The organism is Escherichia sp. E2562, assembly GCF_005781075.1.
In the GTDB taxonomy this organism is placed as follows: Bacteria; Pseudomonadota; Gammaproteobacteria; order Enterobacterales; family Enterobacteriaceae; genus Escherichia.
The window spans coordinates 57,672-114,794 of record NZ_VATM01000004.1; the positions used below are offsets into that span (position 1 = coordinate 57,672).

The 57,123-nt window shown below is 50.5% G+C and carries 60 protein-coding genes (1 of these 60 cut by a window edge); 11 read left to right on the forward strand and 49 right to left on the reverse strand.

Annotation, left to right across the window (positions count from 1 at the left end; translation table 11 throughout):
* On the reverse strand, positions 1–386 hold the 5' portion of the coding sequence (locus tag FEK43_RS07110) for a DUF421 domain-containing protein (protein WP_130205321.1). The gene continues 307 nt to the left of window position 1, outside the view; only the first 386 of its 693 coding nucleotides appear in the window; it begins with the start codon at positions 384–386; its stop codon lies beyond the left edge, outside the window.
* Positions 387–515: 129 nt separating this feature from the next.
* On the opposite strand from FEK43_RS07110, the gene ycaO reads away from it, so the two are divergent.
* The 3 genes from ycaO (at position 516) to pflB (ending at position 5,876) form a co-directional block, all read left to right on the forward strand.
* Positions 516–2,276: a 30S ribosomal protein S12 methylthiotransferase accessory factor YcaO gene (gene ycaO, locus FEK43_RS07115; RefSeq protein WP_135406319.1), complete on the forward strand. Its 1,761-nt coding sequence runs from the start codon at positions 516–518 to the stop codon at positions 2,274–2,276.
* A gap of 405 nt (positions 2,277–2,681) precedes the next feature.
* Positions 2,682–3,539, forward strand: a complete 858-nt coding sequence (gene focA / locus FEK43_RS07120; RefSeq protein ID WP_135406318.1) for a formate transporter FocA — start codon at positions 2,682–2,684, stop codon at positions 3,537–3,539.
* 54 nt (positions 3,540–3,593) lie between these two features.
* Positions 3,594–5,876, forward strand: a complete 2,283-nt coding sequence (gene pflB / locus FEK43_RS07125) for a formate C-acetyltransferase (protein WP_001292820.1) — start codon at positions 3,594–3,596, stop codon at positions 5,874–5,876.
* 318 nt (positions 5,877–6,194) lie between these two features.
* On the opposite strand, the gene ogrK is transcribed toward pflB, so the two are convergent.
* The 26 genes from ogrK to FEK43_RS07255 form a co-directional block, all read right to left on the reverse strand.
* Positions 6,195–6,413, reverse strand: a complete 219-nt coding sequence (gene ogrK / locus FEK43_RS07130; RefSeq protein WP_000468308.1) for a prophage transcriptional regulator OgrK — start codon at positions 6,411–6,413, stop codon at positions 6,195–6,197.
* 81 nt (positions 6,414–6,494) lie between these two features.
* A complete protein-coding gene (locus FEK43_RS07135; RefSeq protein ID WP_105266110.1) occupies positions 6,495–7,658 on the reverse strand; it encodes a phage late control D family protein in 1,164 nt (387 codons plus the stop codon).
* Positions 7,658–8,137: a phage tail protein gene (locus FEK43_RS07140; RefSeq protein WP_000978896.1), complete on the reverse strand. Its 480-nt coding sequence runs from the start codon at positions 8,135–8,137 to the stop codon at positions 7,658–7,660. The genes FEK43_RS07135 and FEK43_RS07140 overlap by 1 nt, the downstream gene beginning before the upstream one ends.
* Before the next feature lie 14 nt (positions 8,138–8,151).
* Positions 8,152–10,599: a phage tail tape measure protein gene (locus FEK43_RS07145; protein WP_135406317.1), complete on the reverse strand. Its 2,448-nt coding sequence runs from the start codon at positions 10,597–10,599 to the stop codon at positions 8,152–8,154.
* A complete protein-coding gene (locus tag FEK43_RS07150) occupies positions 10,592–10,747 on the reverse strand; it encodes a GpE family phage tail protein (RefSeq protein ID WP_000143830.1) in 156 nt (51 codons plus the stop codon). Before FEK43_RS07150 ends, FEK43_RS07145 begins: the two co-directional genes overlap by 8 nt.
* Positions 10,744–11,019: a phage tail assembly protein gene (locus tag FEK43_RS07155; RefSeq protein ID WP_001031312.1), complete on the reverse strand. Its 276-nt coding sequence runs from the start codon at positions 11,017–11,019 to the stop codon at positions 10,744–10,746. Before FEK43_RS07155 ends, FEK43_RS07150 begins: the two co-directional genes overlap by 4 nt.
* A 56-nt stretch (positions 11,020–11,075) precedes the next feature.
* The gene (locus tag FEK43_RS07160) at positions 11,076–11,594 is read right to left on the reverse strand and encodes a phage major tail tube protein (protein ID WP_053266711.1); all 519 of its coding nucleotides are present in this window, start codon (positions 11,592–11,594) and stop codon (positions 11,076–11,078) included.
* Positions 11,595–11,606: 12 nt separating this feature from the next.
* Positions 11,607–12,797, reverse strand: coding sequence for a phage tail sheath protein (locus FEK43_RS07165; RefSeq protein ID WP_001286716.1), 1,191 nt, complete (start codon positions 12,795–12,797; stop codon positions 11,607–11,609).
* A gap of 129 nt (positions 12,798–12,926) precedes the next feature.
* A complete protein-coding gene (locus FEK43_RS07170) occupies positions 12,927–13,454 on the reverse strand; it encodes a tail fiber assembly protein (RefSeq protein ID WP_024188561.1) in 528 nt (175 codons plus the stop codon).
* 2 nt (positions 13,455–13,456) lie between these two features.
* Positions 13,457–15,979 (reverse strand): phage tail protein, encoded by a 2,523-nt coding sequence (locus FEK43_RS07175; RefSeq protein WP_135406316.1) that lies wholly within the window; start codon positions 15,977–15,979, stop codon positions 13,457–13,459.
* 10 nt (positions 15,980–15,989) lie between these two features.
* Positions 15,990–16,520 (reverse strand): phage tail protein I, encoded by a 531-nt coding sequence (locus tag FEK43_RS07180; protein ID WP_105291091.1) that lies wholly within the window; start codon positions 16,518–16,520, stop codon positions 15,990–15,992.
* Complete coding sequence (locus tag FEK43_RS07185; RefSeq protein WP_135406315.1) at positions 16,513–17,421, reverse strand: baseplate assembly protein; 909 nt, start codon at positions 17,419–17,421, stop codon at positions 16,513–16,515. Before FEK43_RS07185 ends, FEK43_RS07180 begins: the two co-directional genes overlap by 8 nt.
* Positions 17,422–17,425: 4 nt before the next feature.
* On the reverse strand, positions 17,426–17,773 hold the full coding sequence (locus tag FEK43_RS07190; protein WP_105283078.1) for a GPW/gp25 family protein: 348 nt from the start codon (positions 17,771–17,773) through the stop codon (positions 17,426–17,428).
* The gene (locus FEK43_RS07195) at positions 17,770–18,405 is read right to left on the reverse strand and encodes a phage baseplate assembly protein V (protein ID WP_048256448.1); all 636 of its coding nucleotides are present in this window, start codon (positions 18,403–18,405) and stop codon (positions 17,770–17,772) included. The genes FEK43_RS07190 and FEK43_RS07195 overlap by 4 nt, the downstream gene beginning before the upstream one ends.
* A 66-nt stretch (positions 18,406–18,471) precedes the next feature.
* Complete coding sequence (locus FEK43_RS07200) at positions 18,472–18,924, reverse strand: phage virion morphogenesis protein (RefSeq protein WP_001001767.1); 453 nt, start codon at positions 18,922–18,924, stop codon at positions 18,472–18,474.
* The gene (locus tag FEK43_RS07205) at positions 18,917–19,384 is read right to left on the reverse strand and encodes a phage tail protein (protein WP_135406314.1); all 468 of its coding nucleotides are present in this window, start codon (positions 19,382–19,384) and stop codon (positions 18,917–18,919) included. The genes FEK43_RS07200 and FEK43_RS07205 overlap by 8 nt, the downstream gene beginning before the upstream one ends.
* Positions 19,347–19,610, reverse strand: a complete 264-nt coding sequence (lysC, locus tag FEK43_RS23015; protein ID WP_223155667.1) for an Rz1-like lysis system protein LysC — start codon at positions 19,608–19,610, stop codon at positions 19,347–19,349. The genes FEK43_RS07205 and lysC overlap by 38 nt, the downstream gene beginning before the upstream one ends.
* The gene (lysB, locus tag FEK43_RS07215) at positions 19,492–19,917 is read right to left on the reverse strand and encodes an Rz-like lysis system protein LysB (RefSeq protein ID WP_135406313.1); all 426 of its coding nucleotides are present in this window, start codon (positions 19,915–19,917) and stop codon (positions 19,492–19,494) included. The genes lysC and lysB overlap by 119 nt, the downstream gene beginning before the upstream one ends.
* A complete protein-coding gene (locus FEK43_RS07220; RefSeq protein WP_135406312.1) occupies positions 19,905–20,330 on the reverse strand; it encodes a DNZ54_00345 family protein in 426 nt (141 codons plus the stop codon). Before FEK43_RS07220 ends, lysB begins: the two co-directional genes overlap by 13 nt.
* A 14-nt stretch (positions 20,331–20,344) precedes the next feature.
* The gene (locus FEK43_RS07225; RefSeq protein ID WP_069898860.1) at positions 20,345–20,842 is read right to left on the reverse strand and encodes a glycoside hydrolase family 104 protein; all 498 of its coding nucleotides are present in this window, start codon (positions 20,840–20,842) and stop codon (positions 20,345–20,347) included.
* Positions 20,842–21,123: a phage holin family protein gene (locus FEK43_RS07230; protein ID WP_000123123.1), complete on the reverse strand. Its 282-nt coding sequence runs from the start codon at positions 21,121–21,123 to the stop codon at positions 20,842–20,844. Before FEK43_RS07230 ends, FEK43_RS07225 begins: the two co-directional genes overlap by 1 nt.
* 3 nt (positions 21,124–21,126) lie before the next feature.
* Positions 21,127–21,330 (reverse strand): tail protein X, encoded by a 204-nt coding sequence (locus tag FEK43_RS07235; RefSeq protein ID WP_000846409.1) that lies wholly within the window; start codon positions 21,328–21,330, stop codon positions 21,127–21,129.
* Positions 21,330–21,839 (reverse strand): head completion/stabilization protein, encoded by a 510-nt coding sequence (locus FEK43_RS07240; RefSeq protein WP_135406311.1) that lies wholly within the window; start codon positions 21,837–21,839, stop codon positions 21,330–21,332. Before FEK43_RS07240 ends, FEK43_RS07235 begins: the two co-directional genes overlap by 1 nt.
* Before the next feature lie 99 nt (positions 21,840–21,938).
* Positions 21,939–22,682, reverse strand: a complete 744-nt coding sequence (locus FEK43_RS07245) for a terminase endonuclease subunit (RefSeq protein WP_135406310.1) — start codon at positions 22,680–22,682, stop codon at positions 21,939–21,941.
* Between the two features lie 3 nt (positions 22,683–22,685).
* On the reverse strand, positions 22,686–23,759 hold the full coding sequence (locus FEK43_RS07250) for a phage major capsid protein, P2 family (protein WP_001248558.1): 1,074 nt from the start codon (positions 23,757–23,759) through the stop codon (positions 22,686–22,688).
* A gap of 58 nt (positions 23,760–23,817) precedes the next feature.
* Positions 23,818–24,672, reverse strand: coding sequence for a GPO family capsid scaffolding protein (locus FEK43_RS07255; RefSeq protein ID WP_097462598.1), 855 nt, complete (start codon positions 24,670–24,672; stop codon positions 23,818–23,820).
* A 173-nt stretch (positions 24,673–24,845) separates the two neighbouring features.
* Between FEK43_RS07255 and FEK43_RS07260 the strand changes: the two genes are divergently transcribed.
* On the forward strand, positions 24,846–26,618 hold the full coding sequence (locus tag FEK43_RS07260) for a terminase ATPase subunit family protein (RefSeq protein ID WP_000156861.1): 1,773 nt from the start codon (positions 24,846–24,848) through the stop codon (positions 26,616–26,618).
* Positions 26,618–27,652 (forward strand): phage portal protein, encoded by a 1,035-nt coding sequence (locus FEK43_RS07265; RefSeq protein ID WP_138158476.1) that lies wholly within the window; start codon positions 26,618–26,620, stop codon positions 27,650–27,652. The genes FEK43_RS07260 and FEK43_RS07265 overlap by 1 nt, the downstream gene beginning before the upstream one ends.
* Positions 27,653–27,968: 316 nt before the next feature.
* On the opposite strand, the gene FEK43_RS07270 is transcribed toward FEK43_RS07265, so the two are convergent.
* The 10 genes from FEK43_RS07270 to FEK43_RS22815 all read right to left on the reverse strand — a co-directional run bounded on the left by FEK43_RS07270 (position 27,969) and on the right by FEK43_RS22815 (position 35,773).
* Positions 27,969–29,936 (reverse strand): AAA family ATPase, encoded by a 1,968-nt coding sequence (locus tag FEK43_RS07270; protein ID WP_138158478.1) that lies wholly within the window; start codon positions 29,934–29,936, stop codon positions 27,969–27,971.
* The gene (locus FEK43_RS07275; protein WP_138158480.1) at positions 29,936–30,448 is read right to left on the reverse strand and encodes an ABC-three component system middle component 4; all 513 of its coding nucleotides are present in this window, start codon (positions 30,446–30,448) and stop codon (positions 29,936–29,938) included. The genes FEK43_RS07270 and FEK43_RS07275 overlap by 1 nt, the downstream gene beginning before the upstream one ends.
* A complete protein-coding gene (locus FEK43_RS07280; protein WP_138158482.1) occupies positions 30,435–31,658 on the reverse strand; it encodes an ABC-three component system protein in 1,224 nt (407 codons plus the stop codon). Before FEK43_RS07280 ends, FEK43_RS07275 begins: the two co-directional genes overlap by 14 nt.
* Positions 31,659–31,747: 89 nt before the next feature.
* Entirely contained in the window at positions 31,748–34,030 is a 2,283-nt protein-coding gene (locus FEK43_RS07285; protein WP_135406307.1) for a replication endonuclease, read from the reverse strand.
* Positions 34,020–34,295 carry a DUF5405 family protein gene (locus FEK43_RS07290; RefSeq protein ID WP_106485400.1) on the reverse strand — a complete coding sequence of 92 codons (276 nt, stop codon included), beginning with the start codon at positions 34,293–34,295 and terminating at the stop codon, positions 34,020–34,022. Before FEK43_RS07290 ends, FEK43_RS07285 begins: the two co-directional genes overlap by 11 nt.
* The gene (locus FEK43_RS07295; RefSeq protein WP_001113263.1) at positions 34,292–34,516 is read right to left on the reverse strand and encodes a TraR/DksA family transcriptional regulator; all 225 of its coding nucleotides are present in this window, start codon (positions 34,514–34,516) and stop codon (positions 34,292–34,294) included. Before FEK43_RS07295 ends, FEK43_RS07290 begins: the two co-directional genes overlap by 4 nt.
* Positions 34,516–34,818 (reverse strand): DUF5405 family protein, encoded by a 303-nt coding sequence (locus FEK43_RS07300; RefSeq protein WP_001277958.1) that lies wholly within the window; start codon positions 34,816–34,818, stop codon positions 34,516–34,518. The genes FEK43_RS07295 and FEK43_RS07300 overlap by 1 nt, the downstream gene beginning before the upstream one ends.
* Entirely contained in the window at positions 34,818–35,042 is a 225-nt protein-coding gene (locus tag FEK43_RS07305; RefSeq protein ID WP_000557703.1) for a DUF2732 family protein, read from the reverse strand. Before FEK43_RS07305 ends, FEK43_RS07300 begins: the two co-directional genes overlap by 1 nt.
* Before the next feature lie 63 nt (positions 35,043–35,105).
* Positions 35,106–35,606, reverse strand: coding sequence for a hypothetical protein (locus FEK43_RS07310; RefSeq protein WP_000217670.1), 501 nt, complete (start codon positions 35,604–35,606; stop codon positions 35,106–35,108).
* Positions 35,603–35,773, reverse strand: a complete 171-nt coding sequence (locus FEK43_RS22815) for a hypothetical protein (RefSeq protein ID WP_165381236.1) — start codon at positions 35,771–35,773, stop codon at positions 35,603–35,605. Before FEK43_RS22815 ends, FEK43_RS07310 begins: the two co-directional genes overlap by 4 nt.
* 99 nt (positions 35,774–35,872) lie before the next feature.
* Between FEK43_RS22815 and FEK43_RS07315 the strand changes: the two genes are divergently transcribed.
* Positions 35,873–36,079, forward strand: coding sequence for a hypothetical protein (locus FEK43_RS07315; protein ID WP_024240189.1), 207 nt, complete (start codon positions 35,873–35,875; stop codon positions 36,077–36,079).
* A gap of 2 nt (positions 36,080–36,081) precedes the next feature.
* Here the strand turns inward: FEK43_RS07315 and FEK43_RS07320 are convergent, their stop codons facing one another.
* Together FEK43_RS07320 and FEK43_RS07325 are read right to left on the reverse strand one after the other, a co-directional pair.
* The gene (locus tag FEK43_RS07320) at positions 36,082–36,678 is read right to left on the reverse strand and encodes a hypothetical protein (RefSeq protein ID WP_106485401.1); all 597 of its coding nucleotides are present in this window, start codon (positions 36,676–36,678) and stop codon (positions 36,082–36,084) included.
* A 9-nt stretch (positions 36,679–36,687) separates the two neighbouring features.
* Positions 36,688–37,044 carry a Cox family DNA-binding protein gene (locus FEK43_RS07325; protein WP_033811826.1) on the reverse strand — a complete coding sequence of 119 codons (357 nt, stop codon included), beginning with the start codon at positions 37,042–37,044 and terminating at the stop codon, positions 36,688–36,690.
* A gap of 104 nt (positions 37,045–37,148) precedes the next feature.
* Here FEK43_RS07325 and FEK43_RS07330 point away from each other — a divergent pair, with 104 nt between their 5' ends.
* The 3 genes from FEK43_RS07330 to pflA all read left to right on the forward strand — a co-directional run bounded on the left by FEK43_RS07330 (position 37,149) and on the right by pflA (position 39,366).
* Positions 37,149–37,448, forward strand: coding sequence for a helix-turn-helix transcriptional regulator (locus tag FEK43_RS07330; protein WP_024224642.1), 300 nt, complete (start codon positions 37,149–37,151; stop codon positions 37,446–37,448).
* Between the two features lie 93 nt (positions 37,449–37,541).
* Positions 37,542–38,537, forward strand: a complete 996-nt coding sequence (locus FEK43_RS07335; protein ID WP_135406305.1) for a tyrosine-type recombinase/integrase — start codon at positions 37,542–37,544, stop codon at positions 38,535–38,537.
* Between the two features lie 31 nt (positions 38,538–38,568).
* Positions 38,569–39,366: a pyruvate formate lyase 1-activating protein gene (pflA, locus tag FEK43_RS07340; protein WP_053895499.1), complete on the forward strand. Its 798-nt coding sequence runs from the start codon at positions 38,569–38,571 to the stop codon at positions 39,364–39,366.
* Between the two features lie 78 nt (positions 39,367–39,444).
* Here the strand turns inward: pflA and FEK43_RS07345 are convergent, their stop codons facing one another.
* The gene (locus FEK43_RS07345; RefSeq protein WP_135406304.1) at positions 39,445–40,875 is read right to left on the reverse strand and encodes an amino acid permease; all 1,431 of its coding nucleotides are present in this window, start codon (positions 40,873–40,875) and stop codon (positions 39,445–39,447) included.
* 210 nt (positions 40,876–41,085) lie between these two features.
* Complete coding sequence (locus FEK43_RS07350) at positions 41,086–42,234, reverse strand: MFS transporter (protein WP_130205293.1); 1,149 nt, start codon at positions 42,232–42,234, stop codon at positions 41,086–41,088.
* Between the two features lie 314 nt (positions 42,235–42,548).
* Between FEK43_RS07350 and ycaC the strand changes: the two genes are divergently transcribed.
* A complete protein-coding gene (gene ycaC, locus FEK43_RS07355; protein ID WP_012133028.1) occupies positions 42,549–43,175 on the forward strand; it encodes an isochorismate family cysteine hydrolase YcaC in 627 nt (208 codons plus the stop codon).
* A 35-nt stretch (positions 43,176–43,210) separates the two neighbouring features.
* On the opposite strand, the gene dmsC is transcribed toward ycaC, so the two are convergent.
* The 8 genes from dmsC to lrp all read right to left on the reverse strand — a co-directional run bounded on the left by dmsC (position 43,211) and on the right by lrp (position 55,587).
* Entirely contained in the window at positions 43,211–44,074 is an 864-nt protein-coding gene (gene dmsC, locus FEK43_RS07360; RefSeq protein ID WP_135406303.1) for a dimethyl sulfoxide reductase anchor subunit DmsC, read from the reverse strand.
* 1 nt (position 44,075) lies between these two features.
* Complete coding sequence (gene dmsB / locus FEK43_RS07365) at positions 44,076–44,693, reverse strand: dimethylsulfoxide reductase iron-sulfur subunit DmsB (RefSeq protein ID WP_000213094.1); 618 nt, start codon at positions 44,691–44,693, stop codon at positions 44,076–44,078.
* Positions 44,694–44,703: 10 nt separating this feature from the next.
* Complete coding sequence (gene dmsA, locus FEK43_RS07370) at positions 44,704–47,148, reverse strand: dimethylsulfoxide reductase subunit A (protein WP_130215687.1); 2,445 nt, start codon at positions 47,146–47,148, stop codon at positions 44,704–44,706.
* Between the two features lie 238 nt (positions 47,149–47,386).
* Positions 47,387–48,679, reverse strand: coding sequence for a serine--tRNA ligase (serS, locus tag FEK43_RS07375; protein WP_000886683.1), 1,293 nt, complete (start codon positions 48,677–48,679; stop codon positions 47,387–47,389).
* A gap of 90 nt (positions 48,680–48,769) precedes the next feature.
* Positions 48,770–50,113, reverse strand: a complete 1,344-nt coding sequence (gene rarA, locus FEK43_RS07380) for a replication-associated recombination protein RarA (protein WP_130205287.1) — start codon at positions 50,111–50,113, stop codon at positions 48,770–48,772.
* A 10-nt stretch (positions 50,114–50,123) separates the two neighbouring features.
* Positions 50,124–50,735: an outer membrane lipoprotein chaperone LolA gene (lolA, locus tag FEK43_RS07385; RefSeq protein ID WP_001295343.1), complete on the reverse strand. Its 612-nt coding sequence runs from the start codon at positions 50,733–50,735 to the stop codon at positions 50,124–50,126.
* A 158-nt stretch (positions 50,736–50,893) separates the two neighbouring features.
* Positions 50,894–54,958: a DNA translocase FtsK gene (gene ftsK / locus FEK43_RS07390; protein WP_138158484.1), complete on the reverse strand. Its 4,065-nt coding sequence runs from the start codon at positions 54,956–54,958 to the stop codon at positions 50,894–50,896.
* Between the two features lie 134 nt (positions 54,959–55,092).
* Positions 55,093–55,587 carry a leucine-responsive transcriptional regulator Lrp gene (gene lrp, locus FEK43_RS07395; RefSeq protein ID WP_000228473.1) on the reverse strand — a complete coding sequence of 165 codons (495 nt, stop codon included), beginning with the start codon at positions 55,585–55,587 and terminating at the stop codon, positions 55,093–55,095.
* 544 nt (positions 55,588–56,131) lie between these two features.
* Between lrp and trxB the strand changes: the two genes are divergently transcribed.
* Complete coding sequence (gene trxB, locus FEK43_RS07400) at positions 56,132–57,097, forward strand: thioredoxin-disulfide reductase (protein WP_130205283.1); 966 nt, start codon at positions 56,132–56,134, stop codon at positions 57,095–57,097.
* Positions 57,098–57,123 lie beyond the last annotated feature (26 nt).

The following is a 57,123-nucleotide window of genomic DNA, read 5'->3' on the forward strand; positions in this document are numbered from 1 at the left end:
GTCATGTTAGAGTTATTGAGTTTCGACCAGGCCAGCTCGCCATCTTCAATAATGACAACCGGTTTACCTTCCAGCAAATCTTCCAGTTTTTCACTGTGCGCCATCAACCACATCACCAGGCGGTATAACAACGCCAGAGTAATAAAGACGATAAGCACCGGGACCATCGGCACATCATCATAAAACGCCACATCCCCTGCCGCCGACCCCAGAGTCAGAATGATTAATACTTCAAATAGCGACATTTGCCGCACGCCGCGTCTCCCTGTCATTTTGAGGAACAAAAAGACCAACACAAAGGTATAGAGACTGCGTAGTGCAACTTCGCCAAGGAAATCAAAAGGCACTTTATCGAATGCCATACGGTGGAGATCGAACGCCTTCATTTTTATGCTCTTATCGTAGTTTATCCGCTAAAAGCATAGCTAACAGTTCATCAGCGTGGCGGCGGTGATAGCACCTTTGAGATAAAACCCGTATTATTGCGCGCTTTCCGTACGACTAAAGTGATTTTCATGACGCAAACATTTATCCCCGGCAAAGATGCCGCACTGGAAGATTCCATCGCTCGCTTCCAGCAAAAACTCTCCGACCTCGGTTTTCAGATTGAAGAGGCCTCCTGGCTGAATCCGGTACCTAACGTCTGGTCCGTGCACATTCGCGACAAAGAGTGCGCCCTGTGTTTTACCAACGGCAAAGGCGCAACCAAAAAAGCGGCGCTGGCTTCTGCCCTCGGTGAATATTTCGAGCGTCTGTCTACCAACTACTTTTTTGCGGACTTCTGGCTGGGCGAAACCATCGCCAACGGTCCGTTCGTGCATTATCCCAACGAAAAATGGTTCCCACTGACCGAAAATGACGATGTGCCAGAAGGGCTGCTCGATGACCGTCTGCGCGCGTTTTACGATCCGGAAAATGAACTGACCGGCAGTATGCTGATTGACCTGCAATCCGGTAACGAAGATCGTGGTATTTGCGGCCTGCCGTTTACACGTCAGTCCGACAATCAGACCGTTTATATTCCGATGAATATCATTGGTAACCTGTACGTCTCTAACGGTATGTCCGCAGGTAATACCCGCAACGAAGCACGCGTTCAGGGGTTGTCCGAAGTTTTCGAACGCTACGTGAAAAACCGCATTATTGCTGAAAGCATCAGCCTGCCAGAGATCCCAGCAGACGTGCTGGCGCGTTATCCAGCAGTAGTTGAAGCGATCGAAACGCTGGAAGCGGAAGGTTTCCCGATCTTCGCATATGATGGTTCCCTTGGCGGCCAGTATCCGGTGATTTGCGTGGTACTGTTTAATCCTGCTAACGGCACCTGCTTTGCCTCATTCGGTGCGCATCCTGATTTTGGCGTTGCACTGGAACGTACCGTGACCGAGCTGCTGCAAGGCCGCGGTCTGAAAGATCTGGATGTGTTTACTCCACCAACCTTCGATGATGAAGAAGTCGCTGAGCATACCAACCTCGAAACGCACTTTATCGACTCCAGCGGATTAATCTCCTGGGACCTGTTCAAACAGGATGCCGATTATCCGTTTGTAGACTGGAATTTCTCCGGCACCACTGAAGAGGAGTTCGCCACGCTGATGGCTATCTTCAAGAAGGAAGATAAAGAAGTTTATATTGCCGATTACGAGCATCTGGGTGTCTACGCTTGCCGAATTATTGTGCCTGGCATGTCTGATATTTATCCGGCTGAAGATTTATGGCTGGCAAATAACGGTATGGGCAGCCATTTACTGGAAACAATTCTGTCACTGCCCGGTAGTGAGTGGGAAAAAGAAGATTATCTGAACCTCATTGAGCAACTGGATGAAGAAGGTTTTGATGACTTTACCCGCGTGCGTGAGCTGCTGGGTCTGGCGACCGGGCCAGATAATGGCTGGTATACCCTGCGTATCGGTGAGCTGAAAGCCATGCTGGCGCTGGCTGGCGGCGATATGGAACAGGCTCTGGTCTGGACCGAATGGACGATGGAATTTAATTCATCGGTGTTCAGCCCTGAACGCGCCAACTATTATCGCTGCCTGCAAACTTTATTGCTGCTTGCTCAGGAAGAAGATCGTCAACCGCTGCAATATCTGAATGCATTTATTCGTATGTACGGTGCAGATGCGGTTGAGGCAGCCAGCGCGGCAATGAGTGGCGAAGCCGCGTTTTATGGCCTACAGCCAGTGGATAGCGATCTGCACGCGTTTGCCGCGCATCAATCGTTGTTGAAGGCCTACGAAAAGCTGCAGCGCGCCAAAGCAGCATTCTGGGCAAAATAAAATCAAATAGCCTACGCAATGTAGGCTTAATGATTCGTCTGAGTTATATTACGGGGCGTTTTTTTAATGCCCCGCTTTACATATATTTGCATTAATAAAATAATTGTAATTATAAGGTTAAATATCGGTAATTTGTATTTAATAAATACGATCGATATTGTTACTTTATTCGCCTGGTGCTCCCTTTTAATTAACTGTTTTAGCGGAGGATGCGGAAAAAATTCAACTCATTTGTTAATTTTTAAAATTTATTTTTATTTGGATAATCAAATATTTACTCCGTATTTGCATAAAAACCATGCGAGTTACGGGCCTATAAGCCAGGCGAGATATGATCTATATCAATTTCTCATCTATAATGCTTTGTTAGTATCTCGTCGCCGACTTAATAAAGAGAGAGTTAGTGTGAAAGCTGACAACCCTTTTGATCTTTTACTTCCTGCTGCAATGGCCAAAGTGGCCGAAGAGGCAGGTGTCTATAAAGCAACGAAACATCCGCTTAAGACTTTCTATCTGGCGATTACTGCCGGTGTTTTCATCTCAATCGCATTCGTCTTCTATATCACAGCAACCACTGGCACAGCCACAATGCCCTTCGGCATGGCAAAACTGGTTGGCGGCATTTGCTTCTCTCTGGGGCTGATTCTTTGTGTTGTCTGCGGAGCCGATCTCTTTACTTCCACAGTGTTGATTGTTGTTGCCAAGGCGAGTGGGCGCATCACCTGGGGCCAGTTGGCGAAAAACTGGCTAAATGTCTATTTTGGCAACTTGGTCGGCGCACTGCTGTTTGTACTTTTAATGTGGCTTTCTGGCGAATATATGACCGCGAATGGTCAATGGGGACTAAACGTCCTACAAACCGCCGACCACAAAGTGCACCATACTTTTATTGAGGCCGTCTGTCTTGGTATCCTGGCAAACCTGATGGTATGTCTGGCAGTATGGATGAGTTATTCTGGCCGCAGCCTGATGGACAAAGCGTTTATCATGGTGCTGCCGGTCGCGATGTTTGTTGCCAGCGGTTTTGAGCACAGTATCGCAAACATGTTTATGATCCCGATGGGTATTGTAATCCGCGACTTCGCATCTCCGGAATTCTGGACCGCTGTCGGTTCTGCACCGGAAAATTTTTCTCACCTGACCGTGATGAACTTCATCACTGATAACCTGATTCCGGTTACGATCGGTAATATTATCGGCGGTGGTTTGTTGGTTGGGTTGACATACTGGGTCATTTACCTGCGTGAAAACGATCACCATTAATGGTTGTCGAAGTACGTAGTAAATAAAAAATCCACTTAAGAAGGTAGGTGTTACATGTCCGAGCTTAATGAAAAGTTAGCCACAGCCTGGGAAGGTTTTACCAAAGGTGACTGGCAGAATGAAGTAAACGTCCGTGACTTCATTCAGAAAAACTACACTCCGTACGAGGGTGACGAGTCCTTCCTGGCTGGCGCTACTGAAGCGACCACCACCCTGTGGGACAAAGTAATGGAAGGCGTTAAACTGGAAAACCGCACTCACGCGCCAGTTGACTTTGACACCGCTGTTGCTTCCACCATCACCTCTCACGACGCTGGCTACATCAACAAGCAGCTTGAGAAAATCGTTGGTCTGCAGACTGAAGCTCCGCTGAAACGTGCTCTTATCCCGTTCGGTGGTATCAAAATGATCGAAGGTTCCTGCAAAGCGTACAACCGCGAACTGGATCCGATGATCAAAAAAATCTTCACTGAATACCGTAAAACTCACAACCAGGGCGTGTTCGACGTTTACACTCCGGACATCCTGCGTTGCCGTAAATCTGGTGTTCTGACCGGTCTTCCAGATGCATATGGCCGTGGTCGTATCATCGGTGACTACCGTCGCGTTGCGCTGTACGGTATCGACTACCTGATGAAAGACAAACTGGCACAGTTCACCTCTCTGCAGGCTGATCTGGAAAACGGCGTAAACCTGGAACAGACTATCCGTCTGCGCGAAGAAATCGCTGAACAGCACCGCGCTCTGGGTCAGATGAAAGAAATGGCTGCGAAATACGGCTACGACATTTCTGGTCCGGCTACCAACGCTCAGGAAGCTATCCAGTGGACTTACTTCGGCTACCTGGCTGCTGTTAAGTCTCAGAACGGTGCTGCAATGTCCTTCGGTCGTACCTCCACCTTCCTGGATGTGTACATCGAACGTGACCTGAAAGCTGGCAAGATCACCGAACAAGAAGCGCAGGAAATGGTTGACCACCTGGTCATGAAACTGCGTATGGTTCGCTTCCTGCGTACTCCGGAGTACGATGAACTGTTCTCTGGCGACCCGATCTGGGCAACCGAATCTATCGGTGGTATGGGCCTCGACGGTCGTACCCTGGTTACCAAAAACAGCTTCCGTTTCCTGAACACCCTGTACACCATGGGTCCGTCTCCGGAACCGAACATGACCATTCTGTGGTCTGAAAAACTGCCGCTGAACTTCAAGAAATTCGCCGCTAAAGTGTCCATCGACACATCTTCTCTGCAGTACGAGAACGATGACCTGATGCGTCCGGACTTCAACAACGATGACTACGCTATCGCTTGCTGCGTAAGCCCGATGATCGTTGGTAAACAAATGCAGTTCTTCGGTGCGCGTGCAAACCTGGCGAAAACCATGCTGTACGCAATCAACGGCGGCGTTGACGAAAAACTGAAAATGCAGGTTGGTCCGAAGTCTGAACCGATCAAAGGCGACCTCCTGAACTACGATGAAGTGATGGAGCGCATGGATCACTTCATGGACTGGCTGGCTAAACAGTACATCACTGCACTGAACATCATCCACTACATGCACGACAAGTACAGCTACGAAGCCTCTCTGATGGCGCTGCACGACCGTGACGTTATCCGCACCATGGCGTGTGGTATCGCTGGTCTGTCCGTTGCTGCTGACTCCCTGTCTGCAATCAAATATGCGAAAGTTAAACCGATTCGTGACGAAGACGGTCTGGCTATCGACTTCGAAATCGAAGGCGAATACCCGCAGTTTGGTAACAACGATCCGCGTGTAGATGACCTGGCTGTTGACCTGGTAGAACGTTTCATGAAGAAAATTCAGAAACTGCACACCTACCGTGACGCTATCCCGACTCAGTCTGTTCTGACCATCACTTCTAACGTTGTGTATGGTAAGAAAACCGGTAACACCCCAGACGGTCGTCGTGCTGGCGCGCCGTTCGGACCGGGTGCTAACCCGATGCACGGCCGTGACCAGAAAGGTGCTGTAGCTTCCCTGACTTCCGTTGCTAAACTGCCGTTCGCTTACGCTAAAGATGGTATCTCTTACACCTTCTCTATCGTTCCGAACGCACTGGGTAAAGACGACGAAGTTCGTAAGACCAACCTGGCTGGTCTGATGGATGGTTACTTCCACCACGAAGCGTCCATCGAAGGTGGTCAGCACCTGAACGTTAACGTGATGAACCGTGAAATGCTGCTCGACGCGATGGAAAACCCGGAAAAATATCCGCAGCTGACCATCCGTGTATCTGGCTACGCAGTACGTTTCAACTCGCTGACTAAAGAGCAGCAGCAGGACGTTATTACTCGTACCTTCACTCAATCTATGTAATTAGATTTGACTGAAATCGTACAGTAAAAAGCGTACAATAAAGGCTCCACGAAAGTGGGGCCTTTTTTAGCAAGAGAGCCTTTTTTGTCAGCTATCTATACTTTAAGGTAACTGCCAAAACAGACTCGACGTAGCCTTCGAGCTGCGCACCAACACGGCCTCAGATGGGCCACATCTGGAGAAACACCGCAATGTCAGTTATTGGTGACATTTTTTGATATCTAATCACATGAAATAAAAGGATTTATTTCTGGTCACGTCCACACATTGACCACATCGACAAAAAAGCCCCTCGACTGAGGGGCTTTCCATTTGTAATTACATCCACATAATTTGCTGCCCTGACGGCAACGGGTGCGGCCTTACGGCGTGGACTTCTCCCGGCTTCACGATGTATCGCTGTACCGACTCATAGGTGATGAACGTGGCGCTGCAATTCACGTTCTGACACTGGTGATAACGCTCTTTTGTCGTGTCAGTGATATAGCGGCTTGTACGCGCATGTGCGGCATGCTGGCATAAAGGACAATGAAACATCGCGAGCACCTCTTCCGGTTTTGTTGACGGTGCCATTTTAGTTAATTTATCCTTATAAAACAAACAGATAAATAAAACACATCACTCATCACCTTCTGTTTCGTACTCCACATCAGAAAGCCTGACCTCAAGCTCTAAGGACGTCGTGAAGCCGCTATTATTCAGAAAATGTGTCACCTTAGTGATTGTCCAGTCCTGCTCGTCTATGACGCGCTTAAAGCCTGACACTTTGACCGGCGTTTCCGTGTAAATATCTGCCCGACCGGTAGCCAGACTGATGGAGAACTCCGCAACGCCCCGTTGCAGCTTATCCCACTTCGCCTGAGCGGCGCGCATGGCCTGCGCTTTCGTGGCATATACCGTGGTCAGGGCAAAAACGTTGTCAGCCTCACCAGCCATGTATTCACCTTCGCGCGCTTCCGGTACTTTTGGCGCTTTCTTCTGCGTGACTGGTTTCGCTTTCGGGTGCTCCAGTGCGCGCAGGTGTTTCTCTTTCTTTTTGCGTTTCAGTTTTACCTTCTGCTTTTGTGGCTTCGGGTCTTTGGTGTGTAACCACTTTGCCGTTACGCCGGTATAGGCTCCACGGTCAGCAATCGCAAAATGATGGCGGTCGCCGTCGCTGCGGGTTATGGTGACCTGCGGGATTTTTTTACCGCTGGCCGTCACCCCCTGCCCCGCTTTGAGAAACAACAGTTTTCCCATTTTTACCGACACCTCACCGCCGTTGCGTTCAGCAAGACGGGTCAGGAATTTCGCATCTGACTCCTGCGACTGGTCAATGTGCGGGATTTTAATTCCGGCCAGTGGCGGAGCGACACTGGCTTCCAGCCTGTTACGGGAGGCTATCGCTTCAACAATCGCACCGAGCGTGGTGTCATGCCAGGAGCCTTCACGGCGGGAATTGAGCGTCCCGCGAAAATCTGCACTCCGGGCGCGGATGGTGACCACATCCGGCGCGCCCCGGTGTTCAACCTCATCAACGGTAAATTTCCCTTTGCACACCAGGGCAAAACCTTTCCAGCCGATATACACCGTCAGGACAGCGCCACGAACCGGCAGCCCGACCTGCCCGTCGGCATCGTTCAGTTCAATATCAAGCTGGTCAGCCTCAAAGCCCCGGTTATCCGTCAGGGTCATGCTCATCAGACGGTCGCTGATATTGCCGGTAATATCCCTGCTGTCGAGCATCAGCATGTAATCCGGCGTCAGCGTACTGCCTGCATCAAATGTCAGCGCATCCAGCATTATCCCGCCCCCGTCATACCCGTGAATTTAGTCGCCATACTGCCAGCCTTACCGATGAGCGATTCCGCCTGTTTACCGATATCGCCATAAAGCGCGGCCAGTGATTCATCAACGCGGGTGAGCGACAGCGTAAAATCAATTTTCCGGGGTGTGCCGTCTGCAAAGAAAATACTCCCTGTTTCACTCACCCTGCTGATGACATACATGCCGTAAATCATGCCGGTGCCATCCAGCAACGGCCACGCCCGGCCTTCCTCTGCCATCAGCCTGAGCGTGGTCATCGTCAGCTTTCCGCCGGTCAGTTCGGGATAAAGCACACCGGCAAGCGTGATGTTTTCCTCGCCAACACCGAGAAACTGAAAGGCATCCCGTTTACCGATACGGGAATTTGACGGCCAGCGATAATCTGATTCACGCTGCATGGTCTGGTGTGGCAGCGTCTGGCGCATAAAAACAAACATACCTAACGCGAGCATCATTTTTCGTCACCTCCTTAACCGTCATGCATCATGCTGGCACGGGCGCGCGCACGTTTATCCCGCTCGTATTTTTCGAGCGCATCCTGTAACTGGCGGTCAAGCTGTGTCCCCGGCGCAGTACCACCCGTCAGGCTGATGTGATATTCGTTTTTACTCTGGTCTACATAAGAGCGGCCAGCCGGTGCCGTGACCGGCTGATAAGCCTGATAACCTGCATAAGAGCTGGTCGCCGGAATATAACCACCGCTGCCATACGTGGCGGCTTGAGTTCTGGCGGCGGTCTGGTCAAGTGTGTCTGACTCTTTGTTGATAACACCGAGTTTTTCCAGTACCCAGTCAATACCACTGCGCAGTTTGTTGAACGCATTAAGCGGCAGCATCAGCGCGTCAGCCAGTGCCTGCCCGAACATGACGCCCGTGTCACGGCAACGGTTCAGGGTGTCCTGGGTGGCTTTGACCGGGGCAATCAGGTTTTTAAACCACTGCCACGCGGCCTGTAACTTTTCACCCAGCCAGTCAAACACCGGTTTAAGTGGCGTGAACAGTTCCCCCACTGGCGCAAATGCCGCTTTCAGCCCTTCCACCACACCGCCAAAGAATGCGCTGACAGGCTCCCAGTATTTACGGATAAGCAACGCCCCGGCGACAATGGCGGCCACCACGGCCACAACCGGCCAGCTAATCGCCCCGATGGCGGTCATAACAGCACTGCCAACCGTCGTGAAGATTGCCCCCATTGCGCCTGCTGCCGCGATGATGGCATTGATGCCGGTGATAACCGGCCAGGCTACGAGGCCAATGGCACCGATGACACCAATCAGTGCCAGTGCACCACCGACAATGATGCCGATGGTTGACGCCAGTGATTTGTTTTTCTGGATCCAGCCGTCGAGTTTTAACACATACTTTGTGGCCGTCTGCGTGAGATTACGCAGTGCGCCTTCCTGCTGGTCAAACAGGTCAGTCCCCACCGCCTCATAAGCGGACTGAAACTCCTTAAAGTCACCGCCGAGGTTGTCCTGCATGATATTTACCAGCTCTGCGGTCTTCCCGTCTGAGGCTTTAAACGCAGCGGTCAGTTTGTCCAGCTTTCCGGTTGAGGCGGCAGTCATCAGCACAGCGGCGGCTGAGCTGGCCTCCTCCCCGAAAATGGTTTTCATGTATTCAGCCTGCTGGGCAGTACCGAGCCGGTTTTTCTCAAAACTGGCCTGAATTTCTTTCAGAATGGTAAATATTGGCCGGGTGTTTCCCTTACTGTCTGAGGTTTTCACACCAAGTTCTTTGAGTGCATCCCATGCTTTTCCCGTCGGTGCCTGCAGACGGCTTAACACGGCACGGCTTCCCGTCCCCGCCATTGAGCCTGTGATTTTTGCATCATGCAGCGCCCCAACCATTGCGGCGGTTTCTTCAATGCTGACACCGGCATTTTTTGCCACAGGTGCGGCATAGGTCAGCGCATCGCTCATACCGTCAAAATCGGCGGCGGTTTTGTTCATCGTCATGGAGAGAACATCCCCGATATGAGCGACCTTATCGTTTGAAAGCTGAAAGGCGGATTTCATCCCCATCAGCAGGGCGGCGTTTTCTTCCATCGTGCGACGGTTCGCCAGCGCCATATTCAGCGTGACCGGCGTTGCCGCCTGAATGGCATCAACATCCCCACCCGCTTTCGCGATGATTATCTGTGCACCGGCCGCATCATCTGCTGAGGCGGCGGTGTTGTCGCCGAGCTGGCGCGCCTGTTTGCGTAGTGCGGCCATTTCGGTGGAGTCTTTTGCCACTCCGAGCACAGCCTGTAATTCTGAGTTTTTCTGCGCAAACTCATAACCGGGCATCAGCAGCTTAACTCCGGCCATCGTTCCCGCAGCAGCAATCCCCACACCGGCAGCGCCCACTGAGGCCATATTTCCGGCCAGTTCCTTTCCTGCCTGATAACGCTGTTTGACTGCGTTAAGTTTTGCCTGTTGCGCACTGACACGCGCCAGCGCGTCACGCTGACGGTTAAGCTGTGCGGTGGTTTCACTGATACGGTTTTTCAGTCCCTGCTCATCATGTGCAAGATTGCGGGTATTAATTCCCACAACGGCCAGTTCCCGCTGCTGGCGTTTAACGGAATCCGTCAGGCGGTTATATTTCGCCTGTAAGTCCTCCGCCGCACGCTTTGCGGATTCCAGCACTTTCGCCTGAGCACGGGTCGGTCGTTCGGTATTTTTAAACTGTGTGGCAAGGGCTTCGGCTTCCTGCCGCGCCTTTTCAAGTGCATGACCAGTCACGGCAAGCTGTGCACTGGTCTTGCGAAATCCCTCAATACGGGATGCGTGACCGTTCAGCTCGCGCAGTGATTTTTGTGTTTCCCGGATATCCCCCGACAGCGACTTACTCGCTGTGCGAATGGATTTAAACGGGCGGGATGCCTGGTCAACAGCCCTGAGCAATACCTGTAATTTTACATTGTTACTCATTCGTGTTTCCGCTTCGCCGGAGCGCCTTTTCGCGCCATGTGATGAGTTCGGTCAGGCTCATGGGATACAGTTCTGATGGCGGCCAGTGAAATATCACTGCCACATCCGCCATCAGGTCATCGACCGAGAGATTTTTCGGAAACGTCACTGCACCGAGTTCGGCGACAAAAAACCGACCACCTTACCGGCCAGCGCCACAAGGTCAGGCAGTTCCAGTGCGGCGACTTCCTGCTCGGTCAGCATCGGTGCCGTCATGCGCGGCAACACCTTAATCAGTGCATCGACTTCGGAGTTTGCGACCGCTGCCAGACTGACACCGCGCAGCGTCCCGGCATTGGGTTTCATCAGCGTGACCTGTTCGATGACCTGCTCACCACGCTTGACCGGATTTTCCAGGGTAATGACATTTTCTTTGTTCATGGTTTTCTCACTTCTGAATCAGGGTTAACCGGTCAGCCTGGCTGACCGGATGAAAATCACAGGCCGATATTGCGGCGGTGTTGCTCCAGCCGGTCGATGCCGTTCACCTTCTCAATCATGTTGATGGTGTCGATTTCGACCAGCTCCTTACCGTCCATCGTCAGCCGGAAATAGGTGCAGACCACGGAGATTTTCGACTCGGTGTCTTCTCCCTGTTTACCCTCACCGGTGTCGATTTCTTTCTGACGGCCACGCATGACCACTTCGACGGCCACCGTTTCGCCGGTATCGTCGCGCTGGTAAGAGCCTGCAAAACGAATCGGCACGGCATCCACGCCGGTTGCGGCGTAAAGCTCCCAGATAACCGAATCCGGGAAGCCCCCGAGCGACCACTCCATTGACAGCGCATCGTCATCAAGGCCGAGGTCTACCGGTGCGCTGCCGTTCATCCCCGCACCGCGATAGTTTTCGAGCTTACGGGTCAGTTTTGGCAGCGTGACGGACTTTGCAACGCCCTGATAGCTGTAGCCGTTCAGAAAGACGTTCATTAACTTGAGTTTGCGCGGCATTGCCATCGGTCAGGCTCCTTAATTGCTGTTAACCGAGGTGACCAGATTTGCCAGGTATTTATCGGTAATACGCTGGCGCAGGGTCAGGTTTTCAAGAGGAGGCACCGGGGTATAGTCGTAGTCGATATACAGTTTTCCGGCCTTAAGGGTTTCCGCATCGTTGGATTCTTCGCTGAACCAGCAGGTCGCATCCACGATATAGCCGTTTGTTTTCAGCTCACGGAATTTGGCATTGATGCCGTCAACGATGTCGCGAATCAGCGTTGCGGTGATGGGCTTGTCCACCGCCCACATGTGCGCTTCAGCCATCGTGTCGGCCAGCACCTGCGCGGTGCGGGTGTAGTTTTCAAAGAGGAACAGCGGGTCATCAGAGCAGGTACGGTTACCCCAGAAGCGGAAACCGTCGCGGCGAATCAGCGTTGTGACGCCTGACTCGTTCAGCAGGTCAGCATCGGTGCCGGACTCCTGCAAATCCCAGAATACAGATGCGCTGATGCCGGTAACACCGTTCACCCCGACGTTGGACAGCGTTTTATGCCATCCCTGCTCCTGGTCGATTTTGGCACGCAGCCCCAGCGCACGGGCGGTGGCATACGCGGTGGCGGTGGTACTGGTGACCGTATCCCATGCGAGGAAATCCGGCCAGATGACCATCAGCTCACGCTGGCTGAAATTCTGGCGGTAAGCTTTCACCTCGGAAATGGTCTTACAGCCCCATGCGCTGATATACCCGAAAGCGCGCAGCTTCTGACAGACTGATGCCAGTGCAACAGCCACCTCTTTGGTATCCAGCCCCGGCACACCGAGAATACGCGGTTTAACACCGGTTACCGATTCCGCCGCCAGCAGGGCTTTCAGTCCGGTGTACTGACCGTTTTCGTCAGTGGTGCCGATGATATTGGAAACGGTCTGCGCGAGTTTCGTTTCTTCGTCGTCGCCGGTGCCGTCTTCCACGCGCACGACAACGGTGACCGGTTTTGACTGGTCGGCGATGGCCTGCAACGATGCCGCCAGCGTGCCTTTTTTACCGGCCTTTGCAATTGCGCTCTGCACATTGGTAATCAGCACCGGTTTATTGAGGGGGAAGGTTTCCGCATCCGCATCGCTGGCCGTGCAGACCATGCCGACAATGGCGGTGGATACGGTGGAAATGACGCGGGTGCCGTCGTTAATCTCCAGCACCTGCACTCCGTGATGATAATCACTCATCCGTTTAACTCCGTGGTTAATGGGTGAGTGGTATTTTCAGTTGTACAGGGCATGAGACGCTATTTGTCCTGACTGGTCAGTGGATGAAACAACAGATAAAGAAAAGGCGGGCAATCCGCCCGCCTGTATTTATTGTGGTAGTTCCGGCCATTCAGGATTTGCAGGATCCACACGACTGACCAGAACGCTGTAGCGTTCCCATGCCTCCAGTCGGCTGCGCTCCTCATCTGTTGCCATATTCAGCCTGACCGCACGCTCCAGCGGCTGAATCAATGCCTCAGCTTCTGCAAGCAAGGTTGACTTTCGGACTTCGGCTTGCTGCTGCCGTTCTGCATCCGTATATACACGTTTAATTACAGTGTCATCTTTGAACATCCAGTTACCTGAAATATCAGCGCGACGGTTGGCGGTTATATTCGGTAACTCAACAACACTCAAGCCATCAGGGTTGAGCATTGACACATCTTTCTCAATGCAACGAATAATACCGTTCTCGTCGTAGGCCATTTTTAAAGTGTCTGGCTGGAAATTCTTTTGTTCCTCATACCAGTTTTTACCATCATCTGACCATAGCCAGACAATATTAAATCGTTTGGTTAATTCATATTGTTCAATAGTTTTTGGATTCCCTGCCTTAATATTTTTTAAATGCATCATCATTAAATACTCCCTGCGTTATACCATGTGCCATTAATACAATACTGAACAGGTCTTGCCTGCGCGATATCAATTAATTCATCAGTATTACTATTGACGACACCAGTAAGAACATGCCCTGACCTGTCATGCCAGCCAGTACCATTCCACGTTGGAAGGGATGACAAACCACCTAAGCGAATACCTGTAATAAAACGCGAATTACATTCCGCCTGAGTATAAGCACCAATATCACCTGCCGATGGTTTATGAGCTGTCGTATAAATTTGCGCCCATCCAGACCATTGAGCATCATCTGTATCCCGCCTTGAACGGATATATGCTGGCGCGTAACCTCCACTGGTGCCGCTCCAGCCGATAAGTAACTCACCTTCTCCAACTGCGGACACTCCCGTAAGATGAAGCACATTGCCATAGGCGTAAGGGTAGCCATTGTTATATGCCTCATACATCTGAATACCAGGCGTCCCCTTTGCACTCCCGCTTAATGCTGTGACGCGATTCCGGGATACCAGCGTATTAATATTTATATCGCCGGTGCCATCAAATTTGACACCATTAATATTTCGTGCCGTTTTCAGCTTTGTAGCTGTAGCAGCATTGCCGGACAGTTCGCCTGAAAGACCGGCGCTGAAGGTTTGTTTCGCCGCCCATGTCTGAGCTTCGTCGATAATTGGCACACGTCTTGTCGTGATCGTGCGGCTTCCCGGATTTCCTGAAATACGCACCATAAAAAAGCGGTAGTTCGCTTTACTTACAGTGCTGCGCCACACATGCATTGAGCGCCCCGTACCGGAATCATCACTCGGACCGACTGAGATGTTTATCAGGTTGCCATCAATGACGCCCCAGTCCATACCGTCGGGAATATTGGTCATGTTATCAAGCCGAACGGTTATCAGACTGCCCGGCACAAAATCGTAGGTCTGCCAGTCCAGGCTGGTGAGTTTTGCCACTGCACCGCCGATACCCAGATTCAGGGGCAACGAAAAGGAGTTATATACTTCTCGCCATTCAGTCCATGTGCTCCCGGCGTAGATGCGCTCAAAAGTGCGCCCCTTTGTGGTTTCTGCTTTCCCTGTGGTTGTGTAACGCTGCCAGACAGATACACCATCAAAACGTCTGATTACTTCCAGTATCCCAAGCAGTGTCGCTCCAGCGGTATCCTGCATTGGACCGTTTGTCGCCTTCCCTGTAACGCTGTAAATACCTGGTGAAGTCACATCATTCAAATCCCCGTCGTAATAACGACTCTCTGACTGATGACCGACTCTTAACCACGGTTCCCACTGTGGATTCTCTGCATTCCATGTAGCAGAAAGGCAGCGAACATATACATTCCCACGGCGGGTCGTGTAGCGTTGCATGCGTGAGTACCCACCACCTTCAAGAACTTCAAGGAGTCCCTGACCATAACTTCCTTCTTCCGGATAGTTGCGGTCAAATGAAGCGATAGAGCCACTACTGTTTCGCCATAAGCCAAGATGCTCTGCGTCTCCGAGCGTGTTCAGGTCAATGGTTGTACTCAGGGGGCGTGTTGCTGACTGAATCTGACGCCAGTAGCTCCACGGACCGTCTGAGCCATTCCAGGTGCCAGAAAGGTTGCGCATATAAACATTGCCAGTTCTGGTGGTATAACGCTGCATTCCTGCAAAATTACCGCCATTGAATACCTCAAGAACACCGACTGCACCGTCTTCAGGGAAATTTTTCTCCAGTGTTGCGTTGGAGGATGTGGATTTATACCAGACACCCACATAAGCCTTAACAGGACCAAACGTATTCAGATCAGCATCAACCGGCATTTCGCCATTGTTTTTCATAAACGTCAGGCTGGTAACGCCAACATTGTCCAGAAAAGCTGATTTATCCTGGATATCTGCACCATTCTGATTTTTCGCCAGACGTGAATTTGCGTTGTCATTTGCTGCCTTGACCGCTTTTGGCGTTGCCGCCAATGACTCACTGGTGCTGTTTGTTGCACTGCTTAACTGAGTAAAGCCTTTTTCTGTCAGCGTGGCGTCAGGATGGCGGCGGGACTGCTCATGCTCTGCGATTTTGTCATCGACGTAATCCTGCGTCGCCATCACCGTGCTGGCATCAATACTCAGTTCAACGGACGCCACGTTGCTGAGAATAATAACCATGCGGCAGGTCTGCGCACGTCCGGAGCCTTCAGCCAGTTCTGGCTTATAGCTTTCTGCCATGTTGGATACCGCAATCAGTGTTCCGGCATCGTCATACAGACCAAGCTCACGCATCCAGAAGCCGCCCACTTCGGGCGGTACAACCAGTTCAGCCACGATATAGTTTTTATTCTTGTTATCCACGCTGACTTTATTCAGAGCGTGACGCCAGACCTCATGCACCAGTTTCGTCTGACCGGCATCCGGCACCGGTAATTTGCCATTACCGTCACCCACGGCCATTGCAGACAGGTTTACTTTTTTCCCGCCGGGGACAGTGGCGGCTGCCAGCTTTGCGGCTCCGGCAGTAGTGATAACGGTTTTAAATTTCGTGCTCATTGTTTCTCACTTATCCGGGATAAACAGTAATAACATCACCATCACAGACCACACCGCCTGTATACAGATAGCCGGGAATGTCCTGGATAATGTTCAGACCGATAAGGTGGCGACTTGCGGGTTTGGCATCGGCAATCAGCCGTTCCATTTCCAGATACATCTCCTCCGTGATGCCGCTTTCCAGTACGCCGATATCAAGGCGGAAGGTTCCGGGCGGGTCGTTTGTCTCCCACCATTCCTTTACGTTAATGAGATAGCCGAGCGGCTCCACCACACGCCGGATTGCGCCGATAGTGCCTTTATGACAGTGGATGAAATAGGCATCGCGGATAACGGCGCGTTTTGTCGCTTCCGGCCACTTTTCATCCCACCTGTCGACCGAAAACGCCCACGCCAGCCACGGCAGCAGATTTGCCGGACAGGAGTCCGGGTTCCACAGCTCACGAATACTGACCGGTGTTTTTTCAATTTCCGCACAGGCTTTTGCGGCGGCGACCTCAAGCGGTGATGAGCCGGTCGGCAGCAGTCGCGAATCACTCATCCGAGCCTCCGGTCACGACGCTGTATTCGGTGCAGAAAGACGCCTGCGTACTGTTGAGCACGATGTCAGCCAGCGGTGCAGTCAGTTCGACACGCTGCACGCCTTCCACATGCAAAGCGGCATAAATGGCAGACAGACGAATGTCGCGCCCCAGCCGGTGCTGTGCCGTGATGTACGCTTCCAGTTTTTTCACGGCGGCGGCGCGGATGGGTTCGCTTTCTGGACCAGGGTAAAGATACAGCGTGGCGTTTATCTGGTATTCAACAATGGCGGCAGACTGCACGGTCACACGGTCAGCCACCGGCCTGACGTCCTCGCCATTAAGAGCGTTACGCACCACAGCCAGCAGGTCTTCGGATGCGACACCGTTATTTTCTCGGGACAGCACGGAGATAGTGACACAGGCCGGAGACGGACTGGTGACAGAGATATCCGCGACACGCCCGTCGGCACTGCGACCATGATACTGATAGGCTCCCACCGACCCGGCAACGCTTAAACCTTCAAACGCCTGCTGAATACGCAGACGATAATCGGTGTCAGATTCCATCACTGCCGGTGTCGGCGGGATGGTCGAATCATCTGCCGGGATGATAATCAGGCGTGTGGTGTTGTAATTGGCACCAATCACATCAAGGTCATTACCGGCGGCACAGGCCAGCATCACCGCCCGTGCGGCCTCATTCACACGCTGACGCCAGATAAGCTCACGATAAGCATTTTCTTCCAGCAGTTTGACGAGAGGCTCCGATTCCAGCGTCAGGGTACGGGCGACCGCCTCCTGCTGGTCTTCCGGGTAAAGGGAAATCAGTGTCGCCTTGCGTTCGGCAAGAATGGTTTCAAAGTCCAGCTCCTCGACCACATCCGGTGCGGGTAGCTGGTTCAGGTCGATAATCGGCATGGTTTCAACTCACAGGGATGGTTAACGAAAGTGGCTGACCGGTGTCGTTGTGCTGACCGGTTAACGTGACCGTCATTCGCCCGTCAAAACTGCGCGCCGTGGTGACGGATGACAGGGTGACGCGGGGTTCCCATTTCAGCACCGCCATGTAACAGGCGACCTTAATCTGCAACTCAAGCGCCGGGGTCTGCGGCTGGTCAATCATTGACGCCAGCAACGAGCCGTAATCACGACGCATCACCCGTGAGCCGACCGGTGTACGCAGGATATCGCCGATACTCTGGCTGATATGCTCAAGGTCAGTGACAGTCAGGCCATCACTGCGACTCATTCCGAGATAACGCGCTGTCATAAAGGACTCCCGGTTGTGCCGCCGCTGTCGCCGGGGTGTTTATGGGTATGCAGTACCTTACCGTTTGATGAAAGTTCACCACCGGTGTGTTCAATGTTGCCGCGCATCGTCCCGCCCTTCTGCACTTCCAGCGTGCCGGTGATCAGCCTGTTTGTGCAGACCACCTCCGGCGTGTCCAGAGTGACGCGGGTTGATGCTTTCACCGTGACCACCGGCACCGTGGCAGTAACAGAATCAGAAGCCGTCACGCTGGCCGTTTTAATTCCGCTTACCGTGAGTGCACTGGTTTCAGGTTCATACTCAATCACCGCCCCGTCAGGGAAACGGATATGCAGGGCATCCGCCGACGCAGACGGCGCGGGGTTATCGCCGGAATAAATCCCCGGCAGAACGAACGCCGTGTCGAGTTCACCGCCCACGGCCAGAATCAGCACCTGTTCCCCCACGGAAGGTGCCCACCATGTGCGCGAACGTCCTGCGCGATGGGTCAGCCACTGAAGCCAGTCGGTGCACATACCGCCGGTCTGCACACGGCAGCGACCGGCGTTAAGGTCGGTTTCGACGATAATGCCGGTGCGGATCATGTTGCGCAGTGCGCGCGCGAGTTCCTGAATATTTGCGAGAGTGTTCATAACGGGAAGGATGCCGCCGGGTCATACCGGCGGCAATGTGACGATGAGGTGTCAGGAATGGCACAACTAACGGTCGAGGTGAGCAAGGATAATCTCTTCAATCATCTGCACATCCTCACCGGTAAAGCCGAGCAGAGGACGCGCCGGATAATCAATTTTCTTACCGTCTTTCCGGTTTTCTTCCGACAGGCCGAACTGATGCACACTGGCGATTTTCGGTGACTTTCCGCCGTAAAACTCCATTGATGCCTGTTCAGGGCTGGCGCGGATATGCAAAAAACGACTGGTGATAAGTTTCGCAAACATTTTTCGCTTAACGCGACCGGTCTTTTTTCTGGCGCTCTGCTGCTGGCGTGGCGCGTAGGGTGTGCCGTCCGGAGCTTTCTGTGCCATCACCCGGCGCTGCTGACTCTGACGCAGACGTTTCGCCAGTTCGGCGCTCAGTCGCCGACGCCCTGACGGTGACAGCGATTCAATAAGTCCCGCCAGCCGGTCTTCAAAACGCTTAAACTCATTCATCCCACTTGCTCACCAGTTCGCCATTGATATAAAGCTCCATCGGGCGGGTGACCGGCTCCGGCGGCGGGGGTTCCGGGATATTCTTCACATGCAGTGCGCCGCCAACCTCACTGACCAGCGTGCGCTCGGTCAGCATCAGGCTGATACTGATATCAAAGCTGCTGTCATTGTTGATGTCTACATAAAACGTGAAGCCCTTTTTCTGGCCTTCGTCGGTGGTCATGATGTCGGGCTGATTTTCCCGCAGCCACGCCAGCACCGGCACAATGAGCAGGTCAAAATCACCGGTAAAGTCGGTCACAATCACATTGAGCGTGTAACGCTTTTCGAATGACAACGACGCCGCCAGTGTGGAGGCAATACTCCCGTTATCCACGAAAATCCGCAGCATCTCGGGACTGGTTTTCAGCACCGTGACGGCATCAGTCAGCGCCCTGCGCAGGCTGTCGGGTTTGAGCATCGTTTTCGTCCTGACAGTGTTTAATCATTTTTACCTGGCTGGCACAGCGTGCCAGCGCGTTCTCAAGCTGCCGGATATCGGCACTTAAATCGCCGTTCGTCTGCGGGTCACTGCCCGGCATCGGGCAAAGGCTCACTTTCGGGCAGGCGTTGGCGACAATCACTGGCGTCAGTGCAGGCCGGACGCTGGTGCAACCGGCGCACAGCATCAGGCAGGTCAGCGCCATACCAGCGGCGAAAATCCTCGTTTTCATTAAGTAACCTCGTGATGGTTTTCTCGCGCTGTGCTTCACGTTTCGCGGCGTTCTCCAGTTCCTGACGCAGTGCCACCTGCGCCAGCTCGTTTTTGTCTGCCCTGGTGAGGGCAACATGAAGCTGATTTTTCAGCATGGTGATGGTCGTCTGCTGCCCGCTGGCGACGTTGTTCGCCCTGCCCAGCGAGGCGCGCAGTCTGGCGTTTTCATGCTTCGCCAGAAACAGCCCCGCCACCGCCAGTGATAACAACACGACCAGCACAATCATCAGCTTTGACATAGTTCCCGCCCCTCAAAACGCTGACGACAGGCCGTACGTATCAGCCGGAAAAACAGCGATGCCACGAGATAAATCAGTGCGGTAAAAATCCACCCGGCAGCGACCAGCGAGATAAACGTCGCCACCATCACCACCAGAGCCGCCGCCCGTCTGCGCCACGGCACCGGCTGCAAAAACAGCGACGTGACAATCTTCACGGCCAGCGATTCCGGCGGCAGCTCCCGTCCGTAGCGTTCCAGCACATACTCAGTGGCATACACGCCGACACCACCGGCAACCACACAGATAACCGTCGCCAGAATCGCCCAGGCAGCGACAAAACTGACGGCCACGCTCTGCGGGTAAATCAGGGACAGTGCCAGCATCAGTGCCAGCGACACGTTCAGCATCAGTGAAAGGGATAATTTCTTCATGGTGTTTACTCCGTTTAAGCCGGTACGCCGCCAGCGGTACGCCAGACGGTGACCAGTTTTTCCAGTGAATGCTCACGCTGACCGTAACCGGCACCCGGCAGGGACGCCCAGATATTGCGACAGCGTGAAATGGCGCGCTCAATGCGTCCCGCCCGGATGTCCTCCAGCGCACCGCGTTCGCGGATCAACTGAATGGCGAGCCTGTCCTGTGACAACGGACTGAAATCCGGCAGGGCAAGCTGTTTGCGGTAGTGCGGCCAGAACAGGTAAAGCTGCTGATAGCGACCGGAGGCCGTGGATTTTTCACCGCGACGGTTAAACACCTTCGCCGGTCGGCCATGCGCGAACGGGTGGTCACTATAGTCGGTGAAAATTTCCGGCTTCCCGTCCAGTCCGGTGACTATCACGTCATAGCCCCGGTTTTTCGTCAGCGGATGATTCGCCGTCCCTTCGGACACCGCCAGCATGTCGAGAAAGGCGGCGATATTCTGATGCGTGTTAATTACCGGCATTACGGTTTCCCCCTGCCCTTAAAGCGGCGCTGAATGGCTATCTCAATCACCTGATAACCGGCGATACCCAGCATGGAGCCGATGCCGCACACCGCAGGCAGTGACAGGTCAGGAAACTGCACCAGAACAACACCGGCAACCATCGAGACAAAACCACCGAGCAACATGCGCCCGATAAACAGACGCGGGGTGATGGGTTCGCCACCGGCAAGCACCTTGCCGACAACAATCAGCACCCCAATCATGAAAAGCGACAGGACGCTTTTTTCTTCTGCTGTCATGCGTTACTCCCACAGATTGACAGTTTCAGCCACGGGCGCGGTCTGAACGTCGGGCAGTTCGACGGCGGTGCCGTGCGGCAGCACCGCACCCAGTTCAGCCAGTCCCGGATTTGCGGCGAGCACAGTCTCGACCACGCCCTCAGTGCGCCCGTAATACCGGACACAAATGGCGTCGAGCGTGTCGCCCTGTAGCGCAAAGGTCTTCATCAGATTTGACTCACGATGCAGCGCGGCTTGTCCTGGATGCGCGCCACTGCCCAGCGCATATCCCGCCACAGCTCATCAATGGTGCTGTCAATGCTGTCAACCTTCTTGTCGCCTTTCGCACTGGCATCCACGCCACGATAACGCTCATAAAGCGACGCGGTCGCCATCGCACACACGGCGCGCTCGTAGTAAAAAACTTTGATGTTTTCACCGTCGATGTCGTCCGCCGGGACGTCCGCCAGACGCGTAAAACCGGCGGCAATTTTCTGTTCGCGGTACTCGTACAGCTCCGCATTGGTCTCCGCCATGCCTGACTTGATGGCCTCACGCAGACGGGCGGGGGCGACGGTCTGCTCAAGGCGCATACGTTCCCGGACGCGCTTCGGGTCGATATCGGGAAAAAAGAACGTGTTTTTAATCACCGGCTCGTCGCCTGCCGGTTGCGGGATGACCACCGTACCCTCACCGGACACGGGAGCCTCCTTTCGCGGAATAATCAGCGTCATCATGACTACCTCTGAAAAGTCGGGCGGTGGACGCCGGTACAGCGTCAGGTGATTCACCCTCACTGACCGGCGTGCCGCCCTGGCGCGGGGCGCATTCGGTTGTTAACTGGCTTTCTTTTTCGGGCGTCCACGTTTTGCCGGTGTCACGCTCCGGGTCTTACGCGGGGCGCGGGGCGCTGCTTTGGGCTGCGGATCCGGCTTCGGTTTCAGCTCCCGCTCCAGTCGTTCAATCTCTTTTTTGACGCCGGCCTGACAGTCGAGCTGTGTCGCACGTTGCAGGTGCGCCAGCGCACCGGCGGCATCACCACCGTCACGCAGAAACAGACCGGTGATTTTATGCAGCTTTGCGCGCACTTCATCAGGCATGTCAGCCATGGCGGTCAGTTCGAGGGTGTCCGTCAGCAGGCGGGGATCCACAGACTCACCGGCAGCGTGGGCGCGCATGGCCGCGAGCGCCACCTCCTCGGTGAACATGTACGGCGGGGTGCGGCGGTGTTTACCCGGCATGGTCAGGCCGTACTTCAGGGCATAACGGGCAATCTCCAGCGCACCGGCAATATCGCCGGTATCCAGACGCCACAGCATGACTGTCATCAGAATGTCATCCTGTGCACCTTTGCCCTGCTCCAGCACGCCGTTCACCCACGGCAACCAGAACGGCAGCAGTTCGCGTTTTTTCGCGGCCTTCAGCTCTTTTGAATAAATCGCTTTCAGTGTGCGCTGGTCTGCGGCGAGCTTAACCAGCATCTGCTCATAGACAGTTGCATGTCGCAGCGGGGCGGCTTCCCGCTGCGCGGTCATCGCTGCCGAGACCCGCATCATGTGGCGCTGTGCGGGACTCGTCATCGGTTACGCTCCCGGCTCTGCGGTCGCCTTAGCCGGTGTGGAGAAATCACCGACCTTAATTTTTTCCACCAGACAACCGGCGGCGTAGTCTTCCACCACGTAATCAATGTTCATTGACTCGTAGTTCTCCACGCGGTCGAGTTTCGGGTTTTCCTCAATCACGCGGCGATGGCTGTCATCCATGTAGTAGATGGACAGGTTTTCCAGCTTCGTGATGAGCATCGCATCCGCCGGGAAGTACGGGACGCGTACCGCCGGCAGGTTACCGATGCGTTTCTGGCTGATGATGACGTCAGCGGCCAGCATTTCGCTGTTGTCCTGCTCCTTGTTAACGATGGGGAAATACTTGTCCGCCAGTAGCTGACGTCCCACAATCACCACAAGATCAGGGTCTTCCTGATACCACGGTTCAATCAGGTTGTTGGTCGCATCCATCACCAGTGCATCAAGGCTGGCATAATCACCGCCCTTACCCACGCGGATAACCTCAGAGGTGGTGCGGCCTTCCTCGTCAGTGACCTTGCTCATCACGCGCGCCGGGGCTTCATTGCGGTATTTCTGCAGCCAGCCGACCGCCACATCCTGCAGCATCGGATTGCTGCTGCGGTCAGAGGTTTCGGCACGCTTCACGCCGTTAAAACCGGCCATGATGAAATCAAGGGACTGGCGTTTGATAATGGCGTTACGGATACGGAGCTGGAAATCCTGATAACGCGCCCACAGGTCAAGCGTTTTGTAGCGGATATAAAAATCGAAGTTAATCTGGTCGCATTCGTACTTGTTAGACGCCAGCTTCGAGAAGTCCTTCGGCTGACGCTCGGTGCCACCGGCGGTGTCGGTGGTGCTGGCGATGGAGCCGGTGACACCGATACCAATTTTTTCCCCTTTCATTTCGCTGACCGGCACAATGTTGATGCGGGTCAGAAAATCAGAGGACTCCTGCATGGTGTTCATCAGGGTCTGGGTGACCGACGGTTCAACGGTGAATTTTTTCGACACATCACCGGCGTCGATGCCGTTCAGTTCGGCAACACGGGACAGGTAGGCATTAAATTTAAAGCGGGTTTCCTGGCGCATAGTTTTTCCTGAAATTAAGGGTTAATCGTGAAGGTTTTCCCGGACTGACTGACGCCAGTCAGCAGTTCGTCATCAGGGCGTCACCGCCACCGCCGGTGGCCTTGCTGCGGCGCTGCTGGGTCAGACTTTCGGTGTGGTCGAGACTGTTTTTCAGGCGGGTGAATGCCTGACTGGTTTCATCCGTCCTGTCAGTCACCTCCTGCTTAAGTGCGGAAAAGGCGGTTTCCATCTCTGCGAGGCGCTGCTCAGTGGCGCTCAGTTTTTCCTGCACATGTTCAGCAACAGCGGTCACCGCTTCATGCACGTCATTCAGACGGGCGTCATCGCTGGCCTGTTTGCGGCCAAAAATGGATTTCACCTTTTCGGTCAGGGCGGTGAACACGGTTTCAGGCAGGTCTTCAAATTCCAGCTCAACGGGCGTTGCCACTGAAATCAGGTTTTCAGGGCTTAATTTGAAGCGGTTCAGAGGGTTGTGTTTTGCCGTGCGGCAGAATTCCAGGTATTCCGTGCCGAGGCTCGCCGGGTCATCGGTGACGGCCAGACCCACCAGATAACATTTGCCGGTATTGGCAAAGTTCGGCTGAATTTCCATTGAGGTGTAGACCTTCTGCGCGGCCTTGTTCATCGCGATAAGGTCATCGGTCGGGGTGATTTTCGCAAACAGCGCCCATTTGCCTTTCAGCGCCGAATCGTCATCAATCTTTTCGGCCTTCAGTTCGGCCACATCGCCATAACGTTTAAAAATACCGTCAGGCAGGATGCCGCGCAGATGTTCCAGGTTAATGCGGCAACCATAGACACGCGGGTCAAAGGTTTCGGCCATTTCCTGAATATCCTGCGCACTGATGACACGCCCGTCACAGGTGTCACCCTCAACGCCGATACGAAAGAATTTTGAGACTTTTTTTGCCATTGTCAGGAGTCCTGAATAGTGATTAGAGGAGTCACATGTCGGCATCAGTTTCCCGACGATACGCATCCTCCGCCATCAGTCCCGGATGGCTTATCACTGACACAACAGCACCTTAGCGAATCGCGGGGCGCGACTCAGTAGCCTTGCCGTGTATTCATCACGGCGAGGTATTCATGACCATCACCACAGACACCACTCTTTTACACGACCCGCGTCGTCAGGCGGCGCTGCTGTACTGGCAGGGGTTTTCCGTACCGCAGATTGCCGCCATGTTGCAGATGAAACGCCCGACGGTGCAGAGCTGGAAACAACGCGACGGCTGGGACAGCGTTGCCCCCATCAGCCGTGTCGAAATGAGTCTGGAAGCGCGGCTGACCCAGCTCATCATCAAACCGCAGAAAACCGGTGGTGACTTCAAGGAAATTGACCTGCTCGGACGCCAGATTGAACGACTGGCACGGGTCAACCGCTACAGTCAGACCGGCAACGAGGCAGACCTTAATCCGAACGTCGCTAACCGCAACAAAGGCGGACGGCGCAAACCGAAAAAGAATTTTTTCAGTGACGAGGCCATCGAAAAGCTGGAGCAGATTTTCTTTGAGCAGTCTTTCGACTATCAGTTGCACTGGTATCGTGCCGGGCTTGAGCACCGCATCCGCGATATCCTGAAATCCCGCCAGATTGGCGCGACGTTTTATTTTTCCCGCGAGGCGCTGCTGCGCGCCCTGAAAACCGGTCATAACCAGATTTTTCTGTCGGCCAGTAAAACGCAGGCGTATGTGTTCCGTGAATACATCATCGCCTTTGCCCGGCTGGTTGACGTTGACCTGACCGGTGACCCGATTGTCCTGGGCAATAACGGCGCAAAACTGATTTTTCTCGGCACCAACTCCAACACCGCACAGAGCCATAACGGCGACCTGTACGTCGACGAGATTTTCTGGATCCCGAATTTTCAGGTACTGCGTAAGGTGGCATCAGGTATGGCCTCACAGAGTCACCTGCGCTCGACCTATTTCTCCACCCCGTCCACGCTGGCGCACGACGCCTACCCGTTCTGGTCGGGTGAACTGTTCAACCGGGGACGCGCCAGCGCCGCCGAACGCGTGGAAATCGACGTCAGTCATAACGCCCTTGCCGGAGGTCTTCTCTGTGCGGACGGCCAGTGGCGGCAGATTGTCACCATTGAGGACGCCCTGAAAGGTGGCTGCACGCTGTTCGACATTGAGCAGCTCAAACGTGAAAACAGCGCCGACGATTTTAAAAACCTGTTCATGTGTGAATTTGTTGACGACAAGGCGTCGGTATTCCCGTTCGAGGAGCTGCAACGCTGCATGGTCGACACGCTGGAAGAATGGGAAGACTATGCGCCGTTTGCCGCGAATCCGTTCGGCTCCCGCCCGGTATGGATTGGTTACGACCCGTCACACCGTGGCGACAGTGCCGGATGCGTGGTGCTGGCACCGCCGGTGGTGGCCGGTGGCAAATTCAGAATACTTGAGCGCCATCAGTGGAAAGGCATGGACTTTGCCACCCAGGCGGAATCCATCCGCAAACTCACCGAAAAATATAACGTCGAATACATCGGTATTGATGCCACCGGCCTCGGTGTCGGCGTGTTCCAGCTCGTGCGCTCGTTCTATCCCGCCGCGCGCGACATCCGCTACACGCCGGAAATGAAAACCGCAATGGTGCTCAAGGCAAAAGACGTTATCCGTCGTGGCTGTCTGGAATATGACGTCAGCGCCACCGACATCACCAGCTCGTTTATGGCTATCCGCAAGACCATGACCAGCAGCGGACGCAGCGCCACCTATGAGGCCAGCCGCAGCGAGGAAGCCAGCCACGCCGACCTCGCCTGGGCGACCATGCACGCCCTGTTAAATGAGCCACTCACTGCCGGTATCAGCACCCCGCTGACATCCACCATTCTGGAGTTTTACTGATGAGCAAGAAAAAAGGGAAAACACCGCGACCTGCGGCAAAAAAAATGACCGCCAGCGCCCCGAAAATGGAGGCATTCACCTTTGGTGAGCCGGTGCCGGTACTCGACCGCCGTGACATTCTGGATTACGTCGAGTGCATCAGTAACGGCAGATGGTATGAGCCACCGGTCAGCTTTACCGGTCTGGCAAAAAGCCTGCGTGCTGCCGTGCATCACAGCTCACCGATTTACGTCAAACGTAATATTCTGGCCTCGACATTTATCCCGCATCCGTGGCTTTCGCAACAGGATTTCAGCCGCTTTGTGCTGGATTTTCTGGTGTTCGGTAATGCGTTTCTGGAAAAGCGATACAGCACCACCGGTAAGGTCATCAGACTGGAAACCTCACCGGCAAAATATACCCGCCGTGGTGTGGAGGAGGATGTTTACTGGTGGGTGCCGTCCTTCAACGAGCCGACACCTTTCACGCCCGGCTCAGTGTTTCACCTGCTGGAGCCGGATATTAATCAGGAGCTGTACGGCCTGCCGGAATATCTCAGCGCCCTTAACTCTGCCTGGCTGAATGAGTCGGCCACGCTGTTCCGCCGCAAGTATTACGAAAACGGCGCACATGCCGGATACATCATGTACGTCACCGATGCCGTGCAGGATCGCAACGATATCGAAATGCTTCGCGAAAACATGGTTAAGTCGAAAGGCCGCAATAACTTTAAAAATCTGTTTCTCTATGCCCCACAGGGGAAAGCCGACGGCATTAAAATTATCCCGCTCAGTGAAGTGGCAACGAAGGACGATTTTTTTAATATCAAAAAAGCCAGCGCCGCTGACCTGCTGGACGCGCACCGCATCCCCTTTCAGTTGATGGGGGGCAAGCCGGAGAACGTCGGGTCGCTGGGTGATATTGAGAAAGTGGCAAAGGTCTTTGTCCGCAATGAGCTTATCCCGTTACAGGACAGGATTCGGGAAATAAACGGCTGGCTCAGTCAGGAGGTCATCCGCTTTAAAAACTACTCACTGGACACTGACAACGGCTGAACATCGCCGCCTGCGGGCGGCTTTTTTACAACCCGCCATCACGCCCTCACACGCTCACCACCGCACAAAACAGCCCGCAGACACCCAACGCCCCGGCGCACAATCTAAACGCCGTCACGACGCGCTCAGACGCTGAAAAAATAAAATCAGCACCACCGCCAGCGCGCAGTGCTTTCCCCGCCTCGCCCGCCCGCTTCATGGGGCGGTTTTAATGCGGTTGCATTTTTATCGAAAGTCTCGTCTCACAAAACCCTCCCTTCACTAAATAGACTCATTATCCACATGCAATCTAATTCAAAAAAATGCATGTATAGTATTAAAGGTCATCAATTAAACCTAAAGGCAAACCGTCCTCACCAACCGAGCTATAATGAGCGATAATATTCGAAAGTTCACCAGTAGAAAACGAATTAGGCAAATCATTATCAACTAATATAATCTGGCACGGAACATTTTTTCTTTCTGCTTTTTGAACTGTATTCAATAGTTGTTCATAAATATTTTGATACTTCATCGGATCTGACATTCCCTCAAGGTCATCCTCGACTGCAAGAGTTTCTTTTGAATATTTTTCCTTGGTCTGTTTCCCTAAATATTTGCCAACCGTATCAAATATCAAAAGTAAAGGATGGTTAACATTATGATCTATTGCATAATCAAGAATAGACAAAAGATACCCAATAGAAGAAATAGTTCTCAAACCTCCGGACGTTATTTTAAAATATTCTTTTTCTCTTATAACAGGAATGTAATAGCTTTCAGAGATTTTTATCCCCGTTCTGTTTTTGATATTAATACCCTTCAAATACTGACTAAATCTATCACCTAAACCTTGTAAAATGCCCTCCATGCTAGGTGCGTTTTTCTTTAACGCCTCCAAGCGTTCAGTTAATGCTTCAATATCTTTTCTCAGTACCTGATACTTTTCAAGCAGTTCCTCTTGCTGGTTTCTAACCTTCAAATCTTTTACTAACTGCTCCCTAACTTTCTCATTTTTTGATATCTCTTTAATATAAAAATCTCTCTGAGTCAAGAATGGTGTAATCATTGACTGGCTTTCTTCGTCAATCAACTCTCTCAACTCGTCAAGTCGTTCATCTAATTCTTTTTTATAACCTGATTCTTTTTTTAATTTAAATGACATTTCTGAGATCATGTCATTAATATTTCGTCTACGTCGACTAAGTGAATTCAACTCTTCATTAAGATCTTTTTCTGATGAAATTTCAAATGGAAAATCAGAATCATCTATTTTAATGTGGCTATCACAGATTGGACAGGAAAATACTTCCTTATCCAATACACCAATGCGAGAATTTGCTGTTTTAATCGCTTTGAGTTTTTCAATATCATTATCATAGTCATTTTTTAACCGCGAATATTTATCAATCTTATCCTCAAGCGCACTAATATTTAATATGCACTCTTTGTATTTAAGCGAAATAAAATTGTGAGCATCTTTCAATTCTGTATACTGCATGGAATCCGCTTTCATATTTTTATCGAGAGCAGACAAACCTGCAACAAGTTCTTCTAAAACAAGATCTATCCTATTAATCTCATCATCAATTGATTCAATTGTTTCATAGTCTGTATCGCGAAGAAATTCAGATATTATCTGATACTTCTTATTTAATTCAGTTACTAAACTACTTTTTGCAGATATTTCACCTTGGAGTCTGGCGATGCTTTCATCCAACACATTGAACATGTATTTAAAAACTTCTTTCGTAAATGCGTAGCGGGACCAATCACCCAATCGCAAGAAAGATTTACTACCAATATCATCCTGACTTACATAAACAAATTTATATATATTTCTAAAACTTAACCTGCGCATCTGTGAATGAGCTTTAGAAGGAGACACCTTAATTTCAATCTTTGGAAAATTAAGACTATCAAGTAAAAACTCCGAAAAAACACCATCAACATTTGATAAGGGGCTATAATTAGGAGCGTATTTTTTCGGAAAATGTTTATGTAAATCATCAAACTTACAACGATAAACTTCTATTGCTTTTTTATGATCATAGATATCTCTTACGATTGTGAATACAGTATCATTGATCACTACTTCAAGAGCAGCATAGTTTACTGATGTTTTTATTTCATCTGCTAAATCTATAGAGCTAGCACCTAAAAGATAATTAATAAACTCCAGAATGCTTGACTTACCTGTGTCAGAGTCTCCGTAGATAACATTGAGACCTTTATAAAAAGTAGTGACGTAGTTTTTACGAACGCCAACAAGAATCAAACTATTGATATTGAGATATGATTTCATCATTTCTCCTTGAAGACTTGATTTATAACAGAGTTTAACTTAGATGTAGGCAATGCTTGTAGCGGTAACAATGCTTCGGATAGTCGTTTTATTTCTTTAAAATATCCATCAGTCAATGAGCTAGCAAATTCCTTACCTTTTTCAGATAAAAATAATTTAACACTCTCATTATTTTTTTTCTCAGCTGAGAGCAATCCCCGCAATGACATAATTTTTATAAGATATTTCACTTTGGAATTGTCGAATAAGATATCTACATTTGATGAAAAACTCTTTATTGTATAAGTTAACTGGGACTCGACACAAGCAGGTTTTTTCCCCGAAACTGTAAGAGCATAATCTATTTTTGATGGGTTTTTTATCAGATACATAAAAATTTGTATTTTATTAATATCTAATGATAACACTCCTTTTTTGCTATGAGATAATATAGATATAGCAATGGCAAGTATAGCAAAATTCAAGCTATACTCTTCATCAAGAGGAATATACGGCAAGTTATTTTTCTTCATGATTACCTCGCCGTAATTGCTCCAAAGTTTCTACGCTGGTTTCGGATGACCAGACAATATCCCTGTCATTTTTGTTAGCCAGTTGATGCAACATTCCTTTCTTATGTATCGTTTCTAAACTTTTTATAAGAGAATCTAACGACGACTTATCCTCCTGGGCTATTCGTCTATGAACAGCAGCAATAAATTTATCTGGGGAAATTGAATTCGCGATGTATTGCTCATACTCTTCCTGGTAAATCTCCCTTATTTTAGAATACAAATGACCAAGTAGTTTCCTATCGTAATCACTCGTAAAAATATTTCTCGCAAGCTCAGCATTATAATAATATTCCTTTGCATGCATAGCGATATCCTGATGTATATCTGCGACAATCATTTTTAAGACGAAATACTCATTATCATATTGTTTCTCATCAGAAAAACGCTCAACGCATATCTTCTTGGGTGCTTCTAAATTTATCTGCTGAATAAATTGCTTTACCGCAACAAACACTGTAGACGAGCTGTTTTCGGGCTTGCAAATTGAGCTATGCCCTTCATTAACTGCAATTGAGTTATTTCGTTCACTATCCATCGGTAATGCACTTTTTTTATCAACTATAGTGTCATGAGAACCATAAACATATCTAGTGATAGGAAGTTTTTTGCTACAATTTATCCAGCGCCTATTCAATGTATCAGTCGCTTCACTTAACAATCCAAGATCTACTAACTGAGCATTTGAAGATACCATTGAAGTTATATTCGCTAATTTAGCACCAAAGTGAGGGACTGCTAACGAAATGAATCCAATTATATTAGATTGTTCCTCATGCTCAACTTTTTTTAGAATTAGATTTTTTGATATTAACCCCCCCATACTATGGGCGATTATTATAATTCGAGAGTAATCACTTAGCGTTACCCTAATCTCAGTATACAATAACTCAGCTATTTCATCAGTTGGTAAATTTCTCTCTAACTTATTTTTCTTAGAGAAAATACGAGCCAATAATCCTGACGTTTTAGCATACGTTTGTGTAAATTTGGTGAAATAATTGAAACATGCAATATCAAATACATTGCTAATGTCTTCATCTTCTGCTAATAGTTTTGGAAATGAAGTTTCTTTATTAAAGTTCCATGTTTCCAAACCACCATTTAATCCATGTACAAATAGTATCAGGCTATCTTTTTTCTCGTGGCTTATCCATTCAACCATGCTCATATGCTTTTCTGCCGTGTATAAAAATTAAACCATAACAAACAATTCCTCAACAATAACATATTGTTACCCCGTTTGACCGTTTTTTTCAACTACCACTCACGCTGTCTGTCAAAAAAGTCGATATCGTTATCAAATTTAAAACGCTTATGCCCAAAATCCAAAACAGCTCCGCGAGCGAGAGCTTCAAGCTCCCAATAACTAGCCTGAATGTCACTTTGTGCAAGAAGAACCTTAATTTTCGGGATAGTCTTTCTCTCCTGCCTTGTCAACCGGGCGGATGGGGCAGGAAAGTAGCTTCGACCAATGAAAGGGGTAAAGCTCTGCTGTGAACGATTACTGCATTTCAGTTCATTACTCAATAAGTCTCTAAGTACCTTCATAATGCCTGGCTCGGTCCAACTTAGAATCCCTTCATCTATTAAATTTAACACCGCTGCAGCATGCTCAGTCGGTGTGGGAGCCGGTAACGAAGTATCACCGCCGGTGAGCTTTCCACAGTTATTGACAGGACTCCGAGGCGCGGCGATGCCGCTTTTTAAAGTCAAAGGCTCAACGACCGGCACTTTCGGAACAATGCGCCAGTCCGTCGTTCTGGTGATATGAATATGACGTGCGCCGAGATGCGGTGCGTAAATGCCGACCACTCTCTCGACTTCTTCCTCGTACTCGTTAACGTCATCCGACGGACTACGGGCGACCCTGACAGTCTGACAATCGCGCGGGACATTTGCCCCACCCTGCGCGCTGATATACAGCGCAAAATCGCCACTGTCTGCGGCAGCGCGTGCAGCCTCGACGCGTTCGTCAAACTCATCAGCAATGCTGACGCCGCGAGGTAATTTGCGTAGTTCACGGTAAGCCCCCATTGTCGGCAGGCCAACAGTTTTAAATTGCGGAATACGCCACGTTGACGCCCATGCGGTAACAGCCGCGGCAGTGTCTTTCAGCGGCCTGCCGGTATCGTTATCGAGCTGACCATCCAGTGCATAGCCGTCGATGTTTTTTGAAATGTATTTCGCGATATATCCCGCAGCACCGCCCCGGTTAAGGTGTTTTGCCTGAAAACGGTTTCGCGCAGCTCCTCTTTCGTCGCCATCCTCTTTGAGCGCGTAGCGACGCATGATTTCAATAATCTGGTTACGCTGGCGTGGATTACAAAAAAGCATCATATGCCAGTGCGGCGTTCCGTCGTGGTGTGGCTCGACGACACGCAAACCGTAGACCTGTAAATCATTATCCTTGAATGCCGTGCGCATCAGGCTCCAGATATGGCAGAGATAACGCTGCGCATCCTTTGGATTAAATGCCTCATCGTTCCAGCCGTGATTTAGCTGGACGGTTTTACTTTCGCCTTTTCCGACCTGACGTGTCGGGTGATACTTTGACGGCGCGGTCAGCGTGATAAACATCCCCACATCACCCTCTGCAGCGGCGTAACGCTCAATACCGGCGATGGTGTTCATCAGCTCCATCCGGCGAATTTCAGGATTAGAAATACTGCCCATCACCTTACTGATAAGGTCGATGCGCTCGCCGGTTTCCCTGTTTTCGAGGTCACACGATTTAAGAAATTCCAGATTTGCCTGGCGGCGCGCACGCACATCACGAATGGCATGTTTACTGGCATAAGGAGAACGGTCTTTATTGACCTCCCCGACAGCAATCAGTAACGCCTCATGCCAGCGCATACGCTGGCCTTTAAGCTGATGAGTCCACCACTCATCGTTAAACAGGCGGGCAATAGCAGAATATGCCTGCCTCGTGGTCATCTGCCCTTTACGGTATTTTTTCCAGTAAAGCGGGGAAATATTGAAAGCACGTGCAGCGCCAGCAACATGACCATACAGATGTGCCTGCGCCTCATCCGTAAACAGCGATTCTTTTTCGCCATGCGCATCCACCCAGGCATCGCAGAGTTCCTCATACATCATGAAAAGCTGCGATGAGATACGGGCAGCAAACTTTTTCAGCTCCTTGTCATTCATTCCCGGCAGGCGCGCATAGTGGTCACGCTCTGCCAGAAACAGCAACGACGCGTCGGTGTTCATTTCATGGCGCTGATTCACACGCTCAATGCGCGGCCATAAACGACGCTGAAAAGTGGATGTGAGGAAATAAAACCCGTGCACCGGGCTTTTATTGCGCCGGATGTAGTCATAGCGTGAAGTAAACAGCGAGCGCAAAAAGTAAGGCAGGCGGTTAATCGTGGATAAAACACCTTGCACCTGACGCATCTCGTCACGTGTAAGGGGTCTTTCGCGCCCGACGGCCTCGCGTGGCGCGTTCCATGCATAAGCACCGGTAAACGCCTTACCGGTGCCTGCGGCAAATGCTGACGGAGGGACAAAACGCCCGGAGGCTTTAACGGCCATATGAGCCAAAAGCCTCTGAACAACGCTTGCTGAGTTGCTCAACCTGCGCGTTTAAATCAGCAAAAGATTTTGCGTTTCCGGTCAGAATATCGTGATGCATCAGGCCGGAAACGAGCTGGCTTAATTTCGGGTAATAACCAACCACCGCCAGCCATTCCTGACCAGCGTTTTTACCGCTTTCCGCTCTCTTTTTCTCGTGGAGAATAAACTGAAAGCTGTCACTGGTAACGACATAACGTTCGCCAATTTCGATACGAATACTCATGCCATTCTCCGGTAATGCTTGTTTTTTGCTTCAAAGACTGACTGGCAGGAAACACAACGCGTGGCTGACGGATAAGCTGCACGACGGGCAGCAGGTATTGGCGCGTCACACTCTTCGCAAACCAGCGCAGAAGCACCGCAATGTTTTACCCTTGCCGCGTTAATCTGGCGCTCCAGTAATTCAGCCTGTTGTTCCTGAATAAAATCTACGTTGTCCGGCATTACCAGTTCCTTTTGTCGTTAAGGTTTTTAAATTCATCAGCGCAATAGCTGGCGATTTCTGTCGTTAATTTCGTCAGTTCATCCACGGAGGAGATTTGCTTGTGAAACACAGCGCGTTTAACAAGTAAATTGACCACATCAGACAGGAGGTTTAATTCGTTCTGATAAATCGCGATAACAGACTCAGTTATTTCGCGTTTTTCTTTATCAAGACCAAGTTGAATAAGAGACAAATCGCCATTTTTCATAACGGCGATTTTTAAGGCGTTATTCAGTAATACAACTGAACGAGAACAGGACATCAAAGCACCTCCCCGCGAGACAATCCGATATTGTGAAATTTTTCCGACTCCTGACTGAGCAGCTCGACTATCTCCACGCGGGATAACTCCGCCTTTGTGATGTGGCGAATCATGGCATCAAGATGAGAAGAAAAGCGCGTCGCAGCGTCGGCCTGTGCTTCGGTTCTGGCCTGTTGCAGCAGTAATGCGTATTTACCGCACTGATTTTCAGAAACTGTATGCATAACTTTCTCCAGGCAAAAAGAAGCCCCGCACGATTAAGTGCGTTAAAAACTCTGGTTAATTACTTAATGCAGATATTGCTCTGGTTTTACCGACGTCAGAATTGTCGGTGCATACTCAAACAGACTGAATAATTCACGTAATGCACGGAATAAAGCATCACGCCAGTAACATGACTCTTCATTAATTCGCCAGTATGGCTGGTTGAATTCTTTTTCAGTCAATCCGGCATGCATAAATAAAGTACGGCGCTGACTGACTGTTAAAAAACTAATATATGCATACTCACTTGCACCGACCTGACGACGTTTTGAGAATGCCCCACGCAATTCATCAATTGCACATACCAGTCGTTCACGTTCGACGTCGTTCATTTCTTCAAAACGCATCGTTGCGTGACGCTGTTTTAACTGCGCATGAAAGCAAACTGTTAGCCGTTCGCGCTCCATCATCTGATTATAATAATCACATGTATCCTGCCAGCGAGGAACGGCAAGATGCTTACCAATTATCCGGCGCATAGCTGCTGGCTGTTTTTCAACGAGATTGAGCGTCATCACTGTCATTTCCATACCCTCCGGCTTTTCAGAAAGGTCAGAGCCTTTTTTAACGGACTCTGTTTTTTGGTGCGGATAATGATTCCCTTACGCCCCTTACCGTGGGTGATGGTGAAGTCAATCGCCCTTGGGCTTTCGTTACGCAATAACTGAGCAATACAACGAGGTTCCGGCATAACTCCTCCTGAAACAGAGCCGGTTTTTAGCCATGTCCGGCACATGGTCTTGTGGTAAGATCGAATCGCCAAAAACAACCAACCACAAAAGGTGTAAAAATGGACAAAAAAACTGTTACTGTATTTCCAGACAAAATCACTATCGATGGTATTGTCAGTGAGGGTAAGATGAGACTACTCGCACACCTTCATACCGACTTAAACCTAAAAAGCGATAATGTTCTTGCAATTAGTATTCAACTCGAGCAATTAAAAAATCTTCATGCTACTATCGGCGAATACTTAGAGCTGAATAAAGAAAAATAATTTCAATCTACTTTGCGCCATGAGTATTTTTGCATTCCTGGCGCATATTTTTCTACAGCATTAATAATACTCAGCGCATCAAATTCGCTATAACCTTTTTCGTCACCCGATAACTTTGATACTCCGTAGTACACATGACCGATAAACCTGTCATTTTCATAACAAGCTCTACAGTATAGAGTCACATAGTTGCGTAATGGGGTTAGCTCGCAACCAATAATAGAAAGATCACCAAAACGCAAAACCTCAAATTTACTTGATTTGCTTCTTTTTGTTTTAGTTGGGGCATGTTGATTCTGGCTGATTAACGCAAATGACTCTTGTAAATTATTTATAATCTCATTACGTTCATCTCTTTTGTTATTTTCCAGCCTGACACATCCACATTTAATTAAATGCGTCAAAGTCTCAATTTCTGCAGCTCTTACAGGTAAAGCCAGAAAATTAACTTCTTCTTCTAATTTTTTCGCTTCAATTTCTATGTCATCAACTATGGCTGATACGTTAGATTGCCCTTCAATCGACAAAAGTCTCGTGCGCAGCTCGATGATCAACGATTGAATTTTTTTAGCTGCCGTGTTTCCTACTATAGTGTTCATAACATGCCCTCACACCATACGCCCTAATTTCGACTTGCTATAACTAATGCGGTTCTTCCAGTCATGCCATTCTGTCGGAGCTTCATCGACTAGTTGAGCTGCATATTTGTCCCACTCACGACGATTAATCCATAACTCAGCATTCCCCCCTGGCTTCAGTGGGTCTGTCATATAGAACGCAGGGAGCTTGCCTGCTCTCGCCATTTCTGCTACAGCGCGTGGTGTCTTACCTATGTAAAGAGCAAAACCCTCTTTCGACAGCAAATCTGAAGGCACAGCAGCCAATTTAACTGAATGACGTTTTGCTTTTGTAAGAACTGAGACTTCTTGTCTTGTCTCGTCAGAAATTTCAGATCCGACATTCATTTTGCTATTCTCCTAATTGGCTCCACAAACTAAAGCTAGTTAGAGTTGGCTAGAGTTAGGTGTGGAATATCACAACGGATTAAAAATAAGAGATCTGATTCATTATGTCAATTGAGATTCGTGAGAAACTTAAACTTATTCGTGAGTCTGAACGCCTCAAGAAGAAGGAAGTAGCTGAAATGACAGGTATTAATTACGTTACCTATGTGGGGTACGAAAATGGGAAATCATCCATTTCACATGACGCGGTAGTGCGACTTCTGAAACACCCAAGATTCCGTAAATATCGTGACTGGTTCATGTTTGATGAGACAGATCCCGCTGCCGGACAAATAGCCCCGGCGCTCGCACACATTGGGCAAGACTCAACAACCTTGCACCACTCAGACCAAAAGACTGGCTGACGATTTATTCAGCATATGTGTGCAGTAAATGTACGAAAGAAAATTGCATTAATTTTCAAGTAGTAGAAGTAAACAGCGTCATCGGAGGGCTTTATGTCTATTAAAAAGCTCGATGATGGTCGTTATGAAGTGGACGTCAGACCGCAGGGTGCAGATGGAAAACGTATCAGGCGGAAATTTAAAACTAAAGGTGAAGCTCAGGCATTCGAACGTCATGTACTGGTTAACTTCCACAACAAAGAGTGGTTGGAGAAGCCGGCCGACCGCCGAACTCTTACAGAGTTGTTAGGCAGATGGTGGATATATCACGGAAAATCACATGAGCGTGGAGATATTGAACGAGGGCGTTTGACGACAATAATCGCCAAATTTGCTGAGATGGGAGTGTCCAGGGCGGACCAGCTAACAAAGAAAACGATAACTGATTATCGCGTTGTAATGATGAACGATGGTCTAAAACCAGCCAGCGTAAATCGGCATCTGGCAATAATGAGCGGGATGTTCACCAAGTTAATTGACGCCGGTGAATATCACTCTCACAACCCGTTCCGTGAGGTTAAGCGGTTACGTGAAGCTGTTACGGAAATGGCTTTTTTGTCCAGTGAAGAGATTACGCGGCTGTTATCCATGCTTGATGGTGATGAGTTAAATGCAACTCTGGTCTGCCTTTCTACTGGTGGACGCTGGAGTGAAGTGTCTAATTTGAAAGCTGAACACATCATTAACCAGATGGTTACGTTTATGAAAACTAAAAACGGAAAGCGCAGGACAATTCCCGTTTCGCAGGACCTGATTAAACGGATCAAGACCAAAAATTCAGGCAGGCTTTTTAATGCCAGTTACTACAAAGTGCGCAACGCTCTCAGGGAAGTAAAACCCGATTTACCTGACGGACAGGCAGTGCATGTTTTGAGGCATACATTTGCCACACATTTTATAATGAATGGAGGTAACATAATCACATTGCAGCGCATCCTGGGTCATTCTGACATTCAGCAAACTATGACCTACGCACACTTTGCACCGGATTTCTTACAAGATGCTGTGACTCTTAACCCGGTGTCAGGAATGTCCATAATGCGTCCATAAACCAGAGTTAACTAGAGCCAATTGAAGCGATATGAGTAATTTAACTAATTGTAATAAAACAGAAAATACCGCTGCGGCGGGGGCTACCAAGTCAGTTATTGGTCGCATTCACTCCTTTGAATCCTGTGGAACCGTAGACGGCCCGGGTATTCGCTTTATCACCTTTTTCCAGGGCTGCCTGATGCGCTGCCTGTATTGCCATAACCGCGACACCTGGGACACGCATGGCGGCAAAGAAGTTACCGTTGAAGATTTAATGAAAGAGGTGGTGACCTATCGCCACTTTATGAATGCTTCAGGCGGTGGCGTTACCGCATCCGGCGGTGAAGCAATCCTGCAAGCTGAATTTGTTCGTGACTGGTTCCGCGCCTGCAAAAAAGAAGGCATTCATACCTGCCTGGACACCAACGGTTTTGTTCGTCGTTACGATCCAGTGATTGATGAACTGCTGGAAGTGACCGATCTGGTAATGCTCGATCTCAAACAGATGAACGACGAGATCCACCAGAATCTGGTCGGCGTTTCCAATCATCGTACGCTGGAGTTCGCCAAATATCTGGCGAACAAAAATGTGAAGGTCTGGATCCGCTACGTTGTTGTCCCAGGGTGGTCTGACGATGACGATTCAGCGCATCGCCTCGGTGAATTTACCCGTGATATGGGCAACGTTGAGAAAATCGAACTTCTCCCCTACCACGAGCTGGGCAAACACAAATGGGTGGCGATGGGTGAAGAGTACAAACTCGATGGTGTGAAACCACCGAAGAAAGAGACCATGGAACGCGTGAAAGGTATTCTTGAGCAATATGGTCATAAAGTAATGTTCTAATTTCCCCGTAAAGCGGCAACTTTATTGAGTTGCCGCTTTGTTATTCCGCGCTTCATTCTGCAGAACTAACCACAATGATTAGTTCGTATTCGCTTTACGAGCCAATAGCGGGAATATCAACCCCAACCCCACCAGCACAAATGGTGTAGCGATATTCAGCGCTAGTTGGAAGGTCCACTCTGCAGTGAAGGCTTCCATTTTCGGGAAGATCCCCGTCAAACAGGCAAAAGCAGTAAAGGCAAAACACCAAATCCCGACAGTCATCGCCAGAGACTTATTACGAATAAAGACATATTCCGGCTTATATTTCTGCGCCAGGCGAACTACTGCAATAAACGCCACGAACACCCACAAATAACGCAGTGGCATCACTACTGAGTTCAAATTGAGCAGCCATTTGTAGAGATTATTCATGTCACCAATACCCAGTGTTGGCAGCATAATCAGAATCGCCACCAGCACCAGGGTCAGTAGATAACCATTAACCGGTGTACCTGAATCATTGGTCCGGCACAATCTGGCAGGAATATATTTACTATCCGCGTCACCTAATAACACTTTCAGAGGAGCATCGATGGAGAACACCAGAGCAGCGACCTGTCCCAGGGTATTTGCAATGGCGTAAATCACCATTAGGGTATTCCCCATGTTGTAATACTCGCCCAGATTCTGAAAAGCGTAATACTGACCGTTAGTCATTAAGTCATCAGGAATATTACGCGAGTCAAACATCATCCCCATTGCGAGAGAGCCCATAATGGCACAAACTGCAACCATCACCGCCAGGCATAGCATCCCTTTTGGAAATTCTTTTCCTGGGTTGCGCGTCTGATTAACGTAGGGAGAAATCTTCTCTGCACCACCAACCGCGAAAACCAGCATTGAAATAGTGGTAATGTAGGTAAAATCGATATGGGGAATGAACGTTTCCCAGGTAATGTTCGTGGTCGCAATATGCACTTCAGTAATCGCAGGCGCGGTTACTGCCATCGCCACATACAGGAGCGACATGATAAACATCGCAATCCCTGCCACAGAACCGACGATTTTCAGCGATTTCATACCACGTGAAGCGATCCACATAAAGAAGACAAACAGCACCAGCGTTAACCCCTGTAACGCTACGACTGAATATTCTTTGATTAACGAACCGTCACCTTTCATCGCCCAGCCGAGCGCAATCAGAATGGCCTGTGGTTTTTGTGCCAAATAGGGTATATGCACCACCCAATAGGTCCACGCAGCAAGATAAGCCAATCCGGGGCCCATTGTGTGCTTAATCCAGGTACTGACTCCGCCTTTCCCATCTTTAAAAGTCGACCCCAACTGACCGACAATCAATGCATATGGTGTAAAATAGAGCGCAAATATAAACAGCCATGAAAAAACAACGACCAACCCCTGGTTGGCATAATTATTAACAACATTGCCAAATCCCCAAACCGTAATAAAAGACATCAGTGCAATGTTGTACCAGCGCAACTGTTTTTCCTGAACGTTCCCAGCCATAGTTCGATCCTTCGCTATTTTTTTAATAGATATCTGTAAAACGAGGGATTATGCGCGGCTAATAAGAAGTACGAAAATAGCGGAATGAAAAATTATAACCTGCTGCACAATTTATTTTTCCATAAATGAAATTTGGTAAAAGCAAGTTGTATAGAGGAAACAAAAAAAACAGAGTGCGATACAGCATGTTCACACTCTACACTAATTCATTTACACATGAGCGACAGGTTTGGGTGTATGACCGGCGTTACGCAGCAGCATCAATAAGTAGATAAATGACACACTGGCAATCATAATAAATAACAGTTTATCGGAAAAATTCTGCATCAGTATGGCGGTAAAAGACGGACCAAGCAGACTACCGACTGTATAACTCAACAGTAAAGCCTGATTCATCGCCACCAGTTGATGATGTTCAACCTTCTCACAAGCCCAGGCCATCGCTACTGGATACAGCGTGAACCCCGCAGCACCGAGAATAAACAATGAAGGCGCCATCGCAGCCTGGCTTAACATTGCAATACTACCAAGAATGACAACAAAAACCTGAACGCGCAGTACCAGTAGACGACCAAATTTATCCGCCAGACGCCCAATAGGCCACTGCCCAAGGATTCCTGCGCTGACCAGTACAGCCATCCAGAAACCGATGCTGGCGTTATTGATCCCCTGATGGTTAAGATACAATGGCATCAGACCATACAGAGAGCCCAGGACAATCCCGGAGATAATACAGCCATTGACCCCAAGCCGTGCCTGGCGGAGTTTAAGCATTGATGTAATCGGCGTAGCCGGATGTTTTTCCGTTTGCTGATTCAGAATACGAGTAAACAACAACGGTAAGATGCCTGCCAGTATCAAACCCGTTGCCCACGGTAACACGGCCATCAGCTCAGTCGACACTTTGCTGACCAGCAACTGGCCCAGAAACGTCCCCACGTAATAGACCATCATATAAGCGGCAAGTAGTCGTCCACGATTACGTGAGGTCCCGCTGCACATCAGCGCACTTTCGACCACAACCCAAATCATGGCGCAACCAACGCCTGCGACAAAACGCCAGGTTAACCAGCTCCAGAAACCAATCATCAGGCCAAGCCCGGCACAGCCCGCCGCAAAAATAAACGAGGCCATGTAATAGCTACGATTAAATCCAAAACGTTTAATGACATACCCTGTCAGTAAAGTCCCCACCAGATTGCCGGTAAAATAGGACGAACTGACGACGCCGACCTGCCATGTGGGCAAGTGCTCCTGGGCGAGCCATAGCGGCACGAGTGTATTTAACACTGCGATCGCTAAGGTCAACAAAAGCAGGCCAGACAGCAAAAGCATGACAGGCCGGGTATACGTGGACATGGATAAAAACCGTGAGGAAGTTCAAATTTTATGCGCATCATGCCACCGCTAAAAACATTGTCAATGGGGTAAAATACCCCCATAACGCAGCGGCTGTATTATCGATTGATATTACTCATTCATAACACTAATAATAAAAAGACAATTAATCTCATCTACTTGTTTTTATTGATCTAACACAAACATCATGCGCTTCGTTCAGTCGAAAAATTTCATGGTCACAGCAAACTAAGATTTCCCGTCTATGCTTTCAAGGCAACGCATCGCGCCTGAACGCTTTCAGGCGTGCTACAGAGTCTCAAAAGGAGAAGAGAATGACCAAACCGTATGTTCGTCTCGATAAAAATGATGCTGCTGTTTTGTTAGTTGATCACCAGGCTGGTTTGCTTTCCCTTGTGCGGGATATTGACCCCGACAAATTCAAAAATAACGTGCTGGCGCTGGGTGACTTAGCAAAATATTTCAATCTCCCCACCATTCTCACCACCAGTTTTGAAACCGGCCCTAACGGCCCATTAGTCCCCGAACTGAAAGCACAGTTTCCGGATGCGCCTTATATTGCGCGTCCTGGAAATATTAACGCCTGGGATAACGAAGATTTTGTCAAAGCAGTTAAAGCGACAGGTAAAAAACAACTGATTATTGCAGGGGTGGTAACCGAGGTTTGCGTAGCATTCCCGGCGCTTTCGGCTATTGAAGAAGGGTTTGATGTCTTTGTGGTAACCGACGCTTCTGGAACCTTTAACGAGATTACCCGGCATTCAGCGTGGGATCGTATGTCACAAGCTGGCGCTCAATTGATGACATGGTTCGGCGTGGCTTGTGAGCTGCACCGCGACTGGCGTAACGATATCGAGGGGCTGGCGACGTTGTTCTCTAACCACATTCCTGATTATCGTAATTTGATGACCAGTTATGACACGTTAACGAAACAGAAATAAGAGATAACCGGGGCCGAAACCCCGGTTATTACACCTTAACTGGCAACGGCCATGCCAACGGTCATATGCAAACCGTAGAATACCCCGCGGCCGATTAATTCCCCTGCAAGAAGCAGGATGAATGATACGGAAAGCAGAGGCACCGCAGGCTGAAAGCCTTTCACCTGCGGTGCAATCCACATGCACAGTGCCACGGCCAAAAGCACAATCCGCCAGGACATCAGCGCACCGTAGTCAGGCACCAGTGCGGCAGCCTGTTGCACTGAACTATGAATGGTCGCCAGTTCTGCGCCCTGCATTACTGACATCACGCCACTCACCACCAGTGCCAACACGGAAATTGCAGGCAACAGACGCATCGCCCATCCATCGACGCCTGCCAGGCTCAGCAACAGGTAACCCAGCAACGGTCCGCCCATAAACATGGTCAGGAAGAAGCCCATCGGCGTCCAGATGCTGTACCAGGTCGGTACGGTATCGATGCTGTTATAGACCCGCACCATCATCCAGACAAAGACCACGCCGAGAACCATCGTCACCACCAGCCAAAGCGTGCGTAATGCCGGTGACAATTTTTTCAGCATCGCCAACAACCAGCCAATTCCGCCTACGGCAAAAAAGATCGAACCGCTGGCGATTTCGTTACTCAGAGCTGAAGCCCCTACCCGGTTAAGCGAGTTAAAGGCGCGCATTGGTGAGCCAAGATGGAGCATAGAGGCGATAAACCCAATGCCCATCAGAACCCATAAGCCAAACATGCAGGCGATAACACGCTGCTGGGCTTCTGCTCGCAGATCGCCTTTGAGCAGTGCCAAAGCCAGAACGATAAAACCGCCCACCACACATTGCCCGAAGACCGTGAAGATCATCAGCGGCCATTCATGCCATCCACTTCCCATCTCACACCTCCTTCGGGTTTGCCAGATAGCCAGTGGTATCCCCGGTTGGGCGGCTATTGGCGTTAGGTTTAATCACAATATTCGGTTTGGTGAAGTGCGCACGCGGCAACGGCGCAACCGCCGCCAGATCGCCGTGTTTTTTACGCAGCTCGTCGATAGGTCCGAAATCCAGCGCCCGTAGCGGGCAAGATTCGACGCAGATCGGTTTTTTACCTTCTGCGACGCGGTCATAGCAACCATCACATTTGGTCATATGACCTTTGGTTGCGTTGTACTGCGGTGCGCCATACGGGCAGGCCATATGGCAGTAACGACAGCCAATACACACATCTTCATCGACAACGACAAAACCATCTTCACGTTTATGCATTGCACCGCTTGGGCAGACTTTGGTACAAGCCGGATCTTCGCAGTGGTTGCATGAAATCGACAAATAGTAGGCAAATACGTTTTGATGCCAGACGCCGTTATCTTCCTGCCAGTCTCCACCAGCATATTCATAAATGCGGCGGAAACTAACTTCCGGCGTCAGATCTTTGTAGTCTTTACAGGCCAGCTCGCAGGTTTTGCAACCGGTGCAACGGCTGGAATCAATAAAAAATCCATACTGGGTTGTCATCGGTTACTCCTTACACCTTTTCAACCTGAACAAGGTTCGTATGTGATGGATTCCCCTTGGCAAGAGGAGACGGACGTTGAGTGGTCAGTACGTTAATACAACCGCCCTTATCGACACGTTTCGCATCCGGGTCATACCAGGCACCTTCGCCCAATGCGACCACGCCCGGCATCATTCGTGGCGTCACTTTCGCCTCAATATGGACTTCACCACGATCGTTAAAGATCCGCACCTTATCGCCGTTGCTGATACCACGTTTTTGCGCATCAAGTGGGTTGATCCACATTTCCTGACGGCAAGCTGCTTTCAGCACGTCTACGTTACCGTAAGTCGAGTGAACACGAGATTTGTAATGGAACCCCGTAAGCTGCAGCGGATACTGTTTGTTGAGCGGATCCTGATAACTTTCAAAGCCCGGTGTATAGATCGGCAGCGGATCGATCACATCGCCTTCCGGCAATTCCCAGGTGGCGGCAATGTCAGCCAGCGCCTGTGAATAGATCTCAATTTTGCCCGATGGCGTGGTCAGTGGATTTGCCTGCGGATCTTCACGGAAGGCTTTGTAAGCGACGTGATGCCCTTGCGGATCGCGCTTTTTAAAGATCCCTTGTTTGCGGAACTCTTCAAAGGTTGGCAGTTCCGGAATCGCTTCGCGCGACTGGGCATACAGGTGACGCATCCACTCTTCCTGGGTACGACCTTCAGTAAACTGCTGCTCGACGCCAAGACGTTTTGCCAGTTCGCTGGTCATCTCGTAGATAGTCTTACATTCAAAGCGCGGTTTAATGACCTGGTCGTTGAAAATGACGTAAGACATATTCCCGCAGGATGCATCCAGCGCAAAGTCCATCTGTTCGGAGGCAGTGCAGTCCGGCAGCAGGATGTCAGCATATTTCGCCGATGAGGTCATGTGGCAGTCGATAACCACAATCAGCTCACACTTCTTATCATCCTGGAGGATTTCATGGGTACGGTTGATTTCCGAATGCTGGTTAATCAGGCAGTTACCGGCATAGTTCCAGATCATCTTGATCGGAACATCCAGCTTATCTTTCCCGCGCACACCGTCACGCAGTGCCGTCATTTCCGGGCCACGTTCAATGGCATCGGTCCACATAAACATGGAAATGCTGGTCTGAATCGGGTTTTCCAGGGTAGGCATCCGCACAAACGGTAAGCTGTATGAACCTTCTCGCGCACCGCTGTTACCACCGTTAATACCGACGTTCCCGGTGAGGATTGCCAGCATCGAAATGGCACGCGTGGCGATTTCACCGTTGGCATGGCGCTGCGGCCCCCACCCCTGGCTGATAAATGCCGGTTTGGTGCTACCGATTTCACGAGCAAGTTTGATGATTTTATCTGCCGGGATACCGGTAATTTGCGAGGCCCATTCCGGTGTTTTGGCAACACCGTCTGGCCCATCACCCAGAATATACGCTTTGTAGTGACCATTTTTCGGCGCGCTGGCAGGCAACGTTTTTTCGTCGTAGCCGACACAATATTTGTCGAGGAATTCCTGATCAACCAGGTTTTCGGTGATCATGACATACGCCAGACCGTTAACCAGTGCCGCATCTGTTCCCGGACGAATCGGGATCCATTCATCTTCGCGTCCGGCGCCCGTATCGGTATAGCGCGGATCGATAATGATCATACGTGCATTTGATTTTTGCCGCGCCTGCTCCAGGTAATAGGTCACCCCGCCGCCGCTCATACGCGTCTCGCCAGGGTTGTTACCAAATAGCACCACCAGTTTACTATTTTCGATATCTGACGGACTGTTGCCATCGGCCCAGCCGCCATAGGTATAGTTCAAACCTTCGGCTATTTGCGCCGAGGAGTAGTCACCATAATGGTTCAGATAACCGCCGCAGCAGTTCATCAAACGCGCTACCAGAGTATTTCCCGGCGGCCAGGAACGGGTCATGGTGCCGCCCAGCGTACCGGTACCATAGTTCAGATAGATGGATTCGTTACCGTACTCTTTTATCAGGCGCTGCATATTCGTGGCGATGATATCGTAGGCTTCTTCCCAACTAATACGCTCAAACTTACCTTCGCCACGAGCACCTACTCGTTTCATCGGATATTTCAGGCGGTCGGGATTGTAAACGCGGCGACGCATAGAACGCCCACGCAGGCACGCGCGCACCTGGTGCAGTCCTTCGTAATTGTCATCCCCGGTATTATCCGTTTCGACATATTTGATTTCGCCGTCCACTACATGCATACGCAGTGGACAGCGGCTGCCACAGTTAACAGTACAGGCGCTCCATATCACCTTTTCGTCTGAATTTGCCGGAGCGACACTATTAGCAGCGTGCGCAATCCGGCTAAAGGGTAATGTTAACGCGCTGCTGGCCATCGCCAGGCCGCCGATCGCTGTCGTTTTTACCAAACCACGGCGACTCACCTCAGCAGCCAATACCGCATCAGGAATTTTCGTTTTCATAATGGCTCACTCAAGCTTGCTTACGATTGATTCCAGTAACAAACCGTCTTATGTAATTATTTTCATAGCGGCACGCTATATAGGTTTGTATACATCGAATAATTTGAAAATCAACGGGATAGGTAGATTTTCACTCGAAAGTAGTATTGCGCTTAAGTCAGCTATAATTATTGTTTGGTATCAAAGGGAGATAAAAAAAGCGCCCGCAGGCGCTTTTTAGATTCAGAATAGTTGGATATTAGCCGATATATTCCAGTCCGTTCATATACGGGCGCAGAACTTCTGGTACTTCAATACGACCATCAGCCTGCTGATAGTTTTCCATTACCGCAACCAGCGTACGACCAACAGCCAGACCAGAACCGTTCAGGGTATGAACCAGACGGGTTTTCTTGTCAGACTTACTGCGGCAACGTGCCTGCATACGACGCGCCTGGAAATCCCAGACGTTGGAGCAGGAAGAGATCTCGCGGTAGGTATTCTGCGCCGGGATCCATACTTCCAGGTCGTAAGTTTTGCAAGCGCCAAAGCCCATGTCGCCAGTGCAAAGGATGATTTTGCGGTACGGCAGGCCCAGCAGTTGCAGGACTTTCTCCGCATGACCAGTCATCTCTTCAAGTGCCGCCATTGAATCTTCCGGACGCACGATCTGAACCATTTCAACTTTGTCGAACTGGTGCATACGAATCAGACCACGGGTATCACGACCATAAGAACCGGCTTCAGAACGGAAGCATGGGGTATGAGCGGTCATTTTGATCGGCAGATCATCTTCATCGATGATTTCACCGCGAACCAGGTTGGTCAGCGGAACTTCTGCAGTTGGGATCAGCGCGTAGTTGCTGGTATCAGCTTCTTCTTCCAGCGGACGAGTATGGAACAGATCGCCAGCAAACTTCGGCAACTGACCCGTACCGTACAGCGTATCCTGGTTAACCAGGTACGGGACATAGTTTTCGCTATAGCCATGCTGCTCGGTGTGCAGGTCCAGCATAAACTGCGACAGTGCTCGGTGCATGCGAGCGATCTGCCCTTTCATCACCACAAAGCGCGAACCTGTCAGCTTAACCGCTGCCGCAAAGTCGAGGCCGGAGTGCATTTCACCCAGCGTCACGTGGTCACGAACTTCGAAGTCAAATTCACGCGGGGTACCCCAGCGGCTGACTTCAACGTTGTCATTTTCATCTTTACCAACCGGCACTTCATCTGCAGGCAGGTTAGGGATTGTCAGCGCGATATCGCGAATTTCAGCCTGTAAAGCATCCAGCTCGGCTTTTGCTGCATCCAGCTCTTCGCCCAGTTTGTTCACTTCCAGACGTAAAGGCTCGATATCTTCCCCGCGCGCTTTCGCCTGGCCGATGGATTTCGATCGAGAGTTACGCTCTGCTTGCAGGTTTTCCGTTTTGACCTGCAATACTTTACGACGCTCTTCAAGAGCGCCCAGCTTATCTACATCCAGCTTAAAGCCCCGGCGTGCCAGTTTTTCAGCGACTGCGTCTGGCTCATTACGCAGCAGATTGGGATCGAGCATGCTTATCCTGTGCTTATCGAATTAAATGGGAGATGTGGCCACAGCCTGCGACCACAGGGATACAGTAACAACATTACCGCAACGATAACATTAACGGTAGCGTTTTATGGGGCTATTTTGATCCTGTTCAGCCAGCCAGGCGAGCTTTTCGCCAATCTTGCCTTCAAGGCCTCTGTTTGTCGGGAAATAATAGCGCGTTTGTGCTATTTCCGGCGGGAAGTAAACCTCACCGGCAGCATAAGCGTTTGCTTCATCGTGGGCGTAACGATATTCCTGCCCGTAGCCCATTTCCTTCATCAGTTTGGTTGGCGCATTACGCAGGTGTACTGGCACGTCATAATCCGGGCGTTCACGGGCATCAGCTAACGCGGCTTTAAACGCGGTGTAGACAGCGTTACTTTTTGGCGCACAAGCGAGATAAACAATCGCCTGGGCAATGGCGCGTTCACCTTCTGCCGGACCTACGCGGGTAAAGCAATCCCAGGCAGCAATCGCCACCTGCATCGCCCGCGGATCGGCGTTACCGATATCTTCTGAAGCAATCGCCAGGCAGCGACGTGCGACATATAACGGATCACCGCCCGCAGTAATAATCCGCGCATACCAGTACAGCGCCGCATCAGGTGCGCTACCGCGTACCGATTTATGCAGCGCGGAAATCAGATCGTAAAAGCGATCACCTTTGTTATCAAAACGAGCGCTACGCTCACCAGCAATTTCGGTGAGTAACTCAGGCTTCAGGACACGTTTGCCGCTGTCATCGACTTCGGCCATATCTGCCATCATTTCCAGCGTATTTAACGCCCTGCGCGCGTCGCCATTCACCAGTTCAGCAATCGCGCGGCGTGTTTCATCTGGCAGAACAATATCCTGCCCACCGTAGCCGCGGGTTTTGTCTTCCATCGCCTGAGTCAGTACTTGCTCTATATCCTCGGTGGTCAGGGATTTGAGCAAATAGACACGAGCACGGGAAAGCAGCGCCGAATTAAGCTCAAACGACGGGTTTTCAGTGGTTGCACCAATAAACGTGATGGTGCCATCTTCAATGTGTGGCAGAAACGCATCCTGTTGGCTTTTATTAAAGCGATGCACTTCATCGACAAACAAAATGGTACGGCGACCGGCATTGCGGTTTTGCCGCGCGCGCTCTATCGCTTCGCGAATTTCTTTCACGCCAGAAGTGACAGCAGAAATACGTTCCACATCAGCATTTGCATAGCGGGCGATCACTTCGGCAAGGGTAGTTTTACCGGTACCTGGCGGCCCCCAGAGGATCATGGAATGCAGATGTCCGGCTTCGATAGCGCGCGGCAACGGCTTCCCCGCAGCCAGCAAATGTTGCTGGCCAATATACTGTGCTAAATTTTCTGGCCGCATACGTGCGGCCAGAGGTTGAAAAGTATTATCCGAAAAATCGAGCGACAGATTGCTCACTCAGGTGCCTCTACTTACGTTGATCATCTACCGTTACGCCTTGCGGCGGGGTAAAGGTAAATTTCGCTGCATCCACAGCACCGTTTTGCTGGGATTTCAGCTGATAACTGCTGCGTTGATCGTCCTGTTCCACCGCGCTGAATTGATGGATGGTGCCATCACGGCCCACGTTAATAGTGAACTGCTTCAGATTGCCATTGCTGGCTTTCGGCGTCAGAACAAAGTCATCGCCGTTCTGTTTGATGTTGTACTGCTGCCAGTCGCTGGACTGGTTACGTGCGATCAGCATAAATGGCGTATTCCCGGTGGCATCTTTCAGCCAGGTCGCCGTAGCCTGTTCAACAAACGGGTTATAGAACCACAGTGTTTTACCATCAGAAACCAGAATGCTTTCATCAGGTTGAGTCATATGCCAGTTGAATAAGTTTGGACGTTTCACCCACAGATCGCCCTGACCTTCCTGCACCGCCGCGCCGCTACCGTCAGTCACTTTTTGTGTGAAGCTGGCGTGGAAGCTGCTGACTTTATCCAGACGGCTTTTCAGATCGCTTGCGGCATCAGCCCAAACACTGGACGCCACTAAACTTGAGAGTAATGCACAGGTGATGGCAATTTTTTTCATCATTGTTCCTCAAATTACGTCACTCCCGATCGGGAGTTCCCTCTACTCTCTATTCCAGGCTAATAATCAGCTTGAGGAAAGAAGAAAATACTGAATTTTCAGTTGATAGAGTGCCGGATGCGACGCTATCGCGTCTTATCCGGCCTACGATGCACTAATTAGTCAAACGGTGGCGGAGCCAGTACTTCACGATTACCGTTGTGACCCTGTTCGCTGACGATCCCTTGCGCTTCCATCTGTTCAACAATGCGTGCAGCACGGTTGTAACCGATGCGGAACTGACGCTGAACACCAGAAATAGACGCTTTGCGTTTTTCAGTGACAAACGCCACCGCCTGATCGAACAGCGGATCCAGTTCTTCAGCACCGTCGAAACCACCAGCTCCGCCTTCGCTTTCGCTATCGGAGGTGATGCCATCTACATACTGCGGACGACCACGCGCTTTCCAGTCCTGCACCACGGCATGAACTTCCTGATCGCGAACAAAAGCACCATGGACACGTACCGGCATGGTTGAGTTCGGCCCGGAGTAAAGCATATCCCCCATACCAAGCAGTGATTCCGCGCCAGCCTGATCAAGAATGGTACGTGAGTCGATCTTGCTGGATACGGTAAAGGCGATACGGGTTGGAATGTTCGCTTTAATCAGCCCCGTAATAACATCCACCGAAGGGCGCTGCGTTGCCAGCACGAGGTGAATACCTGCGGCACGGGCTTTTTGCGCCAGACGCGCAATCAACTCTTCCACTTTTTTACCTACCGTCATCATCAGGTCGGCAAATTCATCCACCAGCACTACAATGTACGGCTCTTTTTTCAGCACTGGATGCTGGGCATCCATACTGTCACCTGGCTTCCAGTACGGGTCTGGAATCGGACGCATCATTCGGTCCGCTTCAGCAATTTTTTCGTTATACCCCGCAAGATTACGCACTCCCAGTGCCGACATCAGCTTATAACGGCGTTCCATTTCATTTACGCACCAGCGCAGAGCGTTGGCAGCATCTTTCATGTCTGTTACGACTTCCGTTAACAGATGCGGGATGCCTTCATAAACCGAAAGCTCCAGCATTTTCGGGTCGATCATAATGAAACGAACATCTTCCGGCTGCGCTTTATAGAGCATGCTCAGGATCATGGCGTTTACACCCACCGACTTACCGGAACCAGTGGTCCCCGCAACCAGCAAGTGAGGCATTTTAGCCAGATCGGCTACGACCGGATCGCCTGCGATATCTTTACCCAAAACAATCGTCAGCGGCGATGGGTTATCACGGAACTTCGCGTTATCCAGCACTTCGCGCAGATAAACGGTTTGTCGTTTTTTGTTCGGCAACTCCAGACCTACGTAAGGTTTACCAGGAATGACTTCAACCACACGCACCGCCACGGTCGACAATGAACGGGCAAGGTCGCGTGACAGGTTAGAAATACGTGCGGCTTTTACGCCCGGCGCCAGGTTCAACTCAAAACGGGTGATTACAGGTCCTGGTGAATAATTGACCACATCAGCTTTAATGCGGAAATCGGCCAGCCGTGCTTCTACCAGACGCGCCATTTGCTCAAGCGCAAAGGTATCTACTGGCTCAACTTCGCTTGGCGGTGGTGTCAGCAAATCCAGCGAGGGTAGTGGCGTCGTTGGTTTATGCAACGGACGGCTATCACCGTTGCGCATTAACAACGGATGAAGCAGGGTATCCTGCGGCTGTGGTGCTACCGGTTGCTGCGGCTGCTGATATTGCGGCTGTGGCGCTACCGGTTGCTGCGGCTGCTGATATTGCGGCTGCGGCGCTACCGGTTGCTGCGGCTGCTGATATTGCGGCTGCGGCGCTACTGGCTGCTGCGGCTGTTGATACTGCGGCTGCGGTGCCACCGGTCGTTGCGGCTGCTGATACTGCTGCTGCGGCGCTACCGGTTGCTGTGGCTGCTGATACTGCTGCTGCGGCGCTACCGGTTGCTGTGGTTCAACAATGGGCGTAAACAGTGGCTCGTGTGGGCCATCATCCACCAACGCTTTCATCGGTGAAAATTCAAAATCATTCAGCGAGAATGGATTTGCTCCCGCAGGTTGTTCACCGGAATAACGTTGCTGCTGAGTCTGGGCAAACTGACGAGCCAGTTCAGCCTCCGCCGCTGCATCTTCATCTTCAGGGTTAACTGGCGCATCATGCTGATACTGTTCACCATAGCGTTGCTGCTGTGCCTGGGCAAACTGACGTGCCAACTCATCTTGCTGCATCGCATCGATTTCATCATCGTTATACTGATCGCCAGAATCGTATTGATTGCGCTGCGCTTCGCGAGCTTTCTCTTCGGCGGCTCGTTGTGAAGGTAGTTTAATGCCATACGATGCCAGTTCACGACGAGTCGGAACACGAATACGCTTTGGTCGTGGCAACTGCGGGCCTATCCCCTCTTTCACTTGTGGTCGAGGTCCACCGCTATTTGCCAGGCTAAAAACAGGTGCAGCAACCGTTGCTGCGGCCCCCGTCGCCAGAGTCGCTTTCTTCACGCCCGATGCCAGCGGCGAAACAGCAGCCACGGCTTCTACCGGAGGGACTGCGGCAGCAGTCGGCGATGACTGAACAGATTTAGCTGACTGAACAGGTCTAACAGGCTCAGGTTCTTTAACTGGTTCAGGAATAGGCTGATACCAAGCGGCGAGCTGCTCACGTTCGCGCGCACGCTTCTCTTCAACTTCTTCAAAGTAGTAAAGCGGCGGACGCGCAGGTTTTGTTTCTTCAACAACCGGTTCAGGTTCTACAACAGGCGGCTGTTCAACCGGTTGCGGCTGTTGACGCAACGTCTCCTGAACGGCTGGCTGCTGGTAGGTTTGCTCAGGCTGGTATGTAGACTGCGCCGCAAAAGTGGATTGTGTCCCCTCGGCTTGCCACGCGTTATCAGCCACTGGTTGTTCAGGCACTGGTGCATAATATGGTTGTTGAACAGGTTGATCCGCAACAGGCGCATAATACGGCTGCTGAACCGGCTGTTCAGGCACTGGTGCGTAATATGGTTGTTGAACAGGTTGTTCCGCAGCAGGCGCATAATATGGCTGCTGTGACTGCACAGGTTGTTGCGGATAACCTTCCGGCGCTGGGGCAATGACCGAATCGCCCGTTTGCGGCCTTGGCGCAGGCTGCCAGGCAACAGCAGGTTGAGCAGGTGGAACATCAACCGACGCAACAGGCGGCGTCTGAGTAACAGGTTCAACCGGAGCTGTCCAGCTTTGCGTCGCCGTGGTAGCAGCAGCTGCCGCAGCAACAGGTTCGGTAATTGGTGCACCGTTTAATAATGGATCGTATTCGTCATATTCTGGCTGCGTTGCACGGTTGCCCGAAAAGAGGACATCATCAGGATCAGCGGCTACGCCGCGCGCAGTGTAGGTAATGTCGTCTTCATCATCCATCCGCTTACCGGAGAACAAGGCAGCGTCTGTTTGCCGCCCCATCGGATTGATGAATTTTTCCGCCAGACGTTTACGACGCGCTAACGCGCCACGAAGAATACGAGCACGGCGCGATTCATGCTGTTTGCCGTTTTTTTCGTCTTCATACTCTTCGTCGTCTTCATACTCTTCTTCATCAACCCAGGTATCATCGCGACGAGTGCGGTTACTGGCGAAAGTGAGGATGTTTAAAATCCAGCCCCCCAGTTTTTCGGCAATGGTCACCCAGGACCAGCCGGTAAACAGCGTCAGGCCAGCCGCCCAAACACAGAGCAGCGCAATGGTCCCACCACTGCTGTGCAACAGCGGCTGCAGCGTAGTGCTTAATAAACTACCGATTACACCACCGGAGGCAAAATACCAGATGTCGTCCGCGTTGATTGCCGCAAGGCCACAGGACGTAAGGATAAGCGCCAGCACGCCAATAATTCTTAGCGAAACGGCGAAATAGTCAACGTACTCATCGCTGGACTGATGACGCCAGGCAAACCAACAGCCGCCAACAATAATGACCGGGATGGTGTAAGCCATCACGCCAAAAATGAAGAACAGCGTATCTGCCAGCCACGCGCCAGGCGTCCCGCCTAAATTATGGATAGGCTCATGCCAGGCCGTTTGCGACCAGCTGGGATCCGAAGGGTTAAAGCTTAATAAGGCTGCCATCAACCAGACGGCAAACAGGACAATAAGAATCAGCAACGCCTCCAGAAGTCGGCGCCCGCTGCTTAACTTTGTCAATGTGACTTCTTTGTCTTCAGTGTATTCCTGGCTCAAGAAAGGCTCTCCAGGTTACAGGCTTTTCCTGCCCGATGCTAAAACGGACAACAGCACCAGGTTACCCCAGTACTGTTGCTGTATGGATTAACAGGAGTGTAATCAAAATACGCCTATTTTGCACCTGTTCCGTGTTAGCGCGTCTTAATAACCAGACGATTACTCTGCTTGACTTCTTCCATAACAACGTATGTCCGTGTGTCATTGACGCCAGGCAGACGCAGCAGGGTTTCCCCTAGCAGCTTACGATAAGCTGACATATCCGGCACGCGTGTTTTCAACAGGTAGTCGAAATCACCGGATACTAAATGACACTCCTGAATTTCTTCAAGTTTTTGCACAGCGGTATTGAATTGTTCAAACACATCCGGAGCGCCACGATTCAGAGTAATCTCAACGAATACCAGAAGTGATGCATCCAGATAATGCGGGTTCAACAGCGCCGTATAGCCCTGAATAAACCCTTGTCTTTCCAGCCGACGCACACGCTCAAGGCACGGCGTTGGGGAAAGTCCCACACGTTTAGAAAGCTCGACGTTAGAAATACGCCCATCCTTTTGCAACTCATTAAGAATGTTACGATCGATACGGTCGAGATCTTTGCCAGGGCGCTTCTTGCTATCTACCATTATTATTGTCTCTCTGTATTCCTTCCCTACTCCTGTCTGACCCTGAAGACATCACTGTTCAGAGTCGCTACCTGTCACGATAGACCGAAATCATTAAGATTCACGGCTCGCAATGCCTGGGTCTACGGTGAGAAGACCGTTGCCTTGAGGCAGCTATCGACATCACGAATGGCGTCTGTCCACGCCATGCGTAGATTTCACTAGCACGGTAAACATGGTATTTACATGCATGATTATGCGCACATAACAATACTGTTTTTTTCTTCCTCGAATGTTTTCGCAAAACACCAGGTGATTGTCAAAGCAAAACATCGTTTTTTAGTACAACATGCCAGTTATTCATTAACAGTGACGTTTAATCATCATTTAATCGGCTTATAAACCGGAAAAATTAAGTAGCAGACGTGATAATGACGGGAGAATTTGACACGATTATCGCTTTTGACGATTGCACAAATCGTTAACAAAATCGTCATACTCTTTTTTTACGTCTGTAAATTCCCTACAATCCTGCCCATTGTCTGCCAACAACTATGGGGATCTCATGGGCACGACCAAACACAGTAAACTGCTTATCCTGGGCTCAGGCCCGGCGGGATATACCGCTGCTGTCTACGCGGCACGCGCCAACCTGCAACCGGTGCTGATTACCGGCATGGAAAAAGGCGGCCAGCTGACGACGACCACTGAAGTAGAAAACTGGCCAGGAGATCCAAATGATCTGACCGGCCCGTTGCTCATGGAACGCATGCATGAACATGCTACCAAGTTTGAAACTGAAATTATTTTTGACCACATCAATAAAGTGGATTTGCAGAATCGTCCGTTCCGCCTGACTGGCGATAACGGCGAATATACCTGCGATGCGCTGATTATTGCCACCGGGGCTTCTGCACGCTATCTCGGCCTGCCCTCTGAAGAAGCCTTTAAAGGCCGTGGGGTTTCTGCCTGTGCAACCTGCGATGGATTCTTCTATCGTAACCAAAAAGTGGCGGTTATCGGCGGCGGCAATACTGCAGTTGAAGAGGCGCTGTATCTGTCTAACATCGCTTCCGAAGTACATTTGATCCACCGCCGCGATGGTTTCCGTGCGGAAAAAATCCTCATTAAGCGTCTCATGGACAAAGTGGAGAACGGCAACATCATTCTGCACACCAACCGTACGCTGGAAGAAGTGATCGGCGATCAGATGGGCGTCACTGGCGTTCGTCTGCGCGATACGCAAAACAGCGATAATATCGAGTCTCTCGACGTTGCTGGTCTGTTTGTTGCTATCGGTCACAGTCCGAACACGGCTATTTTTGAAGGACAACTGGAACTGGAAAACGGCTACATCAAAGTGCAGTCGGGTATTCATGGTAATGCCACCCAGACCAGCATTCCGGGCGTCTTTGCCGCAGGTGACGTGATGGATCATATTTATCGCCAGGCCATTACTTCTGCCGGTACAGGCTGCATGGCAGCACTTGATGCGGAACGCTACCTCGACGGTTTAGCTGACGCAAAATAATTTTACAAATCAGTAACAAAAGTAAA

Coding starts and splice junctions, on each gene's coding strand:
- dmsB (WP_000213094.1), bottom strand. CDS start 44,693: ATGACAACCCAGTATGGATTTTTTATTGATTCCAGCCGTTGCACCGGT.
- FEK43_RS07160 (WP_053266711.1), bottom strand. CDS start 11,594: ATGGCAATGCCGCGCAAACTCAAGTTAATGAACGTCTTTCTGAACGGC.
- FEK43_RS07295 (WP_001113263.1), bottom strand. CDS start 34,516: ATGCCGGACAACGTAGATTTTATTCAGGAACAACAGGCTGAATTACTG.
- FEK43_RS07185 (WP_135406315.1), bottom strand. CDS start 17,421: ATGCCGATTATCGACCTGAACCAGCTACCCGCACCGGATGTGGTCGAG.
- ogrK (WP_000468308.1), bottom strand. CDS start 6,413: ATGTTTCATTGTCCTTTATGCCAGCATGCCGCACATGCGCGTACAAGC.
- lolA (WP_001295343.1), bottom strand. CDS start 50,735: ATGAAAAAAATTGCCATCACCTGTGCATTACTCTCAAGTTTAGTGGCG.
- FEK43_RS07180 (WP_105291091.1), bottom strand. CDS start 16,520: ATGAGTGATTCGCGACTGCTGCCGACCGGCTCATCACCGCTTGAGGTC.
- FEK43_RS07270 (WP_138158478.1), bottom strand. CDS start 29,936: ATGAAATCATATCTCAATATCAATAGTTTGATTCTTGTTGGCGTTCGT.
- FEK43_RS22815 (WP_165381236.1), bottom strand. CDS start 35,773: ATGCCGGAACCTCGTTGTATTGCTCAGTTATTGCGTAACGAAAGCCCA.
- FEK43_RS07310 (WP_000217670.1), bottom strand. CDS start 35,606: ATGACAGTGATGACGCTCAATCTCGTTGAAAAACAGCCAGCAGCTATG.
- FEK43_RS07220 (WP_135406312.1), bottom strand. CDS start 20,330: ATGAAGAAATTATCCCTTTCACTGATGCTGAACGTGTCGCTGGCACTG.
- lysB (WP_135406313.1), bottom strand. CDS start 19,917: ATGTCAAAGCTGATGATTGTGCTGGTCGTGTTGTTATCACTGGCGGTG.
- FEK43_RS07155 (WP_001031312.1), bottom strand. CDS start 11,019: ATGAACAAAGAAAATGTCATTACCCTGGAAAATCCGGTCAAGCGTGGT.
- FEK43_RS07135 (WP_105266110.1), bottom strand. CDS start 7,658: ATGCTGGATGCGCTGACATTTGATGCAGGCAGTACGCTGACGCCGGAT.
- FEK43_RS07300 (WP_001277958.1), bottom strand. CDS start 34,818: ATGTCCTGTTCTCGTTCAGTTGTATTACTGAATAACGCCTTAAAAATC.
- FEK43_RS07250 (WP_001248558.1), bottom strand. CDS start 23,759: ATGCGCCAGGAAACCCGCTTTAAATTTAATGCCTACCTGTCCCGTGTT.
- FEK43_RS07280 (WP_138158482.1), bottom strand. CDS start 31,658: ATGAGCATGGTTGAATGGATAAGCCACGAGAAAAAAGATAGCCTGATA.
- ycaO (WP_135406319.1), top strand. CDS start 516: ATGACGCAAACATTTATCCCCGGCAAAGATGCCGCACTGGAAGATTCC.
- FEK43_RS07315 (WP_024240189.1), top strand. CDS start 35,873: ATGGACAAAAAAACTGTTACTGTATTTCCAGACAAAATCACTATCGAT.
- FEK43_RS07175 (WP_135406316.1), bottom strand. CDS start 15,979: ATGAGCACGAAATTTAAAACCGTTATCACTACTGCCGGAGCCGCAAAG.
- FEK43_RS07240 (WP_135406311.1), bottom strand. CDS start 21,839: ATGATGACGCTGATTATTCCGCGAAAGGAGGCTCCCGTGTCCGGTGAG.
- FEK43_RS07320 (WP_106485401.1), bottom strand. CDS start 36,678: ATGAACACTATAGTAGGAAACACGGCAGCTAAAAAAATTCAATCGTTG.
- lrp (WP_000228473.1), bottom strand. CDS start 55,587: ATGGTAGATAGCAAGAAGCGCCCTGGCAAAGATCTCGACCGTATCGAT.
- FEK43_RS07330 (WP_024224642.1), top strand. CDS start 37,149: ATGTCAATTGAGATTCGTGAGAAACTTAAACTTATTCGTGAGTCTGAA.
- FEK43_RS07255 (WP_097462598.1), bottom strand. CDS start 24,672: ATGGCAAAAAAAGTCTCAAAATTCTTTCGTATCGGCGTTGAGGGTGAC.
- FEK43_RS07335 (WP_135406305.1), top strand. CDS start 37,542: ATGTCTATTAAAAAGCTCGATGATGGTCGTTATGAAGTGGACGTCAGA.
- FEK43_RS07235 (WP_000846409.1), bottom strand. CDS start 21,330: ATGAAGACCTTTGCGCTACAGGGCGACACGCTCGACGCCATTTGTGTC.
- lysC (WP_223155667.1), bottom strand. CDS start 19,610: ATGGCGCTGACCTGCCTGATGCTGTGCGCCGGTTGCACCAGCGTCCGG.
- trxB (WP_130205283.1), top strand. CDS start 56,132: ATGGGCACGACCAAACACAGTAAACTGCTTATCCTGGGCTCAGGCCCG.
- FEK43_RS07285 (WP_135406307.1), bottom strand. CDS start 34,030: ATGGCCGTTAAAGCCTCCGGGCGTTTTGTCCCTCCGTCAGCATTTGCC.
- FEK43_RS07305 (WP_000557703.1), bottom strand. CDS start 35,042: ATGCATACAGTTTCTGAAAATCAGTGCGGTAAATACGCATTACTGCTG.
- FEK43_RS07230 (WP_000123123.1), bottom strand. CDS start 21,123: ATGACAGCAGAAGAAAAAAGCGTCCTGTCGCTTTTCATGATTGGGGTG.
- dmsA (WP_130215687.1), bottom strand. CDS start 47,148: ATGAAAACGAAAATTCCTGATGCGGTATTGGCTGCTGAGGTGAGTCGC.
- FEK43_RS07170 (WP_024188561.1), bottom strand. CDS start 13,454: ATGATGCATTTAAAAAATATTAAGGCAGGGAATCCAAAAACTATTGAA.
- pflA (WP_053895499.1), top strand. CDS start 38,569: ATGAGTAATTTAACTAATTGTAATAAAACAGAAAATACCGCTGCGGCG.
- FEK43_RS07190 (WP_105283078.1), bottom strand. CDS start 17,773: ATGACAGCGCGTTATCTCGGAATGAGTCGCAGTGATGGCCTGACTGTC.
- FEK43_RS07325 (WP_033811826.1), bottom strand. CDS start 37,044: ATGAATGTCGGATCTGAAATTTCTGACGAGACAAGACAAGAAGTCTCA.
- dmsC (WP_135406303.1), bottom strand. CDS start 44,074: ATGGGAAGTGGATGGCATGAATGGCCGCTGATGATCTTCACGGTCTTC.
- FEK43_RS07205 (WP_135406314.1), bottom strand. CDS start 19,384: ATGCTCAAACCCGACAGCCTGCGCAGGGCGCTGACTGATGCCGTCACG.
- FEK43_RS07225 (WP_069898860.1), bottom strand. CDS start 20,842: ATGCCGGTAATTAACACGCATCAGAATATCGCCGCCTTTCTCGACATG.
- serS (WP_000886683.1), bottom strand. CDS start 48,679: ATGCTCGATCCCAATCTGCTGCGTAATGAGCCAGACGCAGTCGCTGAA.
- pflB (WP_001292820.1), top strand. CDS start 3,594: ATGTCCGAGCTTAATGAAAAGTTAGCCACAGCCTGGGAAGGTTTTACC.
- FEK43_RS07275 (WP_138158480.1), bottom strand. CDS start 30,448: ATGAAGAAAAATAACTTGCCGTATATTCCTCTTGATGAAGAGTATAGC.
- FEK43_RS07345 (WP_135406304.1), bottom strand. CDS start 40,875: ATGGCTGGGAACGTTCAGGAAAAACAGTTGCGCTGGTACAACATTGCA.
- FEK43_RS07350 (WP_130205293.1), bottom strand. CDS start 42,234: ATGTCCACGTATACCCGGCCTGTCATGCTTTTGCTGTCTGGCCTGCTT.
- FEK43_RS07260 (WP_000156861.1), top strand. CDS start 24,846: ATGACCATCACCACAGACACCACTCTTTTACACGACCCGCGTCGTCAG.
- FEK43_RS07200 (WP_001001767.1), bottom strand. CDS start 18,924: ATGAATGAGTTTAAGCGTTTTGAAGACCGGCTGGCGGGACTTATTGAA.
- FEK43_RS07265 (WP_138158476.1), top strand. CDS start 26,618: ATGAGCAAGAAAAAAGGGAAAACACCGCGACCTGCGGCAAAAAAAATG.
- FEK43_RS07195 (WP_048256448.1), bottom strand. CDS start 18,405: ATGAACACTCTCGCAAATATTCAGGAACTCGCGCGCGCACTGCGCAAC.
- FEK43_RS07290 (WP_106485400.1), bottom strand. CDS start 34,295: ATGAGTATTCGTATCGAAATTGGCGAACGTTATGTCGTTACCAGTGAC.
- ycaC (WP_012133028.1), top strand. CDS start 42,549: ATGACCAAACCGTATGTTCGTCTCGATAAAAATGATGCTGCTGTTTTG.
- FEK43_RS07145 (WP_135406317.1), bottom strand. CDS start 10,599: ATGAGTAACAATGTAAAATTACAGGTATTGCTCAGGGCTGTTGACCAG.
- FEK43_RS07245 (WP_135406310.1), bottom strand. CDS start 22,682: ATGACGAGTCCCGCACAGCGCCACATGATGCGGGTCTCGGCAGCGATG.
- FEK43_RS07165 (WP_001286716.1), bottom strand. CDS start 12,797: ATGAGTGATTATCATCACGGAGTGCAGGTGCTGGAGATTAACGACGGC.
- FEK43_RS07140 (WP_000978896.1), bottom strand. CDS start 8,137: ATGATGCTCGCGTTAGGTATGTTTGTTTTTATGCGCCAGACGCTGCCA.